The 57,671-nt window shown below is 33.9% G+C and carries 39 protein-coding genes, 7 pseudogenes and 2 other annotated features (1 of these 48 running past the window's edge); of the genes and pseudogenes, 24 read left to right on the forward strand and 22 right to left on the reverse strand.

Features of this window, described 5'->3' with window-relative positions; all coding sequences use genetic code 11:
- The 4 genes from MHH42_RS29390 to MHH42_RS29405 all read left to right on the forward strand — a co-directional run.
- Positions 1 to 1,708 (forward strand): N-acetylmuramoyl-L-alanine amidase family protein (locus tag MHH42_RS29390; protein ID WP_340895130.1); only part of this gene is annotated, 1,708 nt, incomplete at its 5' end.
- Between the two features lie 210 nt (positions 1,709 to 1,918).
- Positions 1,919 to 2,335 carry a DUF2178 domain-containing protein gene (locus MHH42_RS29395; protein ID WP_070174281.1) on the forward strand — a complete coding sequence of 139 codons (417 nt, stop codon included), beginning with the start codon at positions 1,919 to 1,921 and terminating at the stop codon, positions 2,333 to 2,335.
- A gap of 13 nt (positions 2,336 to 2,348) precedes the next feature.
- A complete protein-coding gene (locus MHH42_RS29400) occupies positions 2,349 to 2,549 on the forward strand; it encodes a helix-turn-helix transcriptional regulator (RefSeq protein WP_000790480.1) in 201 nt (66 codons plus the stop codon).
- 112 nt (positions 2,550 to 2,661) lie between these two features.
- Positions 2,662 to 2,874 (forward strand): hypothetical protein, encoded by a 213-nt coding sequence (locus MHH42_RS29405; protein WP_070174282.1) that lies wholly within the window; start codon positions 2,662 to 2,664, stop codon positions 2,872 to 2,874.
- 635 nt (positions 2,875 to 3,509) lie between these two features.
- On the opposite strand, the gene MHH42_RS29410 is transcribed toward MHH42_RS29405, so the two are convergent.
- The 3 genes from MHH42_RS29410 to MHH42_RS29420 form a co-directional block, all read right to left on the reverse strand.
- A complete protein-coding gene (locus tag MHH42_RS29410) occupies positions 3,510 to 5,087 on the reverse strand; it encodes an FAD-dependent oxidoreductase (RefSeq protein ID WP_070174283.1) in 1,578 nt (525 codons plus the stop codon).
- 354 nt (positions 5,088 to 5,441) lie between these two features.
- Positions 5,442 to 5,888 (reverse strand): GNAT family N-acetyltransferase, encoded by a 447-nt coding sequence (locus MHH42_RS29415; RefSeq protein WP_097837944.1) that lies wholly within the window; start codon positions 5,886 to 5,888, stop codon positions 5,442 to 5,444.
- Positions 5,889 to 6,184: 296 nt separating this feature from the next.
- Positions 6,185 to 8,218: a serine hydrolase gene (locus tag MHH42_RS29420; protein WP_070174285.1), complete on the reverse strand. Its 2,034-nt coding sequence runs from the start codon at positions 8,216 to 8,218 to the stop codon at positions 6,185 to 6,187.
- Positions 8,219 to 8,794: 576 nt separating this feature from the next.
- Between MHH42_RS29420 and MHH42_RS29425 the strand changes: the two genes are divergently transcribed.
- The 6 genes from MHH42_RS29425 to MHH42_RS29450 all read left to right on the forward strand — a co-directional run bounded on the left by MHH42_RS29425 (position 8,795) and on the right by MHH42_RS29450 (position 15,603).
- Positions 8,795 to 9,952, forward strand: coding sequence for a serine hydrolase domain-containing protein (locus MHH42_RS29425; RefSeq protein ID WP_070174286.1), 1,158 nt, complete (start codon positions 8,795 to 8,797; stop codon positions 9,950 to 9,952).
- Between the two features lie 195 nt (positions 9,953 to 10,147).
- Positions 10,148 to 10,513 carry a hypothetical protein gene (locus MHH42_RS29430; protein WP_070174287.1) on the forward strand — a complete coding sequence of 122 codons (366 nt, stop codon included), beginning with the start codon at positions 10,148 to 10,150 and terminating at the stop codon, positions 10,511 to 10,513.
- Positions 10,514 to 11,037: 524 nt separating this feature from the next.
- Positions 11,038 to 11,628 (forward strand): sensor domain-containing protein, encoded by a 591-nt coding sequence (locus MHH42_RS29435; protein ID WP_070174288.1) that lies wholly within the window; start codon positions 11,038 to 11,040, stop codon positions 11,626 to 11,628.
- 4 nt (positions 11,629 to 11,632) lie between these two features.
- Positions 11,633 to 13,423 (forward strand): helix-turn-helix transcriptional regulator, encoded by a 1,791-nt coding sequence (locus tag MHH42_RS29440; RefSeq protein WP_070174289.1) that lies wholly within the window; start codon positions 11,633 to 11,635, stop codon positions 13,421 to 13,423.
- 625 nt (positions 13,424 to 14,048) lie between these two features.
- A complete protein-coding gene (locus tag MHH42_RS29445) occupies positions 14,049 to 15,086 on the forward strand; it encodes a serine hydrolase domain-containing protein (protein WP_070174315.1) in 1,038 nt (345 codons plus the stop codon).
- Between the two features lie 223 nt (positions 15,087 to 15,309).
- Positions 15,310 to 15,603, forward strand: coding sequence for an inositol-3-phosphate synthase (locus tag MHH42_RS29450; protein ID WP_256435758.1), 294 nt, complete (start codon positions 15,310 to 15,312; stop codon positions 15,601 to 15,603).
- A gap of 303 nt (positions 15,604 to 15,906) precedes the next feature.
- Here MHH42_RS29450 and MHH42_RS29455 read toward each other — a convergent pair whose 3' ends face one another.
- Positions 15,907 to 17,385 (reverse strand): FAD-dependent oxidoreductase, encoded by a 1,479-nt coding sequence (locus MHH42_RS29455; RefSeq protein WP_070174290.1) that lies wholly within the window; start codon positions 17,383 to 17,385, stop codon positions 15,907 to 15,909.
- 491 nt (positions 17,386 to 17,876) lie between these two features.
- Here MHH42_RS29455 and MHH42_RS29460 point away from each other — a divergent pair, with 491 nt between their 5' ends.
- From MHH42_RS29460 to MHH42_RS29500, 8 genes are all read left to right on the forward strand, one after another.
- On the forward strand, positions 17,877 to 19,664 hold the full coding sequence (locus tag MHH42_RS29460) for an ABC transporter ATP-binding protein (RefSeq protein ID WP_253185319.1): 1,788 nt from the start codon (positions 17,877 to 17,879) through the stop codon (positions 19,662 to 19,664).
- 22 nt (positions 19,665 to 19,686) lie between these two features.
- Positions 19,687 to 20,217, forward strand: coding sequence for a thioredoxin fold domain-containing protein (locus MHH42_RS29465; protein WP_070174292.1), 531 nt, complete (start codon positions 19,687 to 19,689; stop codon positions 20,215 to 20,217).
- 19 nt (positions 20,218 to 20,236) lie between these two features.
- Complete coding sequence (locus MHH42_RS29470) at positions 20,237 to 20,809, forward strand: MauE/DoxX family redox-associated membrane protein (protein ID WP_053446106.1); 573 nt, start codon at positions 20,237 to 20,239, stop codon at positions 20,807 to 20,809.
- A gap of 33 nt (positions 20,810 to 20,842) precedes the next feature.
- Positions 20,843 to 21,400, forward strand: coding sequence for a TlpA family protein disulfide reductase (locus MHH42_RS29475; protein WP_053446105.1), 558 nt, complete (start codon positions 20,843 to 20,845; stop codon positions 21,398 to 21,400).
- Positions 21,401 to 21,513: 113 nt separating this feature from the next.
- The gene (locus tag MHH42_RS29480; RefSeq protein ID WP_000919787.1) at positions 21,514 to 21,669 is read left to right on the forward strand and encodes a hypothetical protein; all 156 of its coding nucleotides are present in this window, start codon (positions 21,514 to 21,516) and stop codon (positions 21,667 to 21,669) included.
- Between the two features lie 733 nt (positions 21,670 to 22,402).
- Positions 22,403 to 22,555: a hypothetical protein gene (locus MHH42_RS29485; protein ID WP_229203641.1), complete on the forward strand. Its 153-nt coding sequence runs from the start codon at positions 22,403 to 22,405 to the stop codon at positions 22,553 to 22,555.
- A 412-nt stretch (positions 22,556 to 22,967) separates the two neighbouring features.
- Positions 22,968 to 24,251: a D-alanyl-D-alanine carboxypeptidase family protein gene (locus tag MHH42_RS29490; RefSeq protein ID WP_053446104.1), complete on the forward strand. Its 1,284-nt coding sequence runs from the start codon at positions 22,968 to 22,970 to the stop codon at positions 24,249 to 24,251.
- 524 nt (positions 24,252 to 24,775) lie between these two features.
- Positions 24,776 to 25,597, forward strand: coding sequence for a peptidoglycan-N-acetylglucosamine deacetylase (locus MHH42_RS29500; RefSeq protein ID WP_070174294.1), 822 nt, complete (start codon positions 24,776 to 24,778; stop codon positions 25,595 to 25,597).
- Positions 25,598 to 26,292: 695 nt separating this feature from the next.
- On the opposite strand, the gene MHH42_RS29505 is transcribed toward MHH42_RS29500, so the two are convergent.
- Positions 26,293 to 27,459, reverse strand: a complete 1,167-nt coding sequence (locus tag MHH42_RS29505) for an MFS transporter (protein WP_000755607.1) — start codon at positions 27,457 to 27,459, stop codon at positions 26,293 to 26,295.
- Positions 27,460 to 27,776: 317 nt separating this feature from the next.
- Between MHH42_RS29505 and MHH42_RS29510 the strand changes: the two genes are divergently transcribed.
- Positions 27,777 to 28,643, forward strand: a complete 867-nt coding sequence (locus MHH42_RS29510; RefSeq protein WP_215589695.1) for a LysR family transcriptional regulator — start codon at positions 27,777 to 27,779, stop codon at positions 28,641 to 28,643.
- Between the two features lie 21 nt (positions 28,644 to 28,664).
- Positions 28,665 to 28,790, forward strand: a pseudogene (locus MHH42_RS32500) (5-aminolevulinate synthase); the annotation flags it as partial.
- Positions 28,791 to 28,844: 54 nt separating this feature from the next.
- Here the strand turns inward: MHH42_RS32500 and xerS are convergent.
- From xerS to brnQ, 4 genes and pseudogenes are all read right to left on the reverse strand, one after another.
- On the reverse strand, positions 28,845 to 29,918 hold the full coding sequence (xerS, locus tag MHH42_RS29515) for a tyrosine recombinase XerS (RefSeq protein WP_097838401.1): 1,074 nt from the start codon (positions 29,916 to 29,918) through the stop codon (positions 28,845 to 28,847).
- Between the two features lie 1,216 nt (positions 29,919 to 31,134).
- Positions 31,135 to 33,732 carry an immunoglobulin-like domain-containing protein gene (locus MHH42_RS29520; RefSeq protein ID WP_445286061.1) on the reverse strand — a complete coding sequence of 866 codons (2,598 nt, stop codon included), beginning with the start codon at positions 33,730 to 33,732 and terminating at the stop codon, positions 31,135 to 31,137.
- A gap of 533 nt (positions 33,733 to 34,265) precedes the next feature.
- Positions 34,266 to 34,433: pseudogene (locus MHH42_RS29525) on the reverse strand (IS6 family transposase); the annotation flags it as partial.
- A gap of 315 nt (positions 34,434 to 34,748) precedes the next feature.
- The gene (brnQ, locus tag MHH42_RS29530; RefSeq protein WP_340895145.1) at positions 34,749 to 36,104 is read right to left on the reverse strand and encodes a branched-chain amino acid transport system II carrier protein; all 1,356 of its coding nucleotides are present in this window, start codon (positions 36,102 to 36,104) and stop codon (positions 34,749 to 34,751) included.
- 276 nt (positions 36,105 to 36,380) lie between these two features.
- Positions 36,381 to 36,632: a binding site (T-box leader), on the reverse strand.
- Positions 36,633 to 36,682: 50 nt separating this feature from the next.
- Positions 36,683 to 36,943 (reverse strand) — a binding site (T-box leader).
- Between the two features lie 200 nt (positions 36,944 to 37,143).
- On the opposite strand from brnQ, the pseudogene MHH42_RS29535 reads away from it, so the two are divergent.
- A pseudogene (locus tag MHH42_RS29535) lies at positions 37,144 to 37,543 on the forward strand (DUF1878 family protein).
- Between the two features lie 579 nt (positions 37,544 to 38,122).
- On the opposite strand, the gene MHH42_RS29540 reads toward MHH42_RS29535, so the two are convergent.
- Both MHH42_RS29540 and MHH42_RS29545 read right to left on the reverse strand, forming a co-directional pair.
- A complete protein-coding gene (locus MHH42_RS29540; protein ID WP_340895148.1) occupies positions 38,123 to 40,480 on the reverse strand; it encodes a discoidin domain-containing protein in 2,358 nt (785 codons plus the stop codon).
- A 112-nt stretch (positions 40,481 to 40,592) separates the two neighbouring features.
- The gene (locus MHH42_RS29545; RefSeq protein ID WP_081339700.1) at positions 40,593 to 40,982 is read right to left on the reverse strand and encodes a sugar-binding domain-containing protein; all 390 of its coding nucleotides are present in this window, start codon (positions 40,980 to 40,982) and stop codon (positions 40,593 to 40,595) included.
- Between the two features lie 636 nt (positions 40,983 to 41,618).
- Here MHH42_RS29545 and MHH42_RS29550 point away from each other — a divergent pair.
- Positions 41,619 to 41,708: pseudogene (locus MHH42_RS29550) on the forward strand (IS6 family transposase); the annotation flags it as partial.
- A gap of 78 nt (positions 41,709 to 41,786) precedes the next feature.
- Here MHH42_RS29550 and galE read toward each other — a convergent pair.
- The 5 genes from galE to MHH42_RS29575 all read right to left on the reverse strand — a co-directional run bounded on the left by galE (position 41,787) and on the right by MHH42_RS29575 (position 48,162).
- Entirely contained in the window at positions 41,787 to 42,773 is a 987-nt protein-coding gene (galE, locus tag MHH42_RS29555; protein WP_070174305.1) for a UDP-glucose 4-epimerase GalE, read from the reverse strand.
- Positions 42,770 to 44,299 (reverse strand): UDP-glucose--hexose-1-phosphate uridylyltransferase, encoded by a 1,530-nt coding sequence (galT, locus tag MHH42_RS29560; protein WP_340895150.1) that lies wholly within the window; start codon positions 44,297 to 44,299, stop codon positions 42,770 to 42,772. Before galT ends, galE begins: the two co-directional genes overlap by 4 nt.
- On the reverse strand, positions 44,296 to 45,465 hold the full coding sequence (locus MHH42_RS29565) for a galactokinase (RefSeq protein ID WP_070174316.1): 1,170 nt from the start codon (positions 45,463 to 45,465) through the stop codon (positions 44,296 to 44,298). Before MHH42_RS29565 ends, galT begins: the two co-directional genes overlap by 4 nt.
- A 184-nt stretch (positions 45,466 to 45,649) precedes the next feature.
- Positions 45,650 to 46,681, reverse strand: a complete 1,032-nt coding sequence (locus MHH42_RS29570; RefSeq protein WP_340895152.1) for a galactose-1-epimerase — start codon at positions 46,679 to 46,681, stop codon at positions 45,650 to 45,652.
- A 20-nt stretch (positions 46,682 to 46,701) separates the two neighbouring features.
- Positions 46,702 to 48,162: a glycoside-pentoside-hexuronide (GPH):cation symporter gene (locus MHH42_RS29575; protein WP_340895154.1), complete on the reverse strand. Its 1,461-nt coding sequence runs from the start codon at positions 48,160 to 48,162 to the stop codon at positions 46,702 to 46,704.
- Between the two features lie 253 nt (positions 48,163 to 48,415).
- Here MHH42_RS29575 and MHH42_RS29580 point away from each other — a divergent pair, with 253 nt between their 5' ends.
- Positions 48,416 to 49,321 carry an AraC family transcriptional regulator gene (locus MHH42_RS29580; RefSeq protein ID WP_070174309.1) on the forward strand — a complete coding sequence of 302 codons (906 nt, stop codon included), beginning with the start codon at positions 48,416 to 48,418 and terminating at the stop codon, positions 49,319 to 49,321.
- A gap of 286 nt (positions 49,322 to 49,607) precedes the next feature.
- Here MHH42_RS29580 and MHH42_RS29585 read toward each other — a convergent pair whose 3' ends face one another.
- Positions 49,608 to 50,591, reverse strand: a complete 984-nt coding sequence (locus MHH42_RS29585) for a DNA-binding protein (protein ID WP_070174310.1) — start codon at positions 50,589 to 50,591, stop codon at positions 49,608 to 49,610.
- Between the two features lie 358 nt (positions 50,592 to 50,949).
- On the opposite strand from MHH42_RS29585, the gene MHH42_RS29590 reads away from it, so the two are divergent.
- On the forward strand, positions 50,950 to 52,110 hold the full coding sequence (locus MHH42_RS29590) for a tyrosine-type recombinase/integrase (protein ID WP_340895156.1): 1,161 nt from the start codon (positions 50,950 to 50,952) through the stop codon (positions 52,108 to 52,110).
- A 300-nt stretch (positions 52,111 to 52,410) separates the two neighbouring features.
- Here MHH42_RS29590 and MHH42_RS29595 read toward each other — a convergent pair whose 3' ends face one another.
- The 5 genes and pseudogenes from MHH42_RS29595 to MHH42_RS29615 all read right to left on the reverse strand — a co-directional run.
- Positions 52,411 to 53,841 carry an IS4 family transposase gene (locus tag MHH42_RS29595; RefSeq protein ID WP_199692109.1) on the reverse strand — a complete coding sequence of 477 codons (1,431 nt, stop codon included), beginning with the start codon at positions 53,839 to 53,841 and terminating at the stop codon, positions 52,411 to 52,413.
- A 103-nt stretch (positions 53,842 to 53,944) separates the two neighbouring features.
- Positions 53,945 to 54,139, reverse strand: a pseudogene (locus tag MHH42_RS29600) (metal ABC transporter permease); the annotation flags it as partial.
- Positions 54,136 to 54,474, reverse strand: a pseudogene (locus tag MHH42_RS29605) (metal ABC transporter ATP-binding protein); the annotation flags it as partial. The pseudogenes MHH42_RS29600 and MHH42_RS29605, both read right to left, overlap by 4 nt.
- Positions 54,474 to 54,689: pseudogene (locus MHH42_RS29610) on the reverse strand (DJ-1/PfpI family protein); the annotation flags it as partial. The pseudogenes MHH42_RS29610 and MHH42_RS29605, both read right to left, overlap by 1 nt.
- Positions 54,690 to 54,968: 279 nt before the next feature.
- Positions 54,969 to 57,671: the 3' portion of a glycosyl hydrolase family 95 catalytic domain-containing protein gene (locus MHH42_RS29615; protein ID WP_340895157.1), read on the reverse strand. 768 nt of this gene lie beyond the right edge of the window; only the last 2,703 of its 3,471 coding nucleotides appear in the window; the start codon falls outside the window, past its right edge; it ends in the stop codon at positions 54,969 to 54,971.

Consider the following 57,671-nt stretch of genomic DNA (forward strand, 5'->3'; position numbering starts at 1 on the left):
GTTTGTAGAAAAAGCATCTGGTAAAAATCCAAGATTTCTTTTTCCACTTTATAAAAAATATTCAGGCGATTCGGCTGCAGACTGGAGCGTGATTACTTATAGTCAGGATACCCTATTTGATTATATAGCAAATAAATTATCAGATGAGCAAAAACGATTGATAACATTGACTTCAAAACCAGTATCTAAAGATGTCCTTGACAACTATGTTAATAATGATCCTAAAGCTCGTGCAGATTTTTATGATCGATTATCTGATGTATTGGCGGAGCGTACTAACGTCATAGAGACAGGTCTGATACTGCCATACATTAGACTAAATGATGGTAAACCTTATCAAATTATCCCTTATAAAAAAGGAACGAATAAAGTAATCGTAAAAACAGGTTCAAAATACCTTTCAGGAAAAGAAGGAAACGAACTTCAATATTCCGATTCACTTGGCGATGATGAAGTGTTTGAACTTGTTCAGGTAGAAAATAATGAAAGTGGTTCATTTCAGTTCCGTTTGATTAACAAGAACGGAGTAAGTTTATCTGGTGATAGGCATACTTCAAAGTTCGGTACTGGTGAGCGTTTCTACTCTGAAATTCGTTTCGATGATAAAAGCAACAATGAAATTCATAATTGGTTAGTAGAGTGGTATCCGGGTAAAGAAAATGAGAGACAGAAGTATGACGGAGCACAGTTTGTAGCCGATGAAAAAGATTCTACTAAATTGATTGCAAAAGATTCTTCTGGAAATGTAATAAAGAATAGTTGGGTAAACCAAGGTTCTGCTTATTATTTTGCAGATGCTGAAGGAGCCCTTTTGACAGGCTGGCAAGACATTAAGGGGAAGACTTATTATTTTGACCCATCTAATGGCGAATTGGCTACGGAGAAAAATAAAAATGGTGTACGGATTGAGGGTAAGTTTTATACTTTCAATGATTCTGGCGCTTTGCAACGATCAGCATGGAGCAAGAGTGGCTATGATGGTCGTTCCTATTCCGATGCTTCTGGAGCACTTATTGAAAATGGTTTGCGGGAAATCGATGGTGAAATTTATTATTTCGGAGGTTGTGTGGTCCTTAAAGATGAAATACGTCTAGAAGATCAAAATATCATTCTTCATTTTTCTGACAAAGGCGTACTCGAAAGAGTTTCTAATCTAAATGGAGAAGCTATAAGCAGCGGTGTTAATGTTAAGTTTGACGGCAAAATATTAGCATTTAATCAAGATGGTTCGATTTTGAAAACAGGAATCAACAAAAATGCGAATACAATAGCATATTATAGTTTAGAAGATGGCGTTTCGTATACTGGTTGGAAAATGATAGACGGAAAAAGATACTATTTCACAAATGGTCTCAATGATACGTTCAATAATTATAAAAACATCGATGGAAAAAGATATTATTTCCATGAAGACGGCTCAGTTAACAAAGCAGGGTTCGAAAAAATAGATGGTAAGCTATACTACTTTGACAATAACGGCGTAGCACAAACGGGCTGGCAAACTATCGATAATAAATATTATTACTTCGATGAAAATGGCGCAGCTAAAACAGGATGGTTCCAAGTTGGTGGTGGATATAGACCTTGGCCTCTTGCATACGGATACCTTTGGTATTGTGCTAGAGAAGATGGTTCACTTTATTCAGACGGTTGGTTTAAAATCGGCGGTAAAGATTATCACTTTGACCAGTGGGGACATAAAATGTAAAGCAATAACATTAAAAATAACAAGGGAATGCTTGTATGCTGATGTGTACTGCATTCCTTTATAAAGTTGGTTAGCTGAAGTACCTGTATATGTTTTGAAGTTTGTGCATTAGAACAAATTAATGCTAGACATCCTCTAAAAGGTAGTGTAATATGAAGTTTACTTCACGTGAAGTAAACTTCATATTAGATTATATTAGGAGTGATTTGTTTGAAAAATAGATATAAAGAGCTTTATTTATGTTCGTTTGCAATTATTGCAATAGGTTTTATTGAAATAATTTTTGATCACACTGAAGCGAATTTTGCTGAGGGATTTTATTTAGGTAATTTAAAGATACTTACAGGAGTAATCTTGTTAATTTTCGCTTTAATTTCTCAATCTAAGTCTAATACTAATCGCAAACAATTAGAAAGAGAGCTATCAAAAGAATATGATGAGAGGGATGATTTAATAGAAGGAAAAGCTTCACAATTTACCATGAGTATTCTAATGATCATGATAATTCTCATGATGTTTCTTTCGAAATGGATTATAATTCCAATAAATGCTGGGCTATTTCTCATTATAATATGTTGCCTAATTACTAAAATGTTAGCTAAAAAATATTATAGTTGTTATTTTTAATTAGGAGATTTCTATGAAAAATATAGTAAAAGAGCTACGTTTAAAACATGGAATAACACAACAAGAATTAGCTGATAAAGTATTTGTATCTTCAAGAACGATTATTTCGTTAGAAAAGCAAAAGTATAATCCATCCGTTTTACTAGCATATAGAATATCTGCTGTTTTCAACCTATCAATTGAAGAAGTTTTTATATTTGAAGAAGATGACTAATAGTAGCATACAAATAAATTTCCAAGGAACATTCAAACAATATAGCAAAATACAAATAATGAATATAATTATGAAAAAATTATTATTTGTATAATAAATGGAGGTAAATATAATGGCTTTAAAATTATTCGGTATCGTATTTGGAATGGTATTAATCTTATGGGGAGTTTATAGAATGAAAAAAGATGATGCATTCGTAGGAAAAACCCAAACAAGAAAGAACCTTTTCAATTTGTTGATTCTTGGAGAGGCTTCTGGATTAGGACAATTTTTAGGTGGGCTTCTGCTTGTTATTTTAGGAATCGTAGCACTTATTATTAAATAATATGCAAACAAAAAAATTAGTTTTAAAAAATAGGGTTCCCATATGTGGGCATATCCTTTCAACCGATAAATTTACTGTCGATGGTTCATGGTAGGAAACATGTGGTCAACAAACAAATAATCTCTGAAATTATTAAAAAATTGTAGTTCCGGTTGCAGAACCCTTAATTATCGTTCAACAAACATTACAGACGTAACAGACGTAACACCCGTATCAGGATGTAATGAGGTTTCATCCCTATTCATTCTTAATCCCCCCACTAAATACTAAGCTAGTTCTATTCTTATGAGTAAATATAAATATAAATACCATCAATAAAAATTAATAATAATGATAAATCTCATATACATGTAAAATTAACCTACCTTATTATTACCAGTAATCAAAGGAAGTCTACTCCTTATACACAAATAGATAAGGAGTGGGCTTACTTTTCTTCTGAAGTTTTCCTTAATGTATCCCTAGTTGATAGTGATGTGGTGAGTCCCTATATAACGAAGAATGAATGTAAATAATATAAATTCCCCAACATAGATAATATATTGGGGGGATTTATATTAAATCATTTTATAAAATTAAGTTTTGATAAATATTTTTTCAAAACACGCTCTTTCTTTTTGGTTAAGTGTTTTTTATTAATAACCAGAGTCTTCTGAAGTAAGATTATCTATTATTTTATAATCGTATTTTTGTAATGGTTTTTCAGCAGGCCCTTCAAGTACTTCCCCTGTATATGAGAATCGCGAACCATGACATGGGCAATCCCAAGAACGTTCTCCATCGTTCCATTCAACTTCACATCCAATGTGGGTACAAGTTGTATCTACAATATGAAGTTTACCTTCTGCATCCTTATAAGCTCCTTTTCTATGTCCATCAATATCAACGACAGCTCCTTCATCGTTAGATAAATCACGAATACATTTTTGAGGAATCTCTAACTTTCCTTTAATTAAGTGTCCAACAACATTGGCATTTTCGACTAAGAAATTCTTTAAACTAGGATTCATGTGGAAACGAGAGGGAGTATATAATTCCCGATATTTGTTCTTTTCTTTTAATATGATGTCTCGAAATAAAAGCGCCGCTGCGGTTCCGTTTGTCATACCCCATTTTCTATATCCAGTAGCAATTAATATATTTTTTTGATCGGAGGTAATTTCACCGATATAAGGAATCTTGTCTAGTGTAATTAAATCTTGTGCTGACCACCGATAGGGGATATTTTCAAGGCCAAAGACTTGTTGCCCGAATATTTCTAGTGCTTCATAATGTTTTAGTGTTTCTCCGCCTTGTCCCGTTTTATGACTTTCTCCAGAGATAAGAATAAATTTTTCACCATTAATTGTTGTAGAACGGAGAGAGCGGGTTGGTTCATCTACACTAATATACATACCCCCTGGATAATCTGTTTTTGTCTTAGCGGCAATTATATAGGATCGGTCTGCATGCATTCTTGTAGAGTAAAGTCCTGCGCCTTCATAAAAAGGGAAATGAGAACAAGAGAGAATATACTTTCCTGTAATTTGAGCTCCTCCACGGGTAAGAACTACAGGTTGTTCGCCTGTTTTTATATTTACTGCTGTGGTATTTTCAAAGATGTATCCACCTTTTTCTGTAATTATATTTGAAAGATGAGCTAAATACTTAAGGGGATGGAATTGTGCTTGATTTCTCATAACAAGTGCATTATGTATTTTTAAATCAATAGGAAGTTTGTTTACAAGTTCGCCTTCAATACGAAGTTCATTATAAGCTTCTGCTTCTTTTTCTAACTTAAATGCATATTCTTCTGTTGTGGCATACAAATAAGCATCTTGTTGAGTAAAATCGCAATCAATGTGATGTTTATTAATTGTGGTTTGAATGAATTTTAAAGCATCTATGTTTGCTTCATAATACAATCTTGCGGTAGTTTTTCCGGTATATCTGATAAGCTCGTCATAAATCATGTCATGTTGAGCCGTAATTTTAGCTGTCGTATGTCCAGTCGTTCCATTTAATAACTTGTCTGCCTCTATAACAGCGACTTTTAGACCTTCATTTACTAAAAGATAGGCAGAAGTAATGCCAGTAATTCCTCCTCCTACAATAATAACATCGACCTGCATGTCATTTTCTAAGGAAGGGTATTCTGGTAATTGAATACTGCTCGTCCAATAAGATTCGGCATTATGGGGTAATATTCTACTGTAATTCTCATTATTCGTCACTATAAATCCTCCATCCAATGTTTTATAGTTTTATTATTTCCACTTATTGGAGAGGTAAACTTTGAGCTTAGAAAACAGCAAATTGTGGCTGTATGTATGTTCAATTTAGACGTAATATTATTTGAACAGTGTTTTTGCTTTTAAATGAAGCTTATTCAAATTGATACTAATAACTTTGATAAATAATCATAGAAAAGAGCGTGTTTTGAAAAAAGGTTAATCAAAACACGCTCTTAATATTTTCAGTTGGTGGATTCTTTTATAAAAAAGTTTAATCCGTTTCTACTTATATTGCTCCACTATCAGATTCTTTTCTTTAATAAGTCTACAAGTCATAGTGGAGAATTCAAGTACTTACAAAGAATACTTAGCTAACTGTTCACCCCAAGATGATAATTCAGTTTCAATAAATCCTGCTTTCTTATATACAAATTTAGCTGTAAGGTTTTCAGGAGCATATCCAATCATTATTAATGAAACGTTTGCGTAATTATTTCGTCTTATCTCATCAATAACCAGATATATAGCTTGTTTACCTATACCTTTCCCTTGAAATTTTTTATCAATCATAAGTCTATAAATCCAATAATTATTATCATCAGAATCTATTCCAAACATAGTAAATCCTATCATTTTTTCATCAAGATAAATACCTTTTGCATAAAAATTATCTAGAAATTGAACTTCTGCAATAGAATAAAGATTGGATGCAATAAATGTTTGTTGTTCTTTTTTAACAGAAAGTCTAATTGCTTCTTTCCAATTACTTTTGTCAATAGCCTTTAAATAAATTTTCTTCAATCGGATACTCTCCTTCCAATGTTGAGGAGGAACCACGTAGTTTATGGATTAGTGATACGTTATCCTCTTGTTTTTTTGCCCAATGAAATAGAAATATTTCCTCATCGAAAACGCCTCCTTAAAGGAAGGAACCTATCAAATTTCCTAATAGGTTCCTTTTTTAAGGGAAAAACTTCAAATATAGAGTCATGCTTCAAATCTTATAAAGTTAAAAATTTCTTGTTTTATTTTAGCTTGATATTGATAAGATACTAGCATCCATTTTTTTTATGATTCAATCTAGGATAAAATATCTACTACCGTTTGATAGGTAGTGCATAATAACCAAAAGCTAAATCCAGCAAAGCACTTGCTTCTTGACGTAGTAACAGGTCTTTCGGACGGAACATAAAGGATCCGTCAGCATTAATGGAAGTATCAGGGTCGAGAATTCCTTGGGAGGCAAGTGCCTGAATTGATTGGACTGCCCAGTCATCTGCGGCATCAAGTAATTTAACTTTACTAGCTTTATCAGGTTGAATCGGTTTCAAGTCTTGAATTTGCTTAACGTTTTGAATCATGGTTGCTGCGACCTGTCGGGTAATCGGAGTAGCACGGTTATACTCTGGAATTCCATTCATAATTTTTTCCCTTGCCTCTTTTGATTCGTCTGGAAAACCGTTCCATCCATGAGCAAGTAACAACGTATCCGCAAACTCTCCTTGTGTCATGGTTTCCATCGGATTGAATAGATTACCTGTTTCAGCACCCATAATATTTAGGGCATGAAGATTATCAATGTGACTTCTATAGTTACTCTTTTGTGGAATGTCATCAAAAGATGGTTTGTTGTTAATTCTCTGGGCATCTGCTACAAAATCAAGGCTTTTAGGAGAATCGTAGTGAAAATATGTGATTTCTCCAGCTGAATTCTTTTTGAAAGCAACTTTGTTGCCTTCCGAATCTTCAAATAACAACGGATGGATCATTTTGAGAACTTGTTTTCCAGTTATTCCACCCTCCATGACTAAATTCCCATTTTCATAAGTAAAATGAGTGCGAATCGCAGCGAAACGCGTATTTTGGAATAAGCCCAAGTATTTATGAGCTTCTTTTTCCTCTAACGGGAGATAACTTGTCTTTACTTCATTCTTCTTAGCAGGGAAATAGTGATCCATGAGAGCTTCATATACGTCTATACTCATCATTGAATCATTATTATAAGACATGAAGAATGCTGTTTTTTGTTCAGGCACTAAAATCATCAGTGATTGATGTCCAGGCATACTTCCCCCTTTCATTACAACGTGTTGACCGTTAGCGAATTTATTAAAAGGCGTTTCAAATCCAATTGTTGCAACAGGGTTGGTCTTATCATCAAAAACTTGATAGGCATGCATCATATCTATGCTTTTTTTACTTACAATTTCTTTGTCTTTAAACTTTCCTTTCTGTAGTTGCATAATCATGTATTTTGACATGTCTTCTGCAGTAGATAAAATGCTTCCTTGTGGTGTATCCCTTAAACCGCTCCCGCTTGTTGGTATTGGTTCGCCAGTGGGACCATAATGTGTAGCCATTCTTTCTAGAAGTTCAGGCGTGAAGCTCATACTTGTAGATTTCATATCTAATGGTTTGAAAATATTCTTTTCCATATATTTGGAGAAAGGGCTGTTAGTAACATTCTCTACTGCCAATCCTGCGAGCGCAAATGAGACGTTATCATACGTATAAACTTCCCCTGGTGGCCGTACCACCATTGGCATATGTTTAGAGAAAAATTCCTTCATTGGTATGCTTTTTTCATTATCTATATATTCAGGTCCAGTTATATTTGTGAGGTCGGGAAAATCAAATCCGCTGGTATAAGTGAGCATATCAAACAGTGTTAGAGGTTTCCCTGTTTGATTAGGTATTTGTAATCCACCAAGATATTTTTGTACGTCTTGATCTAGTTTAATATTTCCTTTATCGACTTGTTGCATCACTGCCAAGGCAGTAAAAGTTTTTGAGACTGAAGCAATTTGAAAGACCGTGTCCTTAGTAACAGGAATTTTCTTTTCTTTATCAGCATATCCATACCCTTTATTAACAACAACCTTTCCATCATGAACGACGACAAAACTAGAACCATTCACATTATACTTTTTCATTTTTTCCTCAAATAATGGATCAGCAAAAGATTCTATTTCTTTTTTATTATTGGGTCCTTTCATCATTTCAATTTTATTTGTGGATGCAGATGATTTTGATGTTTCTCCTTCTATTGATTGGTGGGAACATGCAGAAATCATGGTTGAAGAAGAAAGAAGAATTGCAACAATTCCCAGTTTGTTAATTGCTTGTTTCATTTTTGAACGCTCCTTTATTTAGTTAGGATTTTTTGTTAGCTCAACGAGTTAGCGACTCGCTAGCTTATAAACAGAGTGTAGCAAGCGGCGAGTCATAGTCGATAGTGAACTTCTGTCATATTTATAAAGAACAACAAAAATTGAGTGGATAGGGCTGTATTGATAGTTATGTCATAAAGGTCATGACATTTTGACACTAACGTATGTGACAGAAAAACTCTTAGAATCAAGGAGCAGTTTATTACCCACAAATAATAAATAAGGAGGGAAGGGCTTCATTGTGTATGTTAAAAATATAAAGAGGCATGAAAGAGGAAACAGGTATGACCTATTTATGAAAAACTAATTAGTAACAAGAGTGTTTCAAGAATAAAAGTAATTTCTAAGGTTAACGGTTAACATGCATGTGGAAAAAGAGGGACTTACTTAGGGCAGAATGGAGTTTGTAACAAAATTTATGAATATGATTACGAATTCAATTCTGACTTTTTGTCATTGGTGGAGATAATGGCTGTGTGGTTAATGTAAAACAGCAAGCAACTAACTATACAATTTAAATAGAGGAGAGGATGCTTTATGAAAACACGCAGTAAAATTACATGTGCAAGTCTATCACTTTTAATAGCTGGAATATACATAACACCAGCCTCAATTGTAGAAGCAGAACCCACGCAAAATGTATCTAGTTCATCACAAACAAGTACCCAAAGCGATCGTACTTCCGTTAAGAAAGCAATGCGGGATGCACTGCAACTTGGATATCCTGGAATACTCGCTCAAATTTCTAAGAGTGGTAAAACTTGGAGTTATACCGCTGGGATAGCAGATCTGCGAACCAAGAAACCAATGAAAGCAGATTTTCGCTTTCGCATTGGTAGTGTGACGAAAACGTTCATTGCAACAGTTCTACTTCAATTAGCTGGAGAAAACCGCTTGAATTTAGACGACTCCATTGAAAAATGGTTGCCTGGTGTTATTCAAGGAAACGGATATGATAGTAACCAGATTACGATCCGGCAGATATTGAATCATACAAGTGGTATCGCTGACTACATAAAATCAAAAGACTTTGATATGAAAGATACAAAAAAAGCGTATACAGCTGAAGAATTCGTAAAGATGGGGATTTCTCTTCCCCCAGACTTTGCTCCAGGAAAGGGCTGGTCTTATTCAAACACGGGATACGTAGTACTGGGGATTCTTATTGAAAAAGTAACTGGAAACAGTTATGCGGAAGAAGTTGAAAATCGAATTATTGAACCACTTGAATTGTCGAATACATTTCTACCGGGTAATTCAACGGTTATTCCAGGCACCAAGCATGCCCGTGGATATGAAAGATATGATGGAGAAAGTGAGCTAAAAGACGTTACTTATTCTAACCCAGGTAGCTCGGATGGAGATATGATTTCTACTGCCGAAGATTTAAATAAATTTTTCTCTTACTTGCTTAGTGGCAAATTACTGAAGGAACAGCAACTAAAACAAATGCTTACTACAGTTCCTACAGGAATAGAAGGAATCGATGGATATGGTCTTGGAATCTATGAAAATAAACTTCAAAACGGTACCTCGATATGGGGACACTCAGGTGGTGTTCCAGGCTTTTCTACTTTTGCTGGAGGCACACTTGGAGGTAAGCATATATTGGCCATCAATTTGAATGGCCATAAAACTAGTTATAGTAATTCTGATCCTTTTAAAAATATTTTACTTGCTGAATTTAGCAAGTAGGGAAAACGGGAAAACGGATAAATTTTGTCATAGTTTTTATAGTTAGGAATATACCTTTCTGGTTCAAAAAAACAACTTACTATAAAAAAACTTGGGGGTAAAATAAGTTCTTAATTTGATGTCGTGGCGGTACCCCTTTTCTAAAAATATAAACACTATGTCTAATGAAGAATGTAACAACAAAGGAGAAAAAACATGAAAAAAAAGAAACAAAATGTAGCAGTTCTATTGTCAGCTGGTGTGATTGCCACATCAATTAGTTTACCGATATCTAGCTATGCAGATACATCAAATATTATACTGTCTACAGAGAAATATAATGAAACCATTCATTTTTCAGAGTTTATTTCTGGACAGCTGACTACGTCACTTTCAACGAAAAATGAAAATGTAGTATTTCGATATAATGATGAAAATAAGGACACTTATAAACTAGGTATAAAAAATGTTCAAGAATCATCCAATATAAAGAAACAAGAAGTTAATCAAGCACTTTTATCCCCACAACTAGGTAACCATGATTATTTTATCGAACTAGGGAGGCGAACTCCTAGAGCATAATATTTTTACATGTAGCAAGCGTTCTAAAAGATGTTACTGGAACAACAAGGGTAGGGAAAGGTTTATTTGGAAATACAAAAAAATTGAATCTCTTAAAATCTAATACTACGTATTATTTAGTAGATAAAATGAGAGGGCAAGGAATTTATAAGTATACTGTCCGAAATCAAGGAATTGATTATGACACTTCGTTTCTTTCAGGAATCCTTATTTTAAGGATTCCTTCTTTGTATCAAAAAATCTGCAAAGAAAAAAGGTAAGGTCGGGAACACAATCTAATCTTTAGCACAACGAGTTAGCGGTTTGTTAGCGTATAGACAGAGTGTAACAAAAGGCGAGTCATAGTAGATAGTGAACTTCTGTCATATTTATAAATAATAATAAAAATTGAGTGGATAAGGATGTATTGATAGTTCTGTCATACAAACCATGACATTTTGACACTAACGCATGTGACAGAAAAACACTTAGAATTAAAAAGTGACTTTTAACGCATTAGCAATGTACGAGGAGGAAAGATTTTGATGACGAAAGCATCAGCTCAAAAAAATTTGCAAGATTTCTATTTCTTGTTATTTACCTTTGTATCCGGATTCTTTTACTTTTTTTTCTATCTGGTCAGCATTACATTTGCATTAGTAATGACGATAATCTTTTTAGGGATTCCCTTGTTGGTTTGGGTGCTACAAACAACTCACAAGTTTGTTCAGTATGAACGTATTCAAACAAAGGTTTATACAGATATATCGATAGAATTATTCGAACCAAGAAAAAAAGAGGAGGGAGATAAATGGATTAAAGCGAGAGATACAATCCTTAATAATAGCAACTGGAGGGCTATTTTTTGGCTTATGCAGAAATTTTTTGTCGGAATAATGAGTCTTATATGTGCTGTTTTACTGTATGTAATGCCACTAGTATGTATCGTTACCCCCTTACTTTTTCAATATTTTAATATATACTTATTGGGCATTGCAGTGAATTCATGGGAGACAGCAATTTTTGTCATGATTGCTGGTTTCATTCTCATCTGGATACATAATCTTATTGGAAACTGCTTAGTTCGAATGATTGGAATGTACACGCGTTCCATGTTTAAAGCTATAAAGGAGTGATAATTTGTTTAAGACTTTGAAACTATGGTTTTGGTATGATTGGGCCTTACTTTGTATACGTTTTATCGTTTGGCTATCATTGATATTTACGACTATCCAACAACAAGATCATTTGACAGTACCACTTTGGATCATAATTGTTTGGGAAGTCGTTTCATTTTCAGTACCTTGGATTTGTTTAATGTTTAGTTATCGCTATTATTTGTTTACTGAAATATTATTATTTGGCGGAGTGTGTTTCTATTTAACTTTATTATTTCCGTCAGCGTATCTTGCTTTTTTAATGCCAACTTTTATGATTGCGGTAAATAGCGCGCATAAATCTTACCGCTGGTCAGGCCCTTTCACAATTATTTTGTTCCCGTTGCTTATAGCGATATTTTCCAAAGTAACAGATTTATGGGGAATCATCCTACAACTCAGTTTAGCATTTGCTATGGGTTCTTTCTTTCGTTTACTGGCTATTAATTACCGTCAAAGTGAAACCATCCGGAACCAAAAACGTGTATTAGAACAATACGTATCCCAAGTTGAGCGGATTACATTACTGGAGGAACGTGATAGGCTTTCAAAAGACTTACACGATACAATGGGACATTCCTATACTTCAATTATTATGGGTATGGAAACATTACGTACGGAATTAAAGACTAAAGAAGGAGAGCAACAGCTCAATTCATTATTACAATTGGCCCGTAACAGTATGGAAGAAGTAAGACTGTATTTGCATCAAATGGATTTATCACAAGAGTCGCTTCCCTTACCTATCACATTACAACAATTGACAGAGGAATTTAAGAAACATGCAAAGGTCAATGTACGTACTCGAATAATAGGGGAAGAGTATATGGTCTCCAAACAATCAAAAATGACACTATATCGAAGCTTGCAGGAATCACTAACAAATGCCGTTCGCCATGGGCATTCCACAGAAATCACTGTGTCACTTCACTTTGAACCACAACAGATAAGATTGGATGTACAGGATAATGGATGCGGGGCGGAAGAGTGGAAGGATGGTTTTGGATTAACTGCAATGAAAGAGCGCGTGAGTCAGGTGCAAGGAAGAGTCATTGTTTATTCCAAAAAAGGGGAAGGGACGTTAATTTCATGTGTATTACCGAAACAAGTACAACTGTCTAATAAACAAATCCGCTTGTGTATTGTCGATGATCATTCTTTTATTCGAGAAAGTCTTCATACAATTTTGGATGGTCAGGAGGATTTACAAGTATTGGGAATGGCTGAAGATGGAGACCGGGCTATGGAATTGTGTGAAAAGTTGAAACCAGATGTAGTATTAATGGATTTAGAGATGCCCAATCTGAATGGAATTAATGCGACAAAAATGATTAAGGAAAAATGGCCGGACATTCGTGTACTCATTCTGTCAACATTTCAGGATACAGAAAAGGTAAAGGAAATCATACGAAATGGTGCTGATGGATATTTGTTGAAATCCATGGATTCGCGTGAACTAGCCGAATCAATTCGTCTGATCTATCGGGGAGGTACGCTGATCAATCATGATTTGTTCCATAGAATGTGGGAAGAAAATAAAGAAGCAGAACCTTTTGGATCAAAATCAATTGGAGAAGAGTATGGCTTAACGAAACGCGAACTAGAGATTTTGAAACTATTATCACAAGGCAGCCGTTATAAAACAATAGCTTCGACACTTTACTTGTCAAACGGAACAGTAAGAAATTACGCTTCGAATCTCTATGAGAAGCTAGGAGTCAAAAATCGAGAAGAAGCAGTACAAAAGGTAAAAGATATAGGATTACTTTCATGACTCTCTCACTTGAACTAGTAAGCTGAAGTTAATGGGGAACTTACAGATGATGCAGGACATCACTACCCAATCTTACATTTGAAACTACAATGAAAAATAAAGGTTTGGAACGCCTCTGCTTTTTTATGAACAAAGTTGTTTAAAAAGGTTATTTGGATTCTCATATCGAAAAAGTAAAACACTATAGACGAAGACTATAACTAAATTTGAAACAAGGTTTAAGGTAGATGAATGTTTTATTCAAACCTATCTTTACAGAGGACTGGTAAATAGTTTTCATATTCGTTAGTACATCGGTCCTAAATCTGAAAGTAAAATAGGTATTTGGGTCAATAACATCTTTGATTTAGATGGTATTGACCCAATTTAGAAAATATCTATTAAGTTGCCATGAGTAATTTTAGGACTGAAAGAGGGACTTTCGTAAATTCGGGGATAATAATACTCTCTAAATTAAAGCTCTCTATAAAGAGAAGAATTTAGAAACTAAAGAAATTAGTGTGATGGTGCTAGATTGTAGTTAAATATAAAATATGTCGTTTTGAGTTGAAGTAAGATGTGTAATTGGAAAAGATAACAGATTAATATATTTCTAATCATTTAAAGGGAAGGGTATGTGATTGAGGTGAATAATTCGTATAATGAAAAGACGCATACATCGATTAAGCAATTATTAAAAAAGTTTTCATCAAAAGCTCCTGGATTTGCATATATTTCCAGTTTTGATGGCGGCGTAACTTATAAAGGTGCAGTTGGCTTAGCTTCTATAGAGAAAAATCTACCCATAACTACCAAAACCATTTTTAATATAGCCTCAGTTTCTAAACAATTCACAGCATTTTCTATATTACTCTTAGAACAAGAGAGGAAATTGAGTTTAGATGATTCAATTGTAAAATTTGTCCCTTCTATAGGTGCATATGCTGAACCTGTAACATTGAACCACCTAATTCATCACACGGGTGGACTAGTTGATTATATGGAATTGGCTGAAGCAGCAAATATTAAATATACGGACACATTAACTGTAAAAGAATCGCTAGAACAACTTAAAAGTCATCAAATTGCAAGGTTTCCGGTTGGCACAAAATTTGAGTATAGCAATACAGGATATTTTTTATTGTCACTAGTGGTAGAGAAGGTAAGTGGCAGGTCTCTACGTCAGTTTGCAAAGGAACGTATTTTTGATCCTTTACACATGAAAGACACAACAATTGTGGATTGCTACCCAACTACTATATCAGTTGCTAGTGGATATTCGAGGAATGAGCAAGGAACATATAAAATCAATGAAAGCCCTTGGGAACATACAGGGGATGGGGCAGTTCATACAACAGTTGAAGACCTGGTAAAATGGGGAGAAAATTTAACCACAGGTACCGTTGGTGGAAAAAATCTTGTTAAAAGAATGAGCGAAATAGGTCCGGAAATTTCTCCAACTGGGGATACAATTATTGACAATGAAGATTATGCTTTTGGGCTAAGGCTTGCTGAAGGTTTTAACTTTTGGTACTTGGAACATTCAGGAAGTTGGGCGGGTTATCGTTCACACTTCATGCGGTTTCCAAAAGAATATTTGTCCATTGTAGTCCTAAGTAATTATGATGGATTTGACTCTAAAACATATGCTAATAAAATAGCAGAAATTGTTTTAGAAAAGTAAAAAAATAGAGGGTGGAAGGTAAGCATAAATTTATGCCTGCCTTTTTGGGTATTAAAGTGAATCTAAATGTTAATATCCATTTTCATATCTCCCTACATTGGGGTACAGCCGAGATACGTGTAAAAATAGGTCATAGACTTACCTTTATTTCTATATTAAAAAGAAAGCCGATTTTCTGTATGATAATGAACTGCACCCCCAATTATTAGTTCGTGTCTAACAATTGGGGTGCAGTCACTTTGATCGTAAAGTAAGAATTGATTACTTTCCTGTCCGAGGAGATAGGAAAGAGGCCTGGGATACCATTGACTTTGAAGGTTGGTTAGGAGAACGAATGACAATGAAAATTAATTGGTTAGGTATTGATTCGATTTTAGCTGCTCTTCTAATAATTGATCTGTCCCGTTTTATGGATCATGCACTTAGAGAAGGGAAGGTAGGAATAATGGAACATCTTTCACTCTTTTTTAAATCATCAATTGGAACAGGGGAGTATGCCCTTAATCAACAATACTAAACATTATTGGAATATGTGAAGAATTCCGAAGGCAATGTTTAGTATCCTCGGTGACCTTAGAGTTGAAAAAATATGAATATAGTATTTGTGATAAATAGCTTTTTTATTATCTGAAATAGGTAATTAATTAGGAGAGCTTTATTAGAACGTGATTGTGAGCACTTTATTTCATATAAAATGACCCCCGCTGATAGTTGTGGGGGCCATATAAAATCTTAATGCTTTAATGTTTATACTAAAAATTTCTTAATTCATGCTATAAATAGTTTAGTACAAAACCATCTATGCTAATAAGTGGGGTTTTTAAAAATTATTCAATTTTATTTTCAAATCTTTACAGTAATCTCTTTTGTCATACTCAATGTAAGCTATGTGACCATCGGGGCGAATTAAAATGACATCTATATTTTTTAACTGAGAATCCTGTATTTCTCCTACAAGCACCTTTGTGTGCGAATCAATGTTCATTTTATCTATTTCTTTTTTATAAGACGGATGTATTAATAAAATATATTTACCATCTTGCATCAATTCAAAGAGTTTATAAGTTTTCTTATTTTGAGAAGAAATAGTAAGATTTGTACATCTTTTCCCTGTCAATGGGTGCCTTTCTTTCGTATGCATAGAAGAATATATAACTCCCAAGCCACTTACTCTTTCAGCTAAATCTTGATTCACCTCTGGGTATGTTAGTACATGCGAGAATAACTCTCTTAATTCCATACCTGCATTTGAAAAGTTTATCATTAATTGTTCTTGCGCTTGTACTTCCTTGAAAAATTGTTTTCCTACATCATGTCGTTCAATATGATAACTTCCTAATAGACTTTCATATTTTTTATGTTTTATAGCCAGTCCCAATTTCCATCCTATATTAAAAGCATCTTGTAATCCTACATTCAAACCTTGTCCTCCAGCAGGGAAATGAATATGCGCTGCATCTCCTGCCAAGAATACACGCTTATGTTGATAAGTATTTGCTAGTTTGGTTGCATTCCCAAAACGAGAAAGCCATATTGAACTCTTAATTCGAATATGTTCACCTGTAATACTATAAATACTATCTATAAGCTCTTTTTCTGTGACAGTAACATGAACAGGTATTGTCTGATTCTTAGGATCTACAATTGCAATACGAAATACATCAGGTGCAATAGGCACCATCATTATGATCCCATTTATATTAGATGTAGATAAAAATGGGTTATCTGGTACATCTTCTAAAATGACATCGCCTAATATAGCAGTGGTTGTTGTATCTGTTCCATTAAACGATATATGTGATAACTCACGAACTACGCTTCTTGCGCCATCAGCGCCTACTACATAAGGAACTTCTATTTTATATATTGTTTCTCTTTGCTCTATTTCTAGTTGTATGAATGTTTCACACTGTTTTAAATTTTTTAAAGTATGACCACGTTTAATGTCTACGCCTAATTCCAATGCACGCTCTTCTAATATTTCTTCTGTAATAGATTGGGGAATAAAAAGCGTATATGGAAAATCAGTATCTAAATTTTTAAAGCTTAATCTTGTATCTAGGGCAGCAAAATGACTTGTATCTGATTTCTTCCCTCTAGATAAAAATCGATTTTCAATACCTCTCATAGCCATTAATTCTAAAGAGCGAGGGTGCAGTGTGAGTGCTCTAGAATTTCGAATCCGATTTAATCTTCTCTCTAAAACGACAACTTTTACGCCTTGAATAGCTAATTCACATGCTGTCATAAGTCCAACTGGACCACCGCCAACTACCGCGACATCATAATAATTTTCCATGTCATGCCCTCCATTTATTTACGTAATTAAAAGCTAATGCAAATTTAATTATAATATATTTTGGTTTCCAAGGAAACTAAAATGGAATGTCTTAGACTATTTCTTATATCAAACATCCGATATAGGGTCTAATTGGATTCAATATAAGAAAGATAACAGATCAATCTATTTCTAATCATTTAAAGGGAAGGGTATGTAATTGAGATAGATAATACATATAATGGGAAGATACATACTTAGATTAATTGAGACACCTAATTCATCACACGGTTGAACTAGTTGATTATATGGAATTTGCAAGAACTTATGAAGTTAATACAAAACTTATAAATGGACAAGGAACAATAATTTCTCAAGCAGGAAGTTTCATTTTGTGGAAAATAAAGTAAAATGATTATTTACGTTATAGAAGAAGTACTGTAATATATTGTTTATATTAAGAATTTTTCGTCTATTTCATTATTATTATAGGGGCTGTTTGATTGAATAATATGTCATTATTTCTTTATTCTGCAGGTTTTTTTTGGAGGTCATGTAAAAGTCATTTAATATTTTTAGTGTTTATTAGAGTTATAGAAGGTTTTATACCAGTTATTAACATTTTTCTTTTTGAGCGTTTAATAAACGAAGCAGCGAAATTTATAAATCATTCTGGTAACTTAGAACAAGTATTTGTATATTTAGCGTGTCAATTGGCTACTTTTCTACTTCAATATATTTTAGAACATCTTAGTATTATTAATGATAAATATATTAATCAAAAAATTGGTTTGCATATCAAAGAAATCACATTTAATAAAATGGAAAAGTTAGCATACATACATTTTGAAAATCCCGAATTTCAAAATAAACTCCAGATGATTAGTGGTATTGATCAGCGTATCGTAAATAATGTAACAAGTTCTTCTAACTTGTTAAAAGAATGTATAACATTAATTTCTATATTAGTTTATTTAATAAATATCCACTGGGTATTGGTAGTTATATTATTTATTGGAATCATACCCTTATTTATTATTGAAATAAAAAATGGTTCATCTAAATATGAATTAATGAGGAATTTAACGCCAGTAAATAGAGAAATGTTTTACATATCTAACCTATTATATAGAAGAGAGAGTGTTAAAGAGCTACGTTTATTTCAGATAACAAGCTTTCTAATTAAAAAATGGCGTCAAAAATATCAAGAAAATAATCTGGAGGAGATAAATTTATTAAAGAAACAAACAGTTTGGTTATTTGCTTCAGAAATTATACTTGTATTGGTATATGCGTTAACTAGTGCTTTTCTCCTATACTTAATGAAATTAGGAAGAGTGTTAGTAGGGTCATTAGTAGCAGTTTTACAAGCCATTCAAAACATCCAAGCCAGTTTAAGTAGTCTAATTAGATCTATATCAAATATTTATGAGAATTTATTATATGTTAAGGAGTTCTCATCTTTTATCTCTTTACCTGAAATTGATGACGTGGAAGATAAAGAAGAGATTCATGGTATTCAAGAAATAAGTGTTCAAAAATTAAATTTCACTTATCCTAATCATGATATAAGAATATTGAAAGATATTAATTTAACAATTACACCTGGTAAAAAGATTGCAATTATTGGTGAAAATGGCTCAGGAAAGACCACTTTAATAAAATGTTTAACAGGTTTATATGAGACGGATTCATCTATGATACATGTGAACGGTATGCCTTTAAATAAGATAGATTTAAACAAATATTTCAAGAAAATTTCCGTTCTATTTCAAGATTTTAATCGCTTTGAATTTACGGTAAGAGAAAATATAGGTTTTGGAAATTTAGAGGAGTTAGCCGATACAGAAAAATTAAAAGAGGTAATAAAAAGGGTTGGATTAGAAAACCACATTAAAAGTCTACCTAATCAATATGATTCAAGATTGGGAAGGTTTTTCGATGGAGGAAATGAACTTTCAGGGGGGCAATGGCAAAAGATTGCGATAGCTAGATGTTTATTTAGGGAGTGTGATCTTATAGTATTGGATGAACCAACATCTGCTCTTGATCCAAAATCTGAAGTGGAGATTATGGAGGAGTTTTTTCGATATTCCAGTGATAAGGCTGTCATATTTATTACTCATCGCCTTGGGGCAGCGTGGTTGGCCGATGAAATTATTGTAATGGAACGAGGAAGAATTGCTGAACGAGGTACACATCAGGAACTCTTACATTTAGATGGTATATATAAAGAGTTATTCGTTTCTCAATCGAAATGGTATATGGAACATAAAGAACTGGTAAAAGGGAGTTTTTAAAGATTAAAAAAGGAGGAGTATGATGTCGATACTTTTAATGTTCATTTGTGTTTGGTTATTACTATTGTGCATCGTATTGAGGCAGATACATTTTTTAAAAAAGGAAATAGATTTACTTCCATTAATAGAGAGTGGGAATTTTAGCTATAAGGATAATAATCTTATTGGAGTAAATATGAAAAAATATTTCTTAGAAAAACATTTGAATTTTGAAGATATAACTATAATTGCATTTACGTCAATTACATGTCCTTTTTGTAAACAAGCATTAATAGAAATGATTGAGGAGAATAACGATATCTATAAAATACCACTAATAAATATTGAAAAGGTATTTGAATTGTCAGGTGATAATAAAAAAAACACAGATTATAAAGCCTTTGTCAAGATACAGGAAAATGAGAGCTTTTTTACTTCCTTAGATATAGATACTTTTCCAACATTCACCCTAGTTGATAATAAAGGAACAATAATATATCAAAATTCGTATCATAAGGGAATTTTCTCACATTATGAAAAGATGAGAAATATTAAGGAGGATAAAGTTATTTAAAAATATGAGGTGAATAAAAATGATTTCTTTGTTTTTTATGATGAAAATTGGAATTGCGACTTTATTTATTAGTACAGGCATTGATAAAATTAAGAAATTTAATATCCATCAATTGATTATAAAAGAATATCAGATTATTCCTGAGAATCAAATTAGGTTATTTACTATTATAGAAATTTTTGCAGAATTATTTATAAGTATATGCTTGTTTATAGGGTTGTTTCATAGATTTACTCTAATTTGTGCAGTACTACTACTTCTTGTATACTCTGTTGCTATTTTAGTAAACTTACTTAGAGGAAGAAAGGAAATATCTTGTGGATGTGGCGGTGTATTAGGAAATCATAAATTATCATGGATGTTAGTTGTTAGGAATCTTTGTATTGGTGCTGTTTCGGTAATCTTATTAATGTATCCGGTATCATTAGGGAGCTTAGATCATTTATTAAAAACTAATCAATTTGTGCTTGATATCTTTAATTTTCAGTATTTTACTTTAGTATTTACTAGTTGGATAATTATATTAATAGGAATAAATATGATACAACTATATAATATTTCTTTACGAATAGACCGTTTAACAAAAAATTGAATTAGTTCAAATTATCAGGAGAGGACTTAAAAAATGAGTGAAAAATGGTATGTCATTTCTAACATCACATTGTGGATTGTTGTTATCTTCCAAACTATATTAATACTATATCTGGGTAGGCTAGTTGGACAATTTTTAAATCGTTTTCGGATTCGTGAAAATAAGCAAATAGAAGAAAAATCATTGGCAGTCGGACAAAAGGTACCGGTGTTTCAAAAGAACTCTATGGAAGGAAAAACACTAGTAGTACCATCAGATGCATATGAATACACTTTACTTTTATTTGTAAGTAATACATGTTCTAGTTGCAAAGAACTATTTAAGAAGATGCCTGATGTTATAAATAAATATGATATTAATTATATCTTTGTTTCTAGTGAAATATTAGATAGTAGCATGATGCAAAGCAGTTCAAATGCACACTTTATAGTAAGTGCGGATATAGTTGAGGATTTCTTTGTCCATACCTCACCTTATATATTATTAATCGACAAGTTAGGTGAAATTAAGCATATTGCAGATTTATCAAATTTTGGTGAACTAATAATGAAACTAGATAGTATTTTAGAACAAGAACTGGTTAATGTGTGATATAAACAAATCTAGCGATTTATTTCTGATTATTCAGAATGTTATTGACAGTTTCAGGGAATGAATGTATTCTAAAGTTGTTGTTTTCAATTAAATGTAATAGGAGGGATAAAATGTTAAAAAGATTACTAGGTATAGCACCATTAAGACCTGTATGTTCTTGTACTGTCGAAAGGTATTCTTGCGAGGGTGGAAGAGAAGTATATCGCTACTATGATTGTACAGTAAATGAGTTATGTGAAACGATTCGTACAAAGTATCCGTGCTAATTTGTTAGATAATTATTTTTATATTTTTAATGAGAGGATGATTAAAATGTTAAAGAAAATATTAGGAATAAGTAATAAAGCAGGAGAATGTGCATGTGTAAGGTCTCATTATGAGTGCGACAGCAGTGGACGCGTTTATGATGTATATATAAATTGTATTGGTCAGGTATGTAAGAGAGTTAGCACTCCGATGAGGTGTAATTAATATTTAGAAGTCTAAGGGGTACCAACCCACTTCCATCAACTTAAGGATTTGGAGTGTTTTTAAAATTACAAGCGCGTTACATGATAAAATGTATTTTAGAAGAAATATAGAGAGTAATACTAAAGCATCCGGAGGGGTGCTTTTTTCATTGAGGATGGAAATTCCTTATTAACCATTTTAATTACAGGAATAGTTATTATTGCCTAATAAAGCTTTAACATATGTTTCTTGCTTTACACATACGGCTTTATACTCGCTATCTACAGATACTATTAATCTAGGGTTTTAAAAAAGAATATATTCTATACAACCGTGATTCAAAACTTCATACTTCTTATATAGAAGTTTCCTATTTCTTTATAAAATCTTTAATTTATCTTTCTTTTAATTTAAATAATCTACTTTAAACTCAAGGTGAGTTAAGAAAAAAGGGATGACAAATAATTTATTAAAAAGATTAGGCAATGTGAACAAAACATTGCTTAAACATAGATTTTTTAGGCTTATTAAATTTTCGGAGGTAAAAAAATGAGACATAAAGTATTCGTGTGGTATGGTAGTAAATCTGCTGAACATGAGGTTTCATTAGAATCAGCCTTAAATGTATTAAATGAATTAAATAAAAATCAGTATGATGTATATATTACACGGGAAGGAAAGTGGAGCAAAACAAGATGGTAAAAGGATGATTTGTGTTGTAATGGGGACTAGTAATTATTCTCATATGGATTTGATAAATTTTATATACCTTTTCTTTAATAGGATACCACCATATGCGGTGCACACTGATTTGATTTTTTTGTGAATGTGGAACAAATGTATTACTTAGATTGTCTATTAAGTGTAATCCTTAAAAACATGTGGATATCGGTATGACTCTTGAAGAATTTGCAGGGACCACTAAGCGTTAAGGTGATAAAACTGCAGGAGACTAACTGATTCGTGTTAGCGCATAAAAGATTGAGATGAGATGGTCTATTTAAAAAGGATTCTAATGTCTTATATGTATATAGGATTTGATAACACTGTCTATTTTTTGGCGGATTATGTTAGAATAACGTTTTTTGAGTACATGATATTGGAGGTAACAGAAGTGAGAGGTGTGTTTTGCAAGAGATACATTGCAATAGTAACAGTGCTTACACTATTTTGTAGCATGTTTGTTACATATGGAAGTGTATCAGCAGAAACAGGATCTGCATTAAATATTGAAGCAGGTGCAGCAATATTAGTAGAAGCAGATTCCGGGAAAATTTTGTATCAAAAAAATGCGGATGAACTATTAGCAATTGCTAGTATGACAAAAATGATGAGTGAGTACTTAGTTAGTGAAGCTATAGCTAAAGGGAAACTCAGGTGGGATCAGAAAATTAAAGTTTCTAAATACGCACACGAAGTTTCACAAGATCGCTCATTATCAAATGTGCCCCTAGAAAACGGTGGTTATTATACGGTAAGAGAACTATACGAGGCAATGGCAATTTGCTCTGCCAATGGTGCGACAATTGCTTTAGCTGAAGCAATTGCTGGAAAAGAAGCCGATTTCGTAAAAACGATGAACGATAAGTCGAAAGAATTTGGATTGAAAAATTATAAATTTGTAAACTCTACAGGCTTAACAAACTTTGATTTAAAAGGACAGCATCCTGAAGGGACAACTCCAGATGACAAAAATAAAATGTCTGCAAGAGATTGTGCGGTTTTAGCACAACGTCTGATTCAAGATTTCCCGCAAATATTAGAAACAGCAAAAATCCCGAAAAAAACATTCCAAAAGGGCGACACGTATCCAATTGATATGGCGAACTCGAACTGGATGTTAAAAGGTTTAATTAAGCAATACGAAGGTGTAGATGGCTTGAAAACAGGAACAACTCCAGAAGCCGGGGACTGTTTCACTGGCACAGTAGAAAGAAACGGTATGCGTCTTATCTCTGTAGTGATTAAAACAAAATCCCATACAGCACGTTTTGATGAAACAAAGAAATTATATGATTATGGATTTGCGAATTTTGAAGTAAAGAAGGCCTATGAAAAAAATTCAGCAGTAAAAGGGCATGAAACAGTGCGGATAGAAAATGCAAAAGATAAAGATGTAGCAGTTCAAACGAAGCAAGCTGTTTCACTTGCGATGCCAAAGGGCAGCATAGACGTTTATAAAAAAGAATTTAAAGTATCGAATAAAGAACAAGAAGCGCCTATTAAAAAAGGTGTAACAATTAGCCAAATGATTATAGTGCCTAATGATAGTACAGATCCTGGATTCTTATCAGGTAAATCATTACAAGTAGACCTTGTAACAAAATCTGAAGTAGAACAAGCTAATTGGTTTACACGTTTTATGCGCGAAATCGGTTCTTTCTTTAGCGGCAAATAGAGACAACTCTTTTTTTAATGCATATTCATAAGAAGCACGTCACCCTCTCTTTTAAATGTAATAAAATAGGAACCAACTTTTTGTTTTAGGAATAGTACAACTTAAGAACGGAAACAAAATGAACTTTCGTTCAAATAAACTACAACACTCTTAAAACACTTTTTATTCTTAAAAATGAGCGTGCCAAATAAACCTAAATAGGTAACGTTTTTAAAGATTATGCAGCCTTCTTTTGTTTTCTAAGTCCACTATATTCATAGACAACACCTATAAATATCAAAGACTGTTCTCTTCTCATATCGATGAGATTTCCGCCCATTTTTTTGTAGTAGGTGGAATAGACGGATTAGACTCTCTGTTAAATCAAGGATTACATCCTTAGCGCACAGAGCACACAAAATGTTGATGCTATCCATTTATATAGTCTATTAATATTTACTTGTAGGAACGAAAAAAATTGAATGTATTTAAATATGAATAGAAGTATTATAGAGAAATACTATTAAAGAAAGGAATTTCATAGAATGGGAAATGTATTAAATGTAAAAAGCGTTATAGTCACAATAGTGGCTATTATTGCAATCGCAATTGGGTATTTTATGTTTCAATCAATTACTTCACCGGCTAGAGCAGTAGCTAGCCAAGTAAATGCAGTACACCTTGCAGGTGAACAGTCGAAAGTGGAGAGGAATAAGGCTGCACCAGTTCAATTTAATGGTCAAGTGAGGAAAATTGCTTATCTTACATTTGATGATGGTCCAGGAAAATATACAGATGAATTGTTAAATATATTAAAACAAAATGATACAAAAGCAACTTTTTTCTTAATTGGTGCAAATGTAAAGCAGTATCCTGATTTAGTAAAACGTGAAAAAGCAGAAGGGCACTATGTTGGTATGCATAGTATGACACACAATTCCAAGAAGTTATATACAAATGGCGAGTATGTCAATGAAATGAAAGAAAATCAGGGGTTAATAGCAAATATTATTGGTGAATCGCCAAAACTAACACGTCCTCCCTATGGTTCTTCGCCTGGATTAAATGAAGCACTTCGTAATAAGGTTGTAGAAAGTGGTTTAAGAGTTTGGGATTGGACGATAGATACTTCAGACTGGAGATATGGTAACATGCCAGTGGATGCTGCAGCGGAAAAAATTGCTGAAAGTGTAATTACAGGTGCAACAAAGCCCAAAGAGATTATTCTAATGCATGATATTCATCCACAATCTGTTGCAGCAATACCAACAATAATAGAAGGATTAAAAGCAAAAGGTTATGAATTTGAAGCATATCATGAAGAAGAGCACTTTTCGTTAAACTTTTGGCATGATAAGCGTATATAGCATAGGAAGAAATGAAGCTGACTTATAAAAAAGAGTTCTGTTGCATATATTTCAAAAACACTTGTAAAATTCGAGTTTTCTTGCAAGTTTTTTTATAATAGAAAATAATGCTACAAATAATAAAGAACATGTCAGTTTATATTTTAAGCCCAAATATAATTAATAATGAATCATGTAGCAAAAGAAAAGGGATACAAAAAGGGCTTAGAAGAGATCCAAGATAAAAAATTGAGAGATTAGCATATAGTATATAGAAATTGCTTAACAAAACCGGCTGAAAACAGTGGATTTCTTTTTAAGTACCTCAATAACTTGAAGTAGGCCTTTAAGTTGTTGTGCATGTATTTGTATTGGTTTGTTGTTTAAAACCTGATACATACGAATCTGAGGATCTGTTTTTTTAGGGTGACTGGATAAAATATTGAATTTAATATAAAAACGGTATTAATTTACAAAAATGACAGAATAAAAATATTATTTCAGATGAATATGAAATAATAGAGGAATGATAGAAATATAAATTGTTTAACCTAAATATCTAATAAAAGAAAATATTAAATAACTAGCTATATAAAAGATGGTATTACTATTTTAAGAAGACGGTTTTAAAAGAACCGCCTTCTTTTTGTTTCTCTATAAAAAGATACAGACTAATTAATGCCATTTCTATGTTTTATAATTGTAATAGACTTATTTTAAACAGCTTTTTTAGTAGTAGCTATGTTAAAGGTATTACTTCTCATGCTATAAAATTGTAGGCCTAATGAAATAATCATAGAAATTATCGCGAAGTAGATTAGAGCCATAGTCCCCATTCCAAGAGAAATTACTACTCCACCTAATGTGGCACCTACTGAACTTCCTAGATAGTTAATTGAACTATTGAGGGCCACAGCTGCACTTCCATGTTTAGGTTGATAGGATAATAAAATATGTTGCTGTGGTGCTCCTGATGCCCATCCCATTGCTCCCCATATGAAAAATGGTAAGTACTTTATAATTGTTAGATTAATCATTATCGGAATACATACAATTGAGACAGTTAAAATAATTAAAATAAGAGCCATTAAAGTTTTTGGTTTTTTGAAGTAATCAATTAAATATCCAATTGTTATACTTCCAAATAATCCACCCAATCCCCAAGCCCATAAATAAATTGTTAAATCACTTGAGTTATCAAGATCTTGTAATAATGGCGATAGATAGGTATATAAACCTAAACTTGAAATACTTGCAAAGAATGTTATTAAAACAGTGATAGTAACTCTTCTATCTAAAAACATTGCAAGTCTTTCTTTCATAGCAGGTGGTGCCGTGACTGGAACATGCGGTAGAAACTTAAGAATACTAATAGCAGCAATTAAACTAAGTAGTACCACAAACCACATTGCGGATTGCCAATCAAACTTGTCTGCAATATAAAGACCTATAGGAACACCTAATACAGTTCCCATACTCATGCCACCGATTGTTAAGCCAAGTGCGCGTCCTTTCTTTTCTACAGGTACTAACATAGTTGAGCCTGCGACAGCTAAAGGAGAAAATAATCCAGCACCAACACCAGCAATTGCCCTTGATATTAAGAATACCGAAAAGTTTGGAGATACTGCAGTTAATGCATTTGCAAGACCAAATATAACTATTGAAGTCAATAGAACTTTTTTGATAGGTTTACCTGCTAAGAGAGAAGCAAACAGTGGAGCAGATATTGCATAACATAATGTAAATATACTTACCGCTTGCCCAACTTGGGATGCACTTTTTTGATAGGTATCACTAATTCCAGGAACCAGTCCAGCAATAATATAAGCATCGAATCCCAAGGCAAACATACCAATAGCTAAAAAAATAACTTTTTTCATAGTTTTGCCACCTTTACATTGTCAAGATTAAAATAAATTATCAATCTTATACACTCTAGTTGCTAGTTTTATACAGATAGAGAATGATTATTAAATCAATATATAACTCTATAATAATTTTATTTTCAATTATAATAATTGAGCTATATATAATTATTGAATAATGCCATAGTAATTAAAAAATCTGCAGATTAAATTAAGGTAAAATAACATTTGATAATCATTACTCGTCTAGCTTCAATATGTTAATATTAGTATACTTAATGACTGGGATTAAATAAAATGAATAATATTAATGCAAGGGATGAATAAAACTCATGAGTATTATTAAGTATGAAATTTTTGAATCAGTAATTAAAACGGGGAGTTTTACAAAGGCTGCTGAAAAATTAAACATGACGCAATCTGCAGTAAGCCATGCAATTTCTAGCTTAGAAAAGGAATTAGGAACGTCTTTATTCCTAAGAACTGGTCGAACAATTACTTTAACTCTTCATGGCACTAAAGCTTATGAGTATATTGGTCAGATATTAAATATAAACCGTAAATTAATAGAGACTAATTTTAATGATGAATTATTGCCTAAAACACTAAAGATTGGGGCCTTTACAAGTGTAAAAAAACATATATTACCTCCAATTATGAAAGAATTTAATAAATTGTATCCGTTTATTGAAATTATAATATTTGAGGGGACTTATGATGAAATTCAAGAATGGGTTATTAATAAAGTAATTGACCTGGGATTTACAATTAACGGGGAATTCGGATGTGAATCCGTTCCATTTTGGGAAGATGAGTTAGTTATAGCAACACCAAATGACTTAAAGGTAATTCCTGAAGATTGCTCTTTAAAGGATTTCTTTGATCAAAATAATATCATTATGCCAGCAGCGCCGTACAGAAATCAAGTTGAGAAATTTTTTAATCAGCACAGTATAGAGCCTAAGGTTCATTCATATATAAGTGACTGCAATACAATAGTGAAAATGATTGATTTAGGAATAGGTATTTCTATAGGACCAAAGCTTTTCTTAAAATCATTTGATAATATAAAGATATATGAATTGCCAGATAGACATTATAGAAATATATACATATCTTATAAACATTCTACAGAATTAACACAAGCAGAAGACTATTATGTTCAGGAATTTATAAAAATAGCAAGGAACTTATTTTAAGTTCCTTGCTATTTTTATCCTAATCGTCCAAAATTAATTGTTTTTGAATCGGTTTATTCTATGAATGATGACATTGCACCAATTGAAAAAATCGTTAAACTTGCTAAGAAGTATAACGTATTAACATTCCATAAGATACCCCAATACTATAATGAATACTACATTGAATTTAAAATCTCTAGTAAATTGCTAAACTTTGTATCATTTATCTTTCCCTATTCTTCCTAAGCTATCTTTAATAGTTGTTTCTCCAAGTTGTGTGTATAATAAGGCCGTATCTTGACTAGTATGCCCAAGTTGCTGCATGACTTGTAACGAGTCTTTTTCTTCCATGTATAGCTTATTTGCCAGTGTGTGTCTTAATTTATGAGGAGACATTTTTTTGCCATAGGCCTTCGTATATTTTTCTACTATATCCTGGATAGCTCTAACTGAAAGAGGCTGTGCAGTATGTTTATACTTCGATAAAAACACATTTTTTAATTCTTTCCCTGGAGCGTATTTGTTATCTCTAATTTCCATATACTTTTCAATATCATTCAATGCAATGGGGGTAATCCATACTGAATCTTCTTTATTTCCTTTTCGGATCACATCAATTAGTCTTTCTTTTAAGTTTATATCTTCCATACGAAGATCGGCCAATTCGCTTACACGAATACCACTACCAAGAAAAAGGGAAAGGATAGCTACATCACGATCTTTATCTCTTAGGAAATAGAACAACTGGTGTTTTGTTAAAGATTTTTCATGTTCGTACTTAACGTAATTCAAAAATTCTTGATCGTCATTATTATGAAATATCTTAGATCTCATACGTTTTGCACGGGCATTTAATGTTTCTTTATCTTTATGTATTTCTATTTTAGCCATTACATTTCTATAAAAATAACATTCTCCCTCATCATTTTCTGATAGGGAGGTAAGGTACTTAAATAAAGACTTTAAGGCCGAAATTTTTCTGTTAACAGAGGAATTCTGCATGTTTTGTTGTAGTTTTAGAAACCTTATAAAGTTCTCAACATCTTTTTTCTTTAAATTTTCCAAATCAGAGAAGGATATGTCTTTAATGGGTTTCAATTCAATAATTTGTTCAGATAATAACCAATTAAAGAAGACTCTAAAATCATATACATAATTCAGTAGGGTGGAGGGAGAGGCATCATGCAATTCTTTGTACTCCACAAATTCTTCTATGTAAAAGGGCATTTCATTTAGATTTTCGTATAATTTCTTACGATGTACGGATTTTTGACGTTGCTTGCTGTAATCCATAAAAATCACCTCATATATACTATAACAGAAAAAACACACGAACACAAGTTCGCGTGAAATTCAATTTTTACACAGACTTATTTACATAATTAAATTATGGGTGCCAGAATATACCCGAAATTGAATAATCATTGTATTAAAAATTATAGATAACTATTTCATAAATTAAAATTACATTATAAAACTAGTAGAAAAATCACATGTGAATGTAGATAAAATAAAGGATTCTTCATACAAAAATCAATATGTGGAAACAGTTTAAAAGTTGTTATCAAATATGAATTGGTTATTTTAATCATGATTATGAGGAGTTAATTAGATTAACATAAGAAAAAATCTTATAAATTAAAATGTAATTTACTATAAAAATTATTAATGAGTAACTCAGCGTTTAATAATTTTTATGTAAAGTATGGATTATATAGGCATATATCAATGCGCTAAGATTAATGGAATTGAGCTCAAATCCCCTAAATACTGTATTAGAGTTTTATATAAATGCACTATTGTTCGTAAAAACGGTATTTCGTGCGAAGTTTTGAAGTGTTTGTTTTTGCCTCTTTATAAATGCATCATTCACTTCCCTTTCGTCATTATGAATATCTTTTAGTTTCAGATACATTCAACTATACACATTAATATCGATTACATGGTTGTTTCTAAGACATAGCCAGTATATTTGCTTTTCCTAGCTTGATGGATGTGTGAGTAATCTTAGTTGTATAAATGATAGTAAAAACAAAAGTTTCTGTAGCATATATGAAACAGTTGGTTTTATGGTGAATATTTTCAAGGCTACAGTAAACTAAGATAAAACATATCCTAAGAATTTTTCAACGAATACATAAAAGATTGTTACATGATAGAACCGATTAAGTTTGAAAATAATTTGGCGCATTACGTCTCAATAATACAACACTACTTTTGTTTTTGATATGATATTTTTTTATTTCAAATGACTGCCTATAAGATTTCTTATGTAAACTAATTATTAGTAAGTGAAATAGAATAAGCGCCCTCTTATTCTAGAAGTGTCCGGCAATACAAATTTCCCTACTCTTATGACACAAAAGTACTTACTGTGTTTGTGTATAGATAAAGACTACTCTACTTTTGAAGGTTTAAAATTTGGTGATTAATTCCTATCCCCTGAAATTGATAAAAAGACATCTTCATTATTCAAAGATGTCTTTTTATTCACTGCACTGAGTTGCAATTATTTTAGTACCTTTCTAAATTTGCGACCAAAAGTAAGTACCATACCTGCAAAAACCATCAATATGCCCATTGCTGCACTGTTGTTTGTACTTGTACCCGTTTTAGGAAGCTCTTTGTATGTATCTTCTTTTTTATCAGAAGTACTATTGTTTGAGATATTACTGTTACCATTACCGTTGTTGGTATTGTTATTATCAGAATCATTATTGTTGCCTGAACCATTATTTCCGTTACCATTGTCTTTATCTTTCACAACTACTTTTTGTATTGTAGTCACCTCATTGCCACCGGAGTCACGAACAAGGAATTTTACTTTGTAAGTACCAGTTTTAGATGTATCTACTTCACCAAAATGTATTACTTTATCAGTAATAGCGCCATCTTCTTTATCAATCGCTTTAATCCTCGACATTGGGTCAAATTTATCTCCAGCTGTTATTATAGCTTCTTCTGGTACAGTTAACTCTGGCTCTTGATCTTCAACAGTTTTTTCTTTTTCTTTAACTGTCACAGTTTGTGTTTGAGTTGCCAAATGACCTGAAGAATCTTTAACTGTGTAAGTTAAAACATACGTACCTGGTTTAGTAGTATCTACTTTACCGTCAACTGTTACTTTATCAGTAAGGTCTCCGTCTTCTTTATCAGTAGCAGACAATCCTGCCATTGGGTCAAACGTATCACCTACATGTAACGTAGCTGTAAATGGTACTTTTAACATCGGAGCTTGGTTTTCCGATGGTTTTTCTGCCGCTTTAACAATTACAGTACGTAATTTAATTACTCGATGACCTTTAGAATCCTCAATAACATACTGAATTTTGTAGGTACCTTCTTTATCAATACCTTGGTCTCCGCTATATGTTATTTTAGAAGTGATATCACCATCTTCTTTATCAGTAGCACTTACATCTTTCATTGGATTAAATTTATCTCCTTCAGTAATTGTAGTTTCTGAAGGTACTTTTAGTACTGGCGTTTCATCTTTTGTTTCTTCTTTCTCTTTAACCATTACTGTTTGTTTTGCAGTTACTTTATGACCTTTAGAGTCTTTAACTGTGTAAGTTAAAACATACGTACCTAGTTTAGTAGTATCTACTTTACCGTCAACTGTTACTTTATCAGTAAGGTCTCCGTCTTCTTTATCAGTAGCGGCTACTCCTACCATTGGGGCGAATGAATCGCCTACATTAATTGTTGCTCCAACAGGTACTGTTAAATTCGGTTCCATATCTGGAGTTTGTTCGTTTTCTTCTACAATTACAGGTTTAGAATCAATTGCTTCCCAAATAGGAGCGGCTAAAAGTGGATAATTCAAATTTTCTATTTTTTGTCTTGTTTCTGGTGTAGCAATTAGTCCCCATTTATCAAAGAATGGAAGTAAATTTTTCTGTGTAACTTTAGAAGTGTTATAAATGAAATCCTGTATTTTCTCGTCACTGCTTTTAGGAAGTTCTTCGTTCGGGATTGCACGGTATAATTGATGTAATTTCGGATAAAATTCTTCTCCAAAAGCTAAGTCTAATTGCCAAAACATGACCAATTTCACAAAAACATCATCAATTTTATTATAGTCTTTTTCGGATTGAGGCTTATTTAAATAAGTAAATGCTTTGTCATATGTTCCACTTTCTAATCTCGATTTATTTCCAAAAGCTCGTTGTACGGACATACTATAAATGTTTACGGTAACTTCTCCCAATCCATCCCATGTCCAAGGAAGTTGTTGCCTTTGATGACCAGCTTCATGCCAAGGTCCCCATCCGTTTTCTGTAAAGTCTTTCACGTTTAGTACATGCTGAATCGCATCTCCGATATACGCTGTTCTACCATAATACGAATACATATAACCAGTTGAGTGATTATCTTCCACAAAGTGCACATAATGCTTATCTGATTCTTTTTCAGATAAACCAGAAACCCGATCTTGAATGCTAATAGATTCATCTAATTTTTTTAAGAGTTGTACAGGATCTGTGTTAGAATCTATTAAATATTTTTTCACTCTTGCAGGACTTGCGGTTATGAGTACCCGCTCTCCTTTTAGTTCCACCGCATGGGTATCAGGATATTTATCTAGCATGTCTACTAAATCTTGTTGTGTATGTTTTCCTAACTCAAACAGAGGGGTAGTTGTTCCACCTGTTTTTATCTCCGTCTTTACTGTTCCGCCTTGTTGTGGGTTATAGAAATAAATCATTCCGCCATTTGGAGATTCAATTGTATTTTCTCCTGGTTTTAAAGTAAACGACTTTACGAGCGAATCTTGATTCCATGCACCATCGTATGAGAATGTTCCTATATAGGCTTGAATATTTTGTGTTCCTTCTACTTGAATTATGATTTTTTCGTTGGGACTTGCATATAGTCCAGTTGGTTCATAGGGGCTAAACTTAAATTGTCGTCGATCAATTGCTCTAATTTTTTCTGGATCTCCTTTACCTTCGACATACAAAACACGTGCAGCTGATACTTGTGTTTCAGCTGCAACTTTTGTTATTTCTGTTATTCCTCCCATAAATGGAGAAGCAAGTACATTCATTGCTATTAATGTTTTGATTGCGATCCCTTGATGCCTTGGTCGGGTATCTTTTTTCATTCGTTATCACAAACCTTTCCGTAGTTTTACAAATTTTATAGTTCAATACATATTAATACGTTTTATATAAACATTTTCAAATTAGTGAAATATAAGATATAAGTATAAATTGAGGAATCGGCCAGGGCCTCTTCATACTTGGTACAAGCTAAAAACAAAGAAATAAGGTGAGTGCAGGTCACCTTTTGTTTTGAGTAGTAGGGATTTGTATGCCAAAACATAATTACCATTAACGATAAAGAAAATTCCGAAAAATATCTTTTTACAACGTTTTTTTATGGTTTATTTCCCACTTTTTTGTCACTTTGAGTTTAACATCCACTACAAAATATGACAATTAAAATATGACAATTTTCGTTAAATATCGACAAAAAATCCCTTCATCACATCTTTTGATTGGATGAAGAAATAAACAAATATAGTAATTCTTTTAAGGGTTCTGGTGCAAAAATAAAATAATAGAGAATAAAGTGCGTATATCCCTAACAGAATTGTATTTTATGCACCAGTCCAAAAAATTGATGAATGAATTCTTACTGATTTTGAACGGACTGGTCTCGTAAATCAATCTGTTCTTTTTTGATCATATGCATGGCTTCAGCACCACTCAATATAGAAGTTGATTTGGATTCCAACATAGAACGCATGCGTTTCTTAATAAAACGATGTTCTTGTTCCACTATATTATTGAGATATCTTACTTACCTTAGTTGTATACCTTCAAACATATATAACCGGCTCCTTAACATGCAAGGTATCGGTTGTTTTGTGTCTAAATGTACAATTTTCTTTTTTTGATATGGTGACCCCATGCCTATCAAGCTAAGGTTTTGAAGTATTCCCATAACGGAAATTTCATCTTTTCATAGTTTCCATAGGAATTTAGCTCGTTTTTTTCGTTTTGGGGAAGAATGTATTTCTTAAGTTGTTTCGATTAGTTAATTTATTAATTAAAATAGTATGAAATGTGACTCTTATATAAGATAATTGTTGAACAGTTAAATTCCAAATGGTAGTTAATTGTTAATATTATTTTTTATATCATATTCGCTTTGATAAGAATAATCATTTTTTAAGATTCCCCATAAATAGCCAATAAAAGCCCCACAGATTGCAGGTAAAATCCAGCCAAGGCCTATTTCATATAGTGGAATAAAATCATAAAGGTTTTCGATAAAATTCATTTCAATTTTGCTTTGTTTTAAGCCATCAACGATACTAATCAAAGCTGTTCCAGTCAAACTGCCTACATAAACAGATGAGTATCCTTTAAAATATTTATGAAAAAAGGACAAAATAATTAAAACAATAGTTAAGGGATAAATGATAGTTAATATTGGAACAGAAATCAAGATAATTTGATTTAGACCCAAGTTAGCAAGAATCATACTAATAAAACAAAGAATCCCAACCCATTTTTTATAATTAAAAAGCGGTATAATTCTAGAAAAGTATTGACTACAAGAAGTGATAAGCCCAATGGATGTTGTTAAACAAGCAAGAGTAAATACTAATCCTAATAGAACATTACCTAAATTTCCAAATAAGCGAGTAGTTATAGTAGTTAAAATAAGTCCACCATTTCCTGATGAATTCAGTAAAGACTGGCTAGTAGCTCCTAAATGCCCTAACATCATATAAATAATTCCTAAACATACTCCTGCAATTATTCCTGTTCTAATGGTTATACGTGTTATCTTTTGTGAATCATGGATACCTCTTTTCTCAATGGCAGCAATAACAACGCTCCCAAAAAGAAGAGCAGATAAAGCATCCATTGTTAAATAGCCATCTATAATTCCTTTAAATACGGCGTTATGTTCATATGTTTGAGAAGGTATTCCATATCCTCCAACTGGATGAAATAGACTTTGAATAAATATAATTGTAATGATTCCGAGTATAATTGGAGTTAAAATTTTGCCTACCCTATCAAATAGTTTAGAAGGATTTAGACATAGCCAAAAATTAAAAGAGAAATAAAAAATAGTATATATAAAAAGTGATATACCCTGGGTAGTTAACTCATTAGGAAGAAATGGAACAGCTCCCATTTCAAATGCTACACTCCCGGCACGCGGAATAACTAAGAACGGACCTAGGCATAAGTAAGTTGTAATTGTGAAGAAAATTGAAAATTTGGGATGTACACGGTTGGTTAAAGTTTGTAAGTTTCCAGATTTAGCAATAGCGGTTACGCCCAATATTGGTAGACCAACTGATGTAATAAGGAATCCAATCATCCCCTCCCAAATATTTGTTCCAGCTGCATGTCCTAAGGCAGGGGGAAAGATCAGGTTACCAGCTCCGAAAAATAAAGCAAATAACATAAAACCAATATATAAGTTATCCTTCATTGAAAAATCTTTCATTTTTTGTTCCTCCTGTTGTTATCATTTTAATTTCTATAACTTTTTTAAACCTTTTAATTTTTAAATAGAAAAATCTCACCCCCACAATCAAATATGAAAAATATGTTTGATTGCTGAGGCGAGATTATCGCGGTACCACTCAACTTCTCTACTTCCTTACGGTAAATAGACTCAACAAGTCATATGACCTTTGTTCAATAACAAGAACCAAATCGTTGTATTTTAATGGATACAAAAAGCCCCAACATTTGATTGATTCTTGAAAAATCAATCAAATGTTGGGGCGAAATTATCGCAGTACCACCCAGCTTCTCTATTTCCTCACGGTAAATAGACTCAATAAGTCATATAACTATAGTTCGATAACGAGAACCAAACCGTTGCTTTCTACTGGATACCATTTTTACTCTTTCAAAAGCAAAGCTCCGAGACTACCTTCAAAGAGTTCTAATATTCGTTCTCTCAGCCAATGGAACGAATCTCTGTGCATTAGAATTCTCTTTTACTCCTTCTTTTCAACGCCATTATTTATTCAATTCATATAAAAAGCCCCAATATTTGATTCCTAAAAAATCAAATATTGGGGCGAGGTTATCGCGGTACCACCCAATTCCCCTATTTTCCTTACGGAAAAGAGGCTTAATAAGTTTAACCAATAAAGTTAGACTTAGGTCTGTTAACGAGACCAACCGTTACATACTAATTTAGTCATTAAATAACTATTTCACAAGTAAAGCTCCAAGGCTACCTTCAATGATTCGATCGTTACCACCCTTTCAGCCTTGGGGCAGCTCTCTAATACGCTCTAAATCATCTACTCTCCTCTTCATCGCAGATAAATATTTTATAATTAGAAAATTAAGACTCAACTCAAAGTTGTTAAACGTATTATAGGTCTTTGTTATTTTAATTGTCAACGTTTAAAAAAATTTTTTATAGCAAGATTTATCATTTCAGTATTAATATCATAAGTATTTGTATTTCAATTTATAAATTGTTATGATAAACTGGTTAATTTAGGGAAATAAAGGAGGGCAATATGGATTTAATCAAAGAAGTGACTTTATTAAGATATCAATTTAGACTTATGCAAAGTATGATTCAGTCAAATGAATTCCCATTTTATAGATTATGAATTTGAAGAAGAACAAGTAAATGCTTTAAGAAAAATTTTAATTGCATTTCATGATCGATTAACTAGAGAGGAAGTTTCGATTTTTGCCCGAAATGATCATTTATTTTCTAAATTTAAACTTCCTTTAGATATGCTATACAGCCTAGAAAAGCCTAATTTAGATGAGTTTAAACTATATATCACTAAGATTTTTCATCAAGAATTTGAATTGAAATACTTGTTATTAAGTTTAAAAAAACAATGTATTTTTGTGAATGTCTGTGATTATCTTTTAGAGCAATTACAAATTAGTAATAACGTTTGATTATGTAAATAAAAAGCCCCTTCAGATATTCTAAAGGAACTTTAATAGGATTCTAGATAGATTGAACGTTGATAACATTCATCATGCAAATATATAAAGATAACAGAAATGGTAATTAAACGGCTATATGAGGCACTGCTACATCACTATAAAGCTAAGGTTCTGCACTATCTATAAAGCAAAAAAGGCGTCATCCTTTCTGTATATCTTTACAAAAAGAATAACGCTTTCTATGAATTATGCATATAAATTCATCTTAAGTTGATACTAATGCGGCTGTGCCCCATTAGTCATACATTATATTTTATTAACCTAAAAAAAACCGCGGAAAAAGTAAATCATAAACTAAAAATCTACCTTTTCTTTGGTCTTTTTCTATTTTCCTTATTACGATTCAAAACTTGTGAGTATGTGATAATGAGATATTAAACTTGTTAATTATTTGCTATCAAACTTGTTATATTGTTCATGATTGGTTTATATTTTTGTAGATATGTTTATACTACATTTCAAGTAATTCAATAGAGTGATTTCTCTTAAAACCACAAGGGATTTCAGCTTTCTTATATCGTCTTTATATTATTGAGTCGAACGTTCAATATTCAACTCAGCAACTGAGGCATAGCCGCCATGACCGCTAGTCGCTGTTAACTTAACATATTTTGCCGAGACTGCAGGAAAGGATGTGTTCTTCACTGTTTTATCATCCGCCCACGTTCCGGAAACTGCATTCGTAAATGTAATGCCATCTGTGCTTGTAGAAATGGTATATCCCGTAATAACACCGTTGGAACTGCTATCTTGCCTTGGCAGATACCTTAATTTCGCAATACTGTAAGTACCTCCAAGATTAATTGTTACGGACTGAGGTAGATTGGCCATTGGAGACCATTCAGTATGCCAAATCGACGAACTGTCACCGTCCAGCGCTTTGCTTGCCTCATTATCGCTATGCTGGCTAGTTGCGGTTGCTGTCATTTGTGATTGCGGTATGTCATTAGGACCAGGAACTACAGGAACATAATTGTTATTTCTCGTTACAGTAAAACCTTGAGACGCGTCTATTGTATCCGTATTCGTATACATATTGGATAAAGTTATCTCTTTGGTTACCCCACTCTGTGCAAACGTATTTCCTGCTATTTTTACATTTTTTGAACCTTGGGCATTGATCTGCAATCCGCCTTCCTGAGCGATGTTATTGGTAAAGTTGAATCCGTTGATGCTGCCGGCATAGATTGAAGTGGTGCCCCCCGTCTTATAAAATGTATTGCCACTAATACTAACGTTGCTGTGCACCGTCTTATCAGGGTTCGTAGAAGGCGCGCTTGGTTCAATACTTATGACAGAATTTCCTGTATTATTGAACGTATTATTACTTATGGTCACGTTCCTGACCATACCTGATTCATACCAGCTATTGGCATCATCAGCTATCAAAATTGCGCTCATTTCCGTTCTATTGAATGTATTATGATCAATTAAAACGTTCCCACGAGTTGTCACCAGAATGCCCCTTGTAGCAATGGACTCAAAAGTGGAACCGGTAATAGTAACATTCGGATTCCAAGTTGCGTTTTCCACAAAGTAAGAATTAGCGGTTACAGAGCTTGGAACATTTTGATCAAGTGTAAGAAGAATATTGTAATCGTCCACCCGCGTCACACCGGTTACCACAGCGCTGCCGGCGGATAACAGAGTAGACCCATTGATAAAATCAATACTATCGTTAACCGCAAAAGCATCGAATCCCCAGCTCTGGGAATGCTTGAATTGTACCTTTAACTGGTTAGGTGCCGGTTTATCGACAATCTGCAGATGTGTACCGTGAACATTGATCGGATCATCATGTGCACCAAAGAAATTGGAATTGTTAACCGTTATCTGACCTTTACAACCGGAAATTTGCATAAAATCAGCCATTGATGCATTAGTTCGCCCACCGCCCGATTTTGGCGCAAAATTCAATTGATCAAAAGTAAGGTTCTCACTATACTGGCCTACAATTCCTAGCCCAGGAGCCGCATAGAAGTTTACTCCTGTCCACATTATATCCTTACTTCTGTAAATAAATGCACCTTCTTCTTTACGAGAGTCATTTCTAAGTTGATAGGTGTGTCCGACGGTTAGGTTCGGGGCGCTGCTGTAAGTAAACCTTAATTTCCTATTGCCCATATCTTGAACACTGGACGCACTTGCAATAGGATTCGAAACTCTCCATGTTTTGTTTGTTGCAGGATCGAACTCCTGCACTTGAGTAGTATTGGCGTATCCTCTTGCTACCCAATTGTCTGTCGGAATACCATTATTATCAACTTCACCTGTCCATTGGAGCTTATTATTTACAATCTTATACAATGAATCCGGATGAACATTCATTTCAATATAATTGCTGCCAACCGCAGCCACCGTCATTTCAGACATAACTGGCCGTTTGAAATCAAAGTTAATGCTTTTCATATTCACATTTGTAGCATGGTCAAATACAATAGGTGTCATCACGCCATGGAACATCAGTGTTGAATCATTTCCCCGGATCGTTAAATCGCTGATGTTCTTAAACAAAAGCCCAACCTTCCTCCACCCGCCTGGCGTTTCAGATTCTGTCGTTGTATTGGAAATATAATACTGAGCATCGATGGCCGATGAATCTTTAAAATGATAAGTAGCCTTTGGAAAATCCAATATAACCGGTTTAGCAGCGGTTTTAGCAGCTGCAATAGCTTCATTTACTGCCGGCCCCGCATCATCCCCGGAGTAGTTGACGGTTATTACAGAATAATTTACTCCATTAATCGTTTCCGTCGTTTGAGTGTAATTGGTTAAAGCAGCAGCTTTCCCCGGTATCTGAACAATCAATGTGAATACAAATGCGCAGATAGAAAATAATAAAAGCTTTGAGATTGAAAATATTTTAATTTGAAGATTTGTCATCATACTTTTTTTCACCCGTTCTTTCTTTATAGAACTTGAACTCGAATTCCGCTGCACTTACACTTACCTCAGCTAAGCGACTTTCTAATTAGTTCCCCTCCTTTAGCTCCATTCATCAATTTTTCAACGTAAGTGACAAAACACCGCCGCTGGCCGTTTTGTTGGCTTGTAATGCATCGGAAATATGCAACTTGTTCGTAATTCTCATTGTTACGTCTCGATAAATTCCACCATAGTAATGAAAGTCAAGATTCGCAAGCGGCTTGCCTAGCGGTGTATCAGGATTGTCAAAGCTGTACACCCTTACCGCCAACACATTGGTTTGTCCATATTTCACCTTGCTTGTGATGTCCACGGAATAACCTATATACCCGTCATTGTGGGTGTGAATTTTTTCTCCGTTCAAATAAACATCACTATCGGTCATTACACCCTCAAAATCAATATTGATTGTTTTGCCCCTATAACTTTCATCGATTGTGAAATATTTTCTGTACCAGCCAATTTCCTGTTAAACAGCGCTCGCGCCATCGTCGAAGCCAACACTCTCAGCACCTGCCAGATCCCCCTCGATTAAATCCCTAATTATTGTTAAAATTTAATATTGTTCTTTCATTACTCCGAATAATTCCCTGAGCAGTGCTTGCGAAGATGGATAAATTCGGAAGCACTATTTCCAACATAAGTGTCAAGACTATAAGTCTTGTTAAAACCTTCATCTAATGAACAAATGCACCTAAGGCATGGGAACCATGGCGTTTTAATTTCCCATTTACGTTCATTCCCCTTTTTGTAATTTTTCCTTCAACTTAATTTTAATAATGACAAGAAAGCGTTTACAAAGTCACACATAAAAAACTAAAGAATTACATTAATCTCCTTCCCATGGTATTCTTTTTCAAGTATAGTTTAACAAGACAACGCTTTCTATTTTATATCATTTTGTGACCTTTATTAAACCTTTTGTTGCATTTCTTCTTTCAAAAGGCAGATTAGGTTAGTTATAGTCATCACGAAGAGGGGGCGAAGCCCATTGAACAAGCAATCTTTATGACAAAAGAACAGCATCACCTCTCAAGCACACTTTATTTTGATTTTTGTGGTTTTTCAAAAACGCTGCCTTTTCAGGTTCTGGTGCAAAATGGTAAAAAAAGGGCAACTTGTTTTACTGGACAAGTCTGCCCCAAATCAAGTGAAGTTCATCCATCAACTATTTGGAATTGCTGCTTAAGACTAGATTCCACTAGGAAACTTTTCGCCTCTTTATATCTTTCCTAAGTATTTGCATCAGAACCCTTTTTCGAATGTTTTAATACCCTTCTGGATGACTTTGATGCCATTTCCATGCTGTAGCGATAATATCCTTAATAGAAGTATATTTTGGTTCCCAACCAAGAACTTCCTTGGCTTTCACACTTGATGCAATTAACACATCTGGATCACCTGGGCGACGCGGACCGATTTTTGCTGGAATTGGATGTCCTGTGATCTCACGAGCAGCTTTAAGCATTTCTTTATTTGAAAAGCCTTCTGCTGAACCAAGATTAAATACGTCCGATTTTCCGCCAACTTTTAAATATTCTAGCGCTTTGATATGCGCATCGATTAAATCTACTACATGGATATAGTCACGGATGTTTGTTCCATCCGGCGTGTTATAATCGCCCCCATAAATCATGAGCTCGTCACGCTGACCAAGTGCTACCTGTAAAATAATCGGAATTAAATGTGTTTCATCATTATGGGCTTCTCCAATCGAACCATCTTCTTTTGCACCTGCAACATTAAAGTAACGAAGCGCCACATAATTCATGTCGCTTGCCTCGCTTTGCCATCGCATCATTTGTTCCATCATCAACTTACTTTGACCGTATGGGTTGATTGGCTTTGTTGGAGTTGTTTCCTTAATTGGTATCTCTTCTGGAATTCCGAACGTTGCAGCAGTTGAAGAAAAGACAATGTATTTCACACCGAATTCTCTCATGACTTCTAAGGTAATCTGCGTGCCGTAAACATTGTTATTGAAATATTTCAATGGCTCCGCCATTGATTCACCAACAAGTGAAAATGCCGCAAAATGCATCACACCTTCAACATACTTTTCTTGAGAGAAGACTTCACACATGAATTTCTTATCACGTATATCTCCCTTGTAAAAACGCGCTTTTTCATGCAACGACTCGATATGACCGGTCAATAGATTATCGATTACCGCTACATCATATCCATTTGTGATTAATTGATTGACGGCATGTGAGCCGATATAGCCTGCACCACCTAAAACTAAAACTGTCATTTCGTCATCACCTTTCGATTTGTGCTTTGTAATTCTTTGATAAAGCGATCAAACCCTGCTCTACCATCTCTATTCATCTTATAGACACCAGCATCTTCTAAGACGCGTTCAAATTTTTTTGCAACTTCAGTTTGAAGAAAGCTTTGGATGGTCTCTTCTATATAGCCGCCCTGGGCTTTTAATTCATTTGCCCATTTTTGATGGATTTCAGGAACATTGGCTTCCTTATCTAACAAATACAGCTCAACTTCATGAAGCTCCTCAATCAAACGTGGAGGAAGAATCGCAAGACCCATGACTTCAATAAGCCCGATATTTTCTTTCTTAATATGCTGTACATCTGGATGTGGATGAAAAATTCCATCAGGGTATTTTTCATCCACATTATTATCACGCAGTACAAGATCAATTTCATACTTTTCTTCGCGACGTCGCACAATTGGTGTAATCGTATGATGTTTTGTGCCATCTTTTGATTGCGCACGTATTTGTAAGAATTCATCTGAATAGTTCTTCCAACTTTCATGGATGTAGGTGCTGGCATTAATTAGTTCTTCTTTGTTTAAAGAAGAGAGGCGAATCACACTCATTGGCCAGTTGACAATACCGCAAGAAATATTTGGGTAGTCAGATAGGTCAAATGTTTTAAGAACTTTAGCCTTTGCCATTGGGAAATTATGGCGTCCAGCTTGGTAGTGATCATGACTTAAGATAGATCCTCCTACAATAGGTAAATCCGCATTTGAACCAATGAAATAATGTGGCATGATTTCTACAAAACTAAATAAACGAGAGAATGCCTCACGAGAAATCTTCATTGGTCGATGCTTCTTAGATAATAAGATGGAGTGTTCGTTAAAGTATGCATATGGTGAATATTGAAAACCCCATTCTTCTCCATCTAGCTCGATGTTAATGATTCGGTGATTGCTTCTACCTGGATGGTTCAAGCGACCGAAATATCCTTCATTTTCAATACAAAGTAAACATTTTGGATAATTGCCCCTTGGAGCATTTCTAGCCGCTAAGATCTCTCTTGGATCTTTCTCTGGTTTGGACAAATTAATAGTAATCTCAAGTTCCCCATATTTTGATTCTGTTAAATAATGAATATTTTTTTCAATCGCACGGGTCTTTATATAATCATTGCGTTTACTTAGTTCAAAGAAATAATCCGTCGCTTGTTCAGGACTTTTGCGATATGCCTCCTGAAAATTCGCATTGATCTTGGATGGAAATGGTGTAATTACATTCATTAAAAGCGCTTCGAACATATCACGATTGGCTTGGTTTTTAGAGATAATAAGATTTTCTGTCGCTTTATCCATAAGCGTATCTAACAGCACATGTGGGTCCGTTTCGACTGAGCTGGTAATATCGCCCATTTCCGATTCGCCAATCAAACGTAAAAGTTGATTGTGCATATAAATTCGGTCATTTTCCTCAATGGCTCCATTCTCAATTGCAAGTGTAGTAAAATCATAAATTGCTTGACATGTGTTCATCGTTTCCACCTCATTCATCATCCAATCACTGTAGTTCCACTACCAATGTGTGCCACATAAAAGACAGGCGCATATCCCACAACTTTGAGATATTCATCATAAACATTGTTTTTAAAAGTGTACGTTTCACTTTCTTTTACTAATGCGATGGCGCATCCCCCAAATCCAGCTCCAGTCATACGGGCTCCAAGCACACCCTTTTGTTTTTGCGCAGCGGCCACCAATGTATCTAATTCAAGCCCGGTTACTTCATAATCATCTTTTAAAGATACATGAGAAGCATTCAATAGCTTTCCGAATTCTTCTAAATTACCTGCAGTAAGAGCTGCTTTGGCTTTTTTTGTGCGTTCATTTTCGTAAACTGCATGCTTCGCGCGTTTAATTAGGGTTTCATCTTCAATAAGATTTTGATTTGCATCAAATTCTGTTTCACTTAGTTCTCCAAGTGCATGAATCTCTAATTTCGTTTGAAGACGTGCGAGTGCTTCTTCACATTCAGCACGGCGCTCATTATATTTTGAATCTGCTAGTTCACGACGCTTATTAGTATTCATAATTACAATAGCATAGTCGTCCAAAACCACTGGAACCATTTCATACTCTAACGTATTGGTATCAAGGAGAATCGCTTTGTCTTTCTCACCAAATCCAATGGCAAATTGATCCATGATACCAGAATTTACACCAATGAATTCGTTTTCAACTTTTTTACCCATTTTCACTAATTCAAGTCGCGTTACGTCTAAGTTGAACAAGTCTTCTAATACTACGCCTACAAGTAATTCAAGTGAAGCACTACTTGAAAGTCCCGCTCCATTTGGAATCGTTCCTTCAACTAATAACTCAAAACCACAGTCTATTTTATGACCTGCTTCTTTCAGTGTTAAGATAACTCCTTTTACATAATTTGCCCAATTAGCATTTTTATCGTAATCTAGTTCATTCAACGTGAAGCTAATCACTCCAATTTCTTCAAAGTTCTTTGAGTAAACTAATACTCTATCATCCTCCCGACGTCTAGCTACTCCGTAAGTTCCATAAGTAATAGAAGCGGGGAATACATAGCCACCATTGTAGTCTGTATGTTCTCCGATTAAGTTGATACGTCCTGGAGAAAAATATTGAGTTGTTTCTTGAGGTCCAAATACCTCAGCAAATTTTAAAGCTAGTTCACGTTTCTTTTCCATAAGTATAAACATCCCTTTTGCATTCATTTTAAATAAGGAAATTATCTCAGTATTCACTGGTTCACTTCTAACAGTGCATCATTATTCCTAGACGCAACATCGTATTTTAAATAATTTCTGATAGTAGTATCTAATTTTTTCTATACATGTTTCATAATTTAAAGAGACTATCCAAAATATGATCTCAAATAATATGAAATTCTGTCATCGTTTGATAAGTTGAATCCGACCTAAGAACCATATCCCCAAAATGAGAATACTGTTCAGCACCCGGGGAAACCTGTGTTTCAAAGGTAATTCCGCCATGGTTTGCAAGTTGCTTGCCATGCATGAGAGGCGTATTCTCACTAAAATTTGCCGTAAAGATGACGACACTTGGTTCTTTTGTGGCTATTTCAATTGTAACCACTTCATCCGGGCTAATGAGTTTCACTGAACTATGTGATAGTTCAGGTCGGTTCAAGAAAAATGGGTGATCAATTCCATCCACTAATTCTTTTTGACCAAAAGTACTATTGAAGGTTTCTTTGAGTTTAACTGGCTTTCGAAAATCAAACGTAGTTCCTTCTACAGGCCACTTTTCACCAATTGGAATACTTTTCAGATTAAGTGGTGCAAATCTATTACTATCCACCCATAATGTGTGTTCATCTACAGGTTGCGTTACATCACCAGTTAAGTTGAAGTACACATGATTTGTTGGATTAAACAAGGTATCTTTGTCACTTGTCGCCCTAGTTTCTACTTTCCAAACATTCGTGTTAGTTAACGTGTAACGTATCTCGACATCAAGATTCCCCGGAAAACCATTTTCACCATCTGGACTTACCGTGTGAAATATCACTGAGACCTCATCATTATTATCGATAACTTGATATTGCCACTTTTTGCTTTCAAATCCTGGAGTACCGCCATGTAAAGTGTTTCCGGTTGTCTCATCAATTTGTACTTTATAGATCTTCTCATCAATTTGAAAAGTTCCATTTTGAATTCGTCCAGCTACTCGTCCAATTGAGGCACCAATATATAAATCCTTTTCAAGATATTCCTTTGCCGTATCAAAACCAAGTACGAGCTCACGTAGACCATTCGTTGTTGGTACCTTTAAACTCGTAATGCGAGCACCTAAATCTGAAACAGTCAATTGCAGGCCGTTCAGATTGATAATAGTGATAATCGTATAACCTGCACCGAAATCTTTTGTTGTAATGTTCATTTTAAATATCCCCTACTCCTTTATTTAGAATGAGCAAGTGCAGCGCTAGAATTGAACTCTTCATTTGCTTCCTCGTCATGAGTTAGTTTTGCTTCTAGCTCTTTGACGATTTGTGCATGTTTTTTCTCTGTTAATGTAATCTTCCATGCGAAAATGATGGCAGAGAAAATCATGAGTGCTGCTGGAAGGTAGAACGCATAAAGATGAAACGTTGAAACACCCTGTGCAGTGATGTCTGCTGCTTTAGCATTACCAGTCATCCCAGCAGCAACAGCTACAAACCCAACGATTCCGTTTGATAAAGCTCCAGCAATTTTATCGAGTAATGGACGAATTGATAAAGTCACAGCTTCGTTTCGGGTACCATTTTTCCACTGTCCATATTCAACTGAGTCGGTAATCGTCATCAAAGCTGAAAGGAAAATTAGCTGCTGAGGGAAGTAGTAGAGCACCAATCCCACCATAACCACTGGTAAACTTGTTCCAGCTAAGATGAAACATACATATGCCAGAAGCATCATCACAATACCGCCAATATAGACAAAACGTCTTGAAATTAATTTCGTGAGCGTTGGGAAAAGTGGAACAGCAATTAAGCCTGATATAGCTGCAATTAATCCCACAATCCAGAAATCACCTGAATTTCCTAAAATATATTTGAATAAGAAGAATAACACAGCAGTAGTTGCAACATTGGCAATCGCATATGCAATATATGAAAGTGCTAGCCACATCAATTGATCGTTTTTAGTAATAGCTTTGAAAATATCTTTAATGCCTGCTTTTTCTTGTTGCTGACGAATTACGCTATCATTTTCTTTTGTGCCAAGTGCTGTAATAATCGCTGTTCCACCAGCAATAACAGCAGCAATTAAACCAAACCAAAACCAACCAGAGGCACCTTGAGAATCTTTACCAGTCATCAAGAACGTAAAGAAGGTGACGATTGGTACAACTGCTAGTGTAGTTCCGTTTGCACCAAGTGATGAACCAAGTCGTGCAAATGTTGCCAACTTTTCTCGTTCCTTAGTGTCAGTGCTTAACGCTGGAATCATCGACCAAAAAGCAATATCCTTAAATGAATAAAAAACATCGAGCAAGATATAAACAATTGCAAATAAAATGATGAACAGTGTAGTATTATGAATTGCAAGACCAAAGAAATTGGTAAATATGCATACAAGAAAGATAGAACTAACTACACCACCAATGACTAACCAGGGCTTAAACTTCCCGAATCTCGTTTTTGTGTTGTCAATTATTCCTCCAATAAGCGGATCAAAAACAATTTGTACCAATCGTATTACTACGATTAAACCTGTAATAATTCCAATCATTTTTCCAGTCGTTGCTTTATCAGCCCCAGTGAACATCGCGCTCGTAACAAAGACCATAAAATAAGTACTCAAAGTTGCATAAAATATGTCATGACCAAATGCACCTAGGGCATAGGAAACACGTTGTTTTAAATTTCCATTCATTTTCATTCTCCTTTTTTGTAATTTTTCTCTTCACTGAATTTTAATAATGATATAAAAGCGTTTACAAAGTTAAACATAAAAAAACTAACGAACTACATTAATTTCCTTCCTATGATTTTCTTTTTCAAGTATAGTTTAACAAGAAAGCGTTTTCTGTTTTATATCATTTTGTGACCTTGATTTAACCTTTTGTTGCATTTCTTCCTTCAAAAGGTAGGTTAGGTTAGAGTAATCACGAAGAGGGGAAAAGCCCATGGAACAAGCAATCTTTATGAAAAAAGAACAGCATCACTTCTCAAGCGAACTTTATTTTGCTTTTTGTGGTTTTTCAAAAACATTGCCTTTTCATGCTTTTGGACCAACTGTACGTAACAGCTATATTATTCATGTCGTGTTGGCCGGAAAAGGAAAGTACTATGTAAAAGATGAAAAATATTCATTAAAGAAAGGAAATATTTTTCTCATTCGCCCAGGAGAATCAACATTTTATCGCTCGGATGCAGAAGAACCATGGTTGTATGCGTGGATTTCATTTGGTGGGAAGGTAGCAGACGAAATTATTCATTATTCGAGTTTTAAAGAAGGTACCTACTCTGTTACCTCCACTAATATTCAACAATATTTGGATATCATCTTGGAGTGTATGAATTGCTCCAGCGATACATTAGAAGGTGAATTAAAGTTGAATGAGTTGACCTATCGGTTTTTAAGATTATTACTTACAGATGGTGGCGAATTCTTAACAGGAGTAAAACAAAAGTTTTCACGACTCGCGATTGAAGCAATGACATATATTAGTAATCACTATCTAGAGGAGATTACAGTAAGGGATGTGGCAAATCATCTTGCGGTCAATAGAAGCCATCTTTCGCGGGTCTTTCAGAATCATTTCGGGATGAGCATGAAGGGCTGGATTTTAAGAGTCCGCATTAATCACGCAACGTATTTACTTTCAATGACAAATGAATCGGTAGAAAACATTTCTTATCAGGTGGGCTTTCGTAGTTTAGTAGTCTTTAGCCGCATATTTAAAAAATTGATTGGAGAAACACCTACGCATTATCGGAAACGTATGTCGAAAGAGAATTCCCAAACAATCTCTTTATCAAGCTTGAAGTTCTTACTTGATGAACAAGAAATTATTTCACGGGCTACTTAGGAAAAACGGTTGTGGTGCAAATACTTAGGAAAGATATAAATAGGCGAAAAGTTTCCTAGTGGAATCTAGTCTTAAGCAGCAATTCCAAATAGTAGTAGATTCCTAATGGAATCTACTACTATTTCTAATCTACATATTATTTGCACCAGAACCATTTTCCATACTCTAAATATAAACAGACAAATTCCCCATATTAAAATATTTCTAGATTCTTGCAATGAAAAGAGAATCACTAGAAGTACAGTGATTCTCTTTTCATTAGTATCTTTCTAATATGATGAAAATTTTAACTTTTATACAGCATATGTTGATTAATTTTATCTTGGATTGCGCTTGCAATAAATTCTTCAATAGAACTGTTCGTTTCATTTACAATCTTTGTGATTGTATGATATTCATTGCTTGTTATAGTTACTGCCTTAGTGACACTACTGCTATCTAAATACACACTATTATTAACACGTCTTGTTAATTTTCCTTCTATTATATATGGGGTTAAACAATCAATCCATTCTATCTGCATTTGCATTGGTAATTGAATAATCGATTGACGAACATCAAAGTACCAAAAACCATCTTCCTCAGAAACCTTAATATTTCTTGGTGATACGTACTGTAGTAATAAGTCAATTAAGTGAAAAGTGTTGCTTCGCAATTGATTTGATTTAGGAAAACGGAATTTTACAAACTTTTGGTGATGACTTCTTGGTTTATCGGATAGAACATATGCAGGCTTATACCCCACTTTAATTGCATCTTCTAGTGTCATATTGCTTCCAAACTCATCCATAAGTACAATATCCCCACGCTTCGGAATAGATATAATGCGTGCTAATTTATTACCTTCCATAAATTTTTGGAACAATACTACATTATACTTTTGTGAGAATGTATATAGAGTCTTGGTCTGATCCAATTGCTCTACCAATCCGTGTATTTCTTCCTCATTTACAAATTTAGTCTCACGATTACGATGTTTCTGTATAGTACAAGTTAAATTCCCTTCTTCTATCCACTTTTCAAGTTGATACATGCTTACATTATAATCTTTGGCTGCTTGATATAAGGTAATTCCTTCTGTCTCACGATCTTTTTTCAACTCTTCTATGTCTTCTCTCTTAAATAAAAAGCTACCATCTAAACGCCAGGTCTCTCGATTAATTGGAGTTAATTGTCCTTGTTTCATAAGAGTGTTAAAAATGAAGCTACTAATTCCTAAATAAGCTTTTACTTCATTTGTATTCATATTTATTTCTTGTCTTTCAAACATTACTTTTCCTCCTATGTGTAAATTTCTATTATATGAAATCAATAATTTTATTATGTAAATTTAAATATCTAAAATATAGAGTGTAAATTAATTATAACACAATTAATGCTTAATTTATTTTTAAATATATATGAAATATAAATTCGATTTCTAATTAAATTATCTTTTATGTAATTTCAAATTATACAAAAGATAATTTATGATTATAAATAGATAATAACCATAGAAAATGTGAGTTTTTCTATGGTTGCTATAACTTTTCATTTTTATAAAATTTAATTTTACTATATAACTAATTTTGAATTAACTTAAGTTATAATAATAAATATAAAAAGAATTAATAAGGAGTTGAAGGATAATGCTAATTGAATTGAATACAATTCATAATGAAACTTCTTTAGAAAACATAGAGAAACAAAAACAAAAATTTACAAACATAATTGCATTATGGAATCGTGATTATATAAATGAAGCTGAATTTAAAAAAGAAAATAATGAAAGAAAAGATACATACACATATGAGGGATTTTCTGATGAAGAGATATTATATTACTACTTGAACCGGCAAACCCATTTTGATCAAGAGAAACGTATTAAAGATGCTTCTAGAACTCTATATGCACGTGATCTAAGTCAGTTTTACTTCTTTGTCAAACAAAGTACGGATTTTTTGCAGAAAGATGTAACAGATTTTGAAGCTGGACAAGTCTGGAGGAATTTAAGAAAACGGCATATCCGTAATTATCAAAAATGGTTATCTCAGGAGGCAATCTCTTATCAATCAAAAGAAAAATACAAAGCATCTACAATTAGTAGAAAACTTGGTGTGATCCGTTCCTATTTGAAATGGCTATATGAAATTCAATATATCCAGGATCCTCTTCATATAGAAATTTTAAGTACGACGGTGAATAAACAATATAAATCAAAGCGTGAGTTATCATATGGAGAAGTCAAACAGCTTCTTCATTATTATAAGGATAATGAAATCAATTATGCCTTACTATCGGTCCTATCTACCACAGGGTTACGTGTTGCGGAAGTAGCGCATGCAAAATGGGAAGATCTTGAATATGATGATATACGCGGACGTTATTATTTAACAGTTGATACAAAGGGAGATAATGAACGGATTGTTTCTATTAATAAGGAAATTTTCAATCGTATTGTTGCGTTTCGAATCCGTAGGAGATTACCTATAGATTTAGGAAATAAAAATGGCGGGACTATTTTTCAAACGAAAAACTATACTGCTTATAGAGAAAATTACTTATCACAATATATTTCTAAGATTATAAAGGACACCAAGTTACCCTTTACAGAGAATATCCGAATTACTCCCCATTTCTTTAGACATTTTTATGTACAGTATTTATATGATTATAAGGGACTTCCCCCCCATATAATAGCAGCTGCAGTAGGGCATAAAAATGATAGAACTACAAAAGAAAATTACTTGAAGCAAAGACTTACTAAAGATAATGATGCAGGAAATTTAATTGGTAATGATGAATTTTAATATGTAATAAATATATAATAATTTATAGGAGAATTTGTTGTTATAAGGCTTTACCCGCACTTTTGATTTGAATTAAAATATTAAAAAATAAAGTTAGGTTTCATAGTATATGGCTATTAATACTTATGAAAACTTATTTGATACTAACCCTAGTTGATAAAGGGGTACCGCCACACATCCATCAACTTAAGGTATATTTTTATACAAACTGTGTTCTTTCCATAGAGTTTTTTATAATCTTTTCTGGATTTTATAAAAGTTGGCATATCAAATAAACCCTGACGGGCTTCAATTTTTTTACTATGCTACCTGATGAGTAGAAGTGGTATACTCATAGACAACACCCAAAATATCAAAGACTGTCTTTTTCTCATATCGATGAGATTTTCGTCCGTTGTGCTGTAGGAGGTTAAACAGACGAAGGAGAACCTTTGATAATTCTTGGGTGTTTTTGTGTAATGCTTGGTAAAAAAGTAAAAAATAATCCTTAATTATGTACATCGCTTTATATTCACTTAGCTCTTTCTGTTTCTTACGTAACAGGAGTTCTCGCATTTTAAACATAGTAGAAGAACATAATAGAATACTAATGAGTTGCCCATAAAGGTGACATTCTAAGCGTTCTTGTTTAATAGATTTACAACGATGAATTTGAAACCAAGATTTCCATATTTTAAATAACAGTTCAATTTGCCAACGCAGTGAATATAGATCATAAATTTTCTCTTTTGGTACCCATTCCGTAGGAATGTTTGTCATATATACCGTAATGCCTTGTAAAAGTTTTGTACGCTCTGTATATGTAATTCCTTTTTTCTTTTCGCGAATAGCTCGATCACGTAGGCGTTTCTGTTTTTGCTCCTCGGTACATCTATAAACCACAATGCGAGTAGGCAGTTTGTCTTTACTCCCCACATATACATCATGTAATTCATACACTTGGCCAGGTTGTAATTGTTTCATGATGTCTTCCAAATGAATTTGTATATATACCGGTCTCAATTGAGCGGGTTTTGTTTTAAATACGACTGTTTCGAATTCTTTTCTATATATTTTAGTTGGTAACTTAAGACGTGATAAATAATATCCTTGCTTATCTTGAATAGACTTAAAATCTTGTAGACGAAAATATCCTAAGTCACGAATATATAGTTCATTCTTTTGTGCCATGCCTGTTCGAGTCGCACTATATGCCTGATCACTTCGTTTTCCTGGTTCAATTTCCACATCAGAAAATTTTCCACTCAACAAGTCATACTCTAGTTGAATTTTCACACCAGCTGTATGACTACATCCTCCGGCACCAGGATAAGTAGTTGCGAATCGATCTGGAACTTGGAAGGTTGTAGAATCAAGGACGAGAATCCGTTCAAAATAAGAAGAAAGAGAATGAGAAATCTTAGATACTCCTCCAATTTTAGCTTGTAGAAGTGTAGTAAATACAGTGCGAAAGAAGGCTACTGAAGCCGAATTAAATCGTCGATTAAGTCCCTCCGGACTTAATAAAATTCCTGTTGAAGTTTCTAATTGACTACAAAGTTGAGTAAGAGAGGTAGTAGCGATTTGTTGATTTAACCATACACACAAAGATAAGAAATGGTGCCCGTGGCACTTGCGTTTTCGTTTCATCCCGCCTGCTTCTATAGCTAGTTGATTAAGTGTAGCGGGAGACATATATCGATATAGCTCCTCGGCAAATAAAGATAACTCTTGTTTTTGGTGCATATTCATAAAAAGCACGTCACCCTTTCTCATTAACATAAGAAAATAGTAACGTGCTTTTAACTTCAAAAATAGTCTAAATCCTTAAGTTGATGGATGTGGGGCGGGACCCCATTCCAATCATATAAGAAAGCGCTACTCCTGGAAGAACGGCATGTGAAATGACATCTCCCATTAAAGCCATACCTCGTAAAATAATAAAACAACCAATTACACCACAAATAATTCCTACCATAACGGAAGTTAATAACGCCTTCTGCAGAAAACTATACTGCGTTAATGCATCTATAAATTCTACAATCTTCATGATGAATGTACCCCCGCTGCATTATTAAACAATATCCCTTGATTTACATACGCTTTTGACATAACGGTTGGTTGTAATACTTGCCTTACTTCTCCGTAATGAATTAAGCTCTTATTCATTAACAGCAATTTATCAAAATAGGACTCTGCTTTACTTAAATCATGATGTACAACAACAATTGTTTTTCCCTCTTTACGTAACTCCCTAAGAATTTTAATAATGGTCTCTTCACTTGTTACATCTATTCCAACAAACGGTTCATCTAAGAAGAATATTTCCGCCTTTTGTGCTAAAGCTCTCGCCAAAAAGACACGTTGTTGTTGTCCACCTGAAAGGGTACAATTAACAGATCCGGGCGATTATCCATTCTTAAAAAATCCTGTAGTTTCACCGTCACTCCAAACGAAGTAATAACCTCTTATTTCGGTTCACTTGATACGAGTTCCACCGTAAATGGAGCCCCTTCTTCTATTGCACTTTTCAGTACTTCAAAAGGTGCAAAGGAGACAAGTTCTCCAAAACCGTCAAACAATACGATTTGTATTTTCATTTTTTGAACACCTCTTATGGTTTCTTTTTTGAATTGTAGACATATAAAATAATTCGATAGTTGTGTAATGCATTTATAAAACTTCACCAAATAAAAGAACCACTATCTCTATAAATACAATGAGTCATAGTTAGAAACAAGAATAAATCTATAAGAAAATAAATAACTAAAAATACTATTCTCTCCTATAACCCTACAGAAAGAATAGCATTTTTTAATTTAAAGGGTATTTTGCTTTGTTATCCTAATAGCTATAATGTTTTATACAAATATAATAGCTTATTTAAAACTCAACCAAGCATCCGCCCAGTCCGCATGATCATTTCCATTCCCGTTACCTGCATCCTCAACTACTAGTTTTAATTCTTTCTTACCTGTAAGATCAACGTCTACAAATTTGACTTGGGTATTATAGTACATTGTTCCGCTATTAAATACCTCCACTCCATCAAGTAATACTTTAAACACGACCGAACCACCTTTACCACCAGGTTCTTGATCAATTCCTACATAAGAATTAAATCGTTTATACGTTGTATTTGATATATCATAGGTAACTTCTGATTTTGCATGAGTTCCGATCCCTTTTTTATACGTAATCGGGCCTGTCGTTCCGAGTAATGAAATTGGGTTTCCATCGGTACTTTTATCTTTTTGAACTGTTGCCCATCCAGCAGTTGCTTTTACCCACGGAATATCACTAAGATAAATACCGCCAGAAGCCACTTGTACTTTCGTTGAAGTTACCACCGAATTCCCCAATTTTACGGAGACCCCAATTTCTTTCATTCCTTTAAACTGAATTGGCGGAGTGATAACAAACGAATATGTTTCCTCTCCTCCTGCCGGTAATTGAAAGTCCGTTGTTGATGGCTGTGCATTCCAGCCGTCTGGTAATTGCAATTCAATTTTGCCAGGTGTCACTTTTTCCTTAATTTCATTTTGAACCTTTACTTTTAATGTAGTCGAACCACCTTCAGCGCTAATTGGATTTGGTTCTACTTTTGCCGAAATTAACTTTACTGCTGGAGTTACCTCTATTTGATTAGATTTACTAATCGTCCCACTATCTGTGTTTACTTCCGCTTCAATGACGTAATTATTAGCAACTATATCAATAGGAACAGGTAAATCCGCTTCAATTGTTTTAGATCCCCCTGGTTCAATGCCTTCAAAAGCTACTTTAATCGGTTTCACATTCCAGCTCTCAGGAGCCTTCACAATCACTTCCCTAGAAGAAGATTTCAATGTACCGAAGTTTGATAAATGAGCTTTTACCTTCACTGTATTTCCTGCAGTTACACTGTTCGTAGATTCTAAATCGAAACTGAGCATAGACTCAATTTTATAAGATTTACCTTGTTCCGTTTTAAATGAAATCGTATCGCCATCCTTCGTAAATTGCACCGGTGTATTCGTTCCAACTCTTGTCACAGTAAATGGTGTATTGAACATCGGACTTTTTAATTTTACATCATTCCCGTGATCAGAAGTCACCTGAATGACTGTAGGAACACCATTTTTCCAGGCCGCATTAATTGTAAATGCACCGCGTGCTCTTAGTCCTTTGTAAGAACCGTCCTTCCAAGCTTTCGGAAGTGCAGGCAATAGTTGAATGGAGTCGGTATGGCTTTGAATTAACATTTCAGCAATTCCTGATGTCGCGCCAAAGTTTCCATCAATTTGAAACGGTGGATGCGTATCAAATAAGTTGCTGAGCGTACTTCCTGTAAGTTGCCCTTGCAAAATTTTATAAGCATGGTCACCATCTAACAAACGTGCCCATAAGTTAATTTTATTCGCTTTACTCCAACCTGTTCCCTCATCACCACGATGGTTTAAAGTAACTTTAGCTGCCTGAAGCCATTCTGGTGTATTGTGATTAATCATACTTCCTGGATATAGTGCCACTAGCTGAGATATATGCCGGTGCGTTTCAGCAGGATCATCTATATCATCCTTCCACTCTTGCACCTGACCATATCTACCAATTTGAATTGGCGGGAATAATCGGTCCCTTTTCGCCTTTAACTCATCTCGAAACGCATTATCAATCTGTAAAATCTCACTCGCTTCAATTACATTTGAGAACAACTCATACACTAACTGTTGGTCAAAGGCACATCCATTAGAAATGCCACCAAGCTCTGGAGACCAGCACGGAGAAACAACTAACTTCTTATTTTGATCTTCCACTAAAAACTTACTATGAAACTCCGCTGCTTCTTTAATGATCGGATAAATCTTTTCTTGTAAGTACTGTTTATCATCCGTAAATTTATAATGTTCCCAAACGTTTTGGCCAATGAAGGCGTTCGCACTAGGTGCCCAGCCCCAGCCTAATCCCCAGCCAGGTGCAGTAAATCCAAATGGATTATTCATTGTGTTAACGGTCCATCCACCGCCCTTAACACCGAAATGTTTTTCTGCTGAAACCCTTCCTGGTTCTCTTAATGAATCCACATAATCCATTAATGGCAAAGCTGTTTCAGACAGATTTGTCACTTCTGCCGGCCAATAATTCATTTGCAAATTAATATTGAAATGATAGTCACTTTCCCACGGTGGTGTGTTCGAATTATTCCATACCCCTTGTAAATTTGCAGGGAGCGTTCCTGGTCTTGAAGAAGAAATAAGCAAATACCTTCCATATTGGAAGAATAGTTCCTCCAAATACTTACTGTTTTCTTTACTGTAAGACGCTAGTAGTTCATTTGTTGGAACAGATGGTTGTTCCCCTCCTAAATTTAAAGAAACACGATTAAATAAAGAGTGATAGTCTTTAATATGTGTATATTTTAAAACCTCATAACTCTTTTTAGAAATAGCGGCCATAGTTTTTTCAACCTTTTCATGTGGATCTTCCCCTTTATAAGTAGGGTATTTATTTTCATAATCAGTCGCCGCAGTCATAATAATTGTTAAGCTATCTGCATTTGCTACTTTAATTTTTCCATTCTCTGCTGTTAATGTACCGCCCTC

The sequence above is a fragment of the Bacillus sp. FSL L8-0099 genome, assembly GCF_038006385.1.
In the GTDB taxonomy this organism is placed as follows: domain Bacteria; phylum Bacillota; class Bacilli; order Bacillales; family Bacillaceae_G; genus Bacillus_A; species Bacillus_A toyonensis.

Bases quoted from the DNA above. Each gene is read 5' to 3' on its own strand.
- MHH42_RS29400 (WP_000790480.1), top strand. From the start codon at position 2,349: ATGAAAAATATAGTAAAAGAGCTACGTTTAAAACATGGAATAACACAA.
- MHH42_RS29405 (WP_070174282.1), top strand. From the start codon at position 2,662: ATGGCTTTAAAATTATTCGGTATCGTATTTGGAATGGTATTAATCTTA.
- MHH42_RS29420 (WP_070174285.1), bottom strand. From the start codon at position 8,218: ATGAAACAAGCAATTAACAAACTGGGAATTGTTGCAATTCTTCTTTCT.
- MHH42_RS29425 (WP_070174286.1), top strand. From the start codon at position 8,795: ATGAAAACACGCAGTAAAATTACATGTGCAAGTCTATCACTTTTAATA.
- MHH42_RS29430 (WP_070174287.1), top strand. From the start codon at position 10,148: ATGAAAAAAAAGAAACAAAATGTAGCAGTTCTATTGTCAGCTGGTGTG.
- MHH42_RS29435 (WP_070174288.1), top strand. From the start codon at position 11,038: ATGACGAAAGCATCAGCTCAAAAAAATTTGCAAGATTTCTATTTCTTG.
- MHH42_RS29455 (WP_070174290.1), bottom strand. From the start codon at position 17,385: ATGGAAAATTATTATGATGTCGCGGTAGTTGGCGGTGGTCCAGTTGGA.
- MHH42_RS29460 (WP_253185319.1), top strand. From the start codon at position 17,877: ATGTCATTATTTCTTTATTCTGCAGGTTTTTTTTGGAGGTCATGTAAA.
- MHH42_RS29465 (WP_070174292.1), top strand. From the start codon at position 19,687: ATGTCGATACTTTTAATGTTCATTTGTGTTTGGTTATTACTATTGTGC.
- MHH42_RS29470 (WP_053446106.1), top strand. From the start codon at position 20,237: ATGATTTCTTTGTTTTTTATGATGAAAATTGGAATTGCGACTTTATTT.
- MHH42_RS29475 (WP_053446105.1), top strand. From the start codon at position 20,843: ATGAGTGAAAAATGGTATGTCATTTCTAACATCACATTGTGGATTGTT.
- MHH42_RS29480 (WP_000919787.1), top strand. From the start codon at position 21,514: ATGTTAAAAAGATTACTAGGTATAGCACCATTAAGACCTGTATGTTCT.
- MHH42_RS29485 (WP_229203641.1), top strand. From the start codon at position 22,403: ATGAGACATAAAGTATTCGTGTGGTATGGTAGTAAATCTGCTGAACAT.
- MHH42_RS29500 (WP_070174294.1), top strand. From the start codon at position 24,776: ATGGGAAATGTATTAAATGTAAAAAGCGTTATAGTCACAATAGTGGCT.
- MHH42_RS29505 (WP_000755607.1), bottom strand. From the start codon at position 27,459: ATGAAAAAAGTTATTTTTTTAGCTATTGGTATGTTTGCCTTGGGATTC.
- MHH42_RS29510 (WP_215589695.1), top strand. From the start codon at position 27,777: ATGAGTATTATTAAGTATGAAATTTTTGAATCAGTAATTAAAACGGGG.
- xerS (WP_097838401.1), bottom strand. From the start codon at position 29,918: ATGGATTACAGCAAGCAACGTCAAAAATCCGTACATCGTAAGAAATTA.
- MHH42_RS29520 (WP_445286061.1), bottom strand. From the start codon at position 33,732: ATGAAAAAAGATACCCGACCAAGGCATCAAGGGATCGCAATCAAAACA.
- brnQ (WP_340895145.1), bottom strand. From the start codon at position 36,104: ATGAAAGATTTTTCAATGAAGGATAACTTATATATTGGTTTTATGTTA.
- MHH42_RS29540 (WP_340895148.1), bottom strand. From the start codon at position 40,480: ATGATGACAAATCTTCAAATTAAAATATTTTCAATCTCAAAGCTTTTA.
- galE (WP_070174305.1), bottom strand. From the start codon at position 42,773: ATGACAGTTTTAGTTTTAGGTGGTGCAGGCTATATCGGCTCACATGCC.
- galT (WP_340895150.1), bottom strand. From the start codon at position 44,299: ATGATGAATGAGGTGGAAACGATGAACACATGTCAAGCAATTTATGAT.
- MHH42_RS29565 (WP_070174316.1), bottom strand. From the start codon at position 45,465: ATGGAAAAGAAACGTGAACTAGCTTTAAAATTTGCTGAGGTATTTGGA.
- MHH42_RS29570 (WP_340895152.1), bottom strand. From the start codon at position 46,681: ATGAACATTACAACAAAAGATTTCGGTGCAGGTTATACGATTATCACT.
- MHH42_RS29575 (WP_340895154.1), bottom strand. From the start codon at position 48,162: ATGAATGGAAATTTAAAACAACGTGTTTCCTATGCCCTAGGTGCATTT.
- MHH42_RS29580 (WP_070174309.1), top strand. From the start codon at position 48,416: ATGGAACAAGCAATCTTTATGAAAAAAGAACAGCATCACTTCTCAAGC.
- MHH42_RS29585 (WP_070174310.1), bottom strand. From the start codon at position 50,591: ATGTTTGAAAGACAAGAAATAAATATGAATACAAATGAAGTAAAAGCT.
- MHH42_RS29590 (WP_340895156.1), top strand. From the start codon at position 50,950: ATGCTAATTGAATTGAATACAATTCATAATGAAACTTCTTTAGAAAAC.
- MHH42_RS29595 (WP_199692109.1), bottom strand. From the start codon at position 53,841: ATGAATATGCACCAAAAACAAGAGTTATCTTTATTTGCCGAGGAGCTA.